The 57,671-nt window shown below is 64.4% G+C and carries 49 protein-coding genes, 1 tRNA gene and 1 pseudogene (2 of these 51 only partly in view); 30 read left to right on the plus strand and 21 right to left on the minus strand.

Annotated features, from left to right (window positions below; all coding sequences use genetic code 11):
* The 5 genes in view from WJT74_RS04285 to addB are tightly spaced (each overlapping or abutting the next) and all read left to right on the plus strand, a layout consistent with a single transcriptional unit that may run on beyond the window.
* Nucleotides 1-2,156 carry the 3' portion of a sensor histidine kinase gene (locus WJT74_RS04285; protein WP_343347264.1) on the plus strand. It extends 181 nt beyond the left edge of the window, so only the last 2,156 of its 2,337 coding nucleotides appear in the window; its start codon lies off the left edge, out of view; the stop codon is at nt 2,154-2,156.
* The gene (gene tsaE / locus WJT74_RS04290; protein ID WP_343347267.1) at nt 2,153-2,584 is read left to right on the plus strand and encodes a tRNA (adenosine(37)-N6)-threonylcarbamoyltransferase complex ATPase subunit type 1 TsaE; all 432 of its coding nucleotides are present in this window, start codon (nt 2,153-2,155) and stop codon (nt 2,582-2,584) included. Before WJT74_RS04285 ends, tsaE begins: the two co-directional genes overlap by 4 nt.
* Nucleotides 2,569-3,573 (plus strand): aminoglycoside phosphotransferase family protein, encoded by a 1,005-nt coding sequence (locus WJT74_RS04295; protein WP_343347268.1) that lies wholly within the window; start codon nt 2,569-2,571, stop codon nt 3,571-3,573. The genes tsaE and WJT74_RS04295 overlap by 16 nt, the downstream gene beginning before the upstream one ends.
* Entirely contained in the window at nt 3,570-4,322 is a 753-nt protein-coding gene (locus WJT74_RS04300) for a nucleotidyltransferase family protein (RefSeq protein ID WP_343347270.1), read from the plus strand. Before WJT74_RS04295 ends, WJT74_RS04300 begins: the two co-directional genes overlap by 4 nt.
* Complete coding sequence (gene addB / locus WJT74_RS04305; RefSeq protein ID WP_343347272.1) at nt 4,315-7,269, plus strand: double-strand break repair protein AddB; 2,955 nt, start codon at nt 4,315-4,317, stop codon at nt 7,267-7,269. Before WJT74_RS04300 ends, addB begins: the two co-directional genes overlap by 8 nt.
* A 4-nt stretch (nt 7,270-7,273) precedes the next feature.
* Here addB and WJT74_RS04310 read toward each other — a convergent pair whose 3' ends face one another.
* Nucleotides 7,274-7,441, minus strand: a complete 168-nt coding sequence (locus tag WJT74_RS04310) for a hypothetical protein (protein ID WP_343347274.1) — start codon at nt 7,439-7,441, stop codon at nt 7,274-7,276.
* A gap of 58 nt (nt 7,442-7,499) precedes the next feature.
* On the opposite strand from WJT74_RS04310, the gene addA reads away from it, so the two are divergent.
* From addA to WJT74_RS04335, 5 genes are all read left to right on the plus strand, one after another.
* Nucleotides 7,500-10,892, plus strand: a complete 3,393-nt coding sequence (gene addA / locus WJT74_RS04315) for a double-strand break repair helicase AddA (RefSeq protein WP_343347276.1) — start codon at nt 7,500-7,502, stop codon at nt 10,890-10,892.
* A gap of 60 nt (nt 10,893-10,952) precedes the next feature.
* A complete protein-coding gene (gene trxA, locus WJT74_RS04320; protein ID WP_343347277.1) occupies nt 10,953-11,273 on the plus strand; it encodes a thioredoxin TrxA in 321 nt (106 codons plus the stop codon).
* A 131-nt stretch (nt 11,274-11,404) separates the two neighbouring features.
* Entirely contained in the window at nt 11,405-14,152 is a 2,748-nt protein-coding gene (secA, locus tag WJT74_RS04325; protein WP_343347280.1) for a preprotein translocase subunit SecA, read from the plus strand.
* A 10-nt stretch (nt 14,153-14,162) separates the two neighbouring features.
* Nucleotides 14,163-17,306, plus strand: coding sequence for a bifunctional proline dehydrogenase/L-glutamate gamma-semialdehyde dehydrogenase PutA (gene putA / locus WJT74_RS04330; RefSeq protein ID WP_343347282.1), 3,144 nt, complete (start codon nt 14,163-14,165; stop codon nt 17,304-17,306).
* Nucleotides 17,307-17,508: 202 nt separating this feature from the next.
* Nucleotides 17,509-18,156, plus strand: a complete 648-nt coding sequence (locus WJT74_RS04335) for a hypothetical protein (protein ID WP_343347284.1) — start codon at nt 17,509-17,511, stop codon at nt 18,154-18,156.
* A 150-nt stretch (nt 18,157-18,306) separates the two neighbouring features.
* Here the strand turns inward: WJT74_RS04335 and WJT74_RS04340 are convergent.
* Both WJT74_RS04340 and WJT74_RS04345 read right to left on the minus strand, forming a co-directional pair.
* Nucleotides 18,307-18,381, minus strand: a tRNA-Asn gene (locus WJT74_RS04340).
* A 59-nt stretch (nt 18,382-18,440) separates the two neighbouring features.
* Nucleotides 18,441-19,223, minus strand: a complete 783-nt coding sequence (locus WJT74_RS04345; RefSeq protein ID WP_343347285.1) for an NAD kinase — start codon at nt 19,221-19,223, stop codon at nt 18,441-18,443.
* Between the two features lie 131 nt (nt 19,224-19,354).
* Here WJT74_RS04345 and WJT74_RS04350 point away from each other — a divergent pair, with 131 nt between their 5' ends.
* Complete coding sequence (locus WJT74_RS04350) at nt 19,355-20,158, plus strand: EAL domain-containing protein (protein WP_343347288.1); 804 nt, start codon at nt 19,355-19,357, stop codon at nt 20,156-20,158.
* Here the strand turns inward: WJT74_RS04350 and mfd are convergent.
* Nucleotides 20,155-23,652 carry a transcription-repair coupling factor gene (gene mfd / locus WJT74_RS04355; RefSeq protein ID WP_343347291.1) on the minus strand — a complete coding sequence of 1,166 codons (3,498 nt, stop codon included), beginning with the start codon at nt 23,650-23,652 and terminating at the stop codon, nt 20,155-20,157. The two genes, WJT74_RS04350 and mfd, sit on opposite strands and share 4 nt — an antisense overlap.
* The gene (locus WJT74_RS04360; protein WP_343347294.1) at nt 23,649-23,909 is read right to left on the minus strand and encodes a succinate dehydrogenase assembly factor 2; all 261 of its coding nucleotides are present in this window, start codon (nt 23,907-23,909) and stop codon (nt 23,649-23,651) included. The genes mfd and WJT74_RS04360 overlap by 4 nt, the downstream gene beginning before the upstream one ends.
* A 116-nt stretch (nt 23,910-24,025) precedes the next feature.
* Here WJT74_RS04360 and recG point away from each other — a divergent pair, with 116 nt between their 5' ends.
* Nucleotides 24,026-26,068: an ATP-dependent DNA helicase RecG gene (gene recG, locus WJT74_RS04365; RefSeq protein ID WP_343347296.1), complete on the plus strand. Its 2,043-nt coding sequence runs from the start codon at nt 24,026-24,028 to the stop codon at nt 26,066-26,068.
* Here the strand turns inward: recG and tyrS are convergent.
* Nucleotides 26,065-27,291, minus strand: coding sequence for a tyrosine--tRNA ligase (gene tyrS / locus WJT74_RS04370; protein WP_343348097.1), 1,227 nt, complete (start codon nt 27,289-27,291; stop codon nt 26,065-26,067). The genes recG and tyrS overlap by 4 nt on opposite strands.
* 70 nt (nt 27,292-27,361) lie before the next feature.
* Here tyrS and WJT74_RS04375 point away from each other — a divergent pair, with 70 nt between their 5' ends.
* The 4 genes from WJT74_RS04375 to WJT74_RS04390 all read left to right on the plus strand — a co-directional run bounded on the left by WJT74_RS04375 (nt 27,362) and on the right by WJT74_RS04390 (nt 31,794).
* Nucleotides 27,362-27,874, plus strand: a complete 513-nt coding sequence (locus tag WJT74_RS04375; protein ID WP_343347299.1) for a DOMON-like domain-containing protein — start codon at nt 27,362-27,364, stop codon at nt 27,872-27,874.
* Complete coding sequence (locus WJT74_RS04380; protein WP_343347301.1) at nt 27,871-29,073, plus strand: exo-beta-N-acetylmuramidase NamZ family protein; 1,203 nt, start codon at nt 27,871-27,873, stop codon at nt 29,071-29,073. The genes WJT74_RS04375 and WJT74_RS04380 overlap by 4 nt, the downstream gene beginning before the upstream one ends.
* Nucleotides 29,074-29,143: 70 nt before the next feature.
* Nucleotides 29,144-29,893 (plus strand): class I SAM-dependent methyltransferase, encoded by a 750-nt coding sequence (locus WJT74_RS04385; RefSeq protein ID WP_343347304.1) that lies wholly within the window; start codon nt 29,144-29,146, stop codon nt 29,891-29,893.
* Entirely contained in the window at nt 29,890-31,794 is a 1,905-nt protein-coding gene (locus WJT74_RS04390) for an acetate--CoA ligase family protein (RefSeq protein WP_343347306.1), read from the plus strand. The genes WJT74_RS04385 and WJT74_RS04390 overlap by 4 nt, the downstream gene beginning before the upstream one ends.
* Here the strand turns inward: WJT74_RS04390 and WJT74_RS04395 are convergent.
* On the minus strand, nt 31,791-32,972 hold the full coding sequence (locus WJT74_RS04395; RefSeq protein WP_343347309.1) for a vWA domain-containing protein: 1,182 nt from the start codon (nt 32,970-32,972) through the stop codon (nt 31,791-31,793). The genes WJT74_RS04390 and WJT74_RS04395 overlap by 4 nt on opposite strands.
* 115 nt (nt 32,973-33,087) lie before the next feature.
* Between WJT74_RS04395 and WJT74_RS04400 the strand changes: the two genes are divergently transcribed.
* Nucleotides 33,088-34,497 carry a methyl-accepting chemotaxis protein gene (locus WJT74_RS04400; RefSeq protein ID WP_343347312.1) on the plus strand — a complete coding sequence of 470 codons (1,410 nt, stop codon included), beginning with the start codon at nt 33,088-33,090 and terminating at the stop codon, nt 34,495-34,497.
* A gap of 4 nt (nt 34,498-34,501) precedes the next feature.
* Here WJT74_RS04400 and WJT74_RS04405 read toward each other — a convergent pair whose 3' ends face one another.
* The 8 genes from WJT74_RS04405 to WJT74_RS04440 all read right to left on the minus strand — a co-directional run bounded on the left by WJT74_RS04405 (nt 34,502) and on the right by WJT74_RS04440 (nt 43,032).
* Nucleotides 34,502-35,242: an ABC transporter permease gene (locus WJT74_RS04405; RefSeq protein ID WP_343347315.1), complete on the minus strand. Its 741-nt coding sequence runs from the start codon at nt 35,240-35,242 to the stop codon at nt 34,502-34,504.
* Entirely contained in the window at nt 35,235-36,140 is a 906-nt protein-coding gene (locus WJT74_RS04410) for an ABC transporter ATP-binding protein (RefSeq protein ID WP_343347318.1), read from the minus strand. The genes WJT74_RS04405 and WJT74_RS04410 overlap by 8 nt, the downstream gene beginning before the upstream one ends.
* 81 nt (nt 36,141-36,221) lie before the next feature.
* Nucleotides 36,222-37,067: an AAA family ATPase gene (locus WJT74_RS04415; protein WP_343347320.1), complete on the minus strand. Its 846-nt coding sequence runs from the start codon at nt 37,065-37,067 to the stop codon at nt 36,222-36,224.
* Between the two features lie 229 nt (nt 37,068-37,296).
* Complete coding sequence (locus WJT74_RS04420; protein ID WP_432215233.1) at nt 37,297-37,977, minus strand: DUF6975 family protein; 681 nt, start codon at nt 37,975-37,977, stop codon at nt 37,297-37,299.
* A gap of 192 nt (nt 37,978-38,169) precedes the next feature.
* Nucleotides 38,170-38,469 (minus strand): PspC domain-containing protein, encoded by a 300-nt coding sequence (locus WJT74_RS04425; RefSeq protein ID WP_343347325.1) that lies wholly within the window; start codon nt 38,467-38,469, stop codon nt 38,170-38,172.
* 255 nt (nt 38,470-38,724) lie between these two features.
* Nucleotides 38,725-40,740, minus strand: coding sequence for an RNA polymerase sigma factor RpoD (gene rpoD, locus WJT74_RS04430; RefSeq protein ID WP_343347327.1), 2,016 nt, complete (start codon nt 40,738-40,740; stop codon nt 38,725-38,727).
* Between the two features lie 11 nt (nt 40,741-40,751).
* The gene (gene dnaG, locus WJT74_RS04435; RefSeq protein ID WP_343348099.1) at nt 40,752-42,569 is read right to left on the minus strand and encodes a DNA primase; all 1,818 of its coding nucleotides are present in this window, start codon (nt 42,567-42,569) and stop codon (nt 40,752-40,754) included.
* A 4-nt stretch (nt 42,570-42,573) separates the two neighbouring features.
* Nucleotides 42,574-43,032, minus strand: coding sequence for a GatB/YqeY domain-containing protein (locus WJT74_RS04440; RefSeq protein WP_343347329.1), 459 nt, complete (start codon nt 43,030-43,032; stop codon nt 42,574-42,576).
* 149 nt (nt 43,033-43,181) lie between these two features.
* Here WJT74_RS04440 and carA point away from each other — a divergent pair, with 149 nt between their 5' ends.
* The 6 genes from carA (at nt 43,182) to WJT74_RS04470 (ending at nt 49,747) form a co-directional block, all read left to right on the plus strand.
* Nucleotides 43,182-44,342 (plus strand): glutamine-hydrolyzing carbamoyl-phosphate synthase small subunit, encoded by a 1,161-nt coding sequence (gene carA / locus WJT74_RS04445; RefSeq protein WP_343347332.1) that lies wholly within the window; start codon nt 43,182-43,184, stop codon nt 44,340-44,342.
* Nucleotides 44,339-44,947: a hypothetical protein gene (locus WJT74_RS04450; protein WP_343347336.1), complete on the plus strand. Its 609-nt coding sequence runs from the start codon at nt 44,339-44,341 to the stop codon at nt 44,945-44,947. Before carA ends, WJT74_RS04450 begins: the two co-directional genes overlap by 4 nt.
* Nucleotides 44,940-45,209 (plus strand): hypothetical protein, encoded by a 270-nt coding sequence (locus WJT74_RS04455; protein WP_343347338.1) that lies wholly within the window; start codon nt 44,940-44,942, stop codon nt 45,207-45,209. The genes WJT74_RS04450 and WJT74_RS04455 overlap by 8 nt, the downstream gene beginning before the upstream one ends.
* Nucleotides 45,209-48,568 carry a carbamoyl-phosphate synthase large subunit gene (carB, locus tag WJT74_RS04460; protein ID WP_343347340.1) on the plus strand — a complete coding sequence of 1,120 codons (3,360 nt, stop codon included), beginning with the start codon at nt 45,209-45,211 and terminating at the stop codon, nt 48,566-48,568. Before WJT74_RS04455 ends, carB begins: the two co-directional genes overlap by 1 nt.
* Nucleotides 48,569-48,638: 70 nt before the next feature.
* Nucleotides 48,639-49,115 carry a transcription elongation factor GreA gene (greA, locus tag WJT74_RS04465; RefSeq protein ID WP_343347342.1) on the plus strand — a complete coding sequence of 159 codons (477 nt, stop codon included), beginning with the start codon at nt 48,639-48,641 and terminating at the stop codon, nt 49,113-49,115.
* Nucleotides 49,115-49,747 carry a rhomboid family intramembrane serine protease gene (locus tag WJT74_RS04470; RefSeq protein WP_343347344.1) on the plus strand — a complete coding sequence of 211 codons (633 nt, stop codon included), beginning with the start codon at nt 49,115-49,117 and terminating at the stop codon, nt 49,745-49,747. Before greA ends, WJT74_RS04470 begins: the two co-directional genes overlap by 1 nt.
* On the opposite strand, the gene WJT74_RS04475 is transcribed toward WJT74_RS04470, so the two are convergent.
* The 5 genes from WJT74_RS04475 to WJT74_RS04495 form a co-directional block, all read right to left on the minus strand.
* On the minus strand, nt 49,744-49,986 hold the full coding sequence (locus tag WJT74_RS04475) for a DUF4170 domain-containing protein (protein ID WP_343347346.1): 243 nt from the start codon (nt 49,984-49,986) through the stop codon (nt 49,744-49,746). The genes WJT74_RS04470 and WJT74_RS04475 overlap by 4 nt on opposite strands.
* A 61-nt stretch (nt 49,987-50,047) precedes the next feature.
* Nucleotides 50,048-50,512: a hypothetical protein gene (locus WJT74_RS04480; RefSeq protein WP_343347348.1), complete on the minus strand. Its 465-nt coding sequence runs from the start codon at nt 50,510-50,512 to the stop codon at nt 50,048-50,050.
* 2 nt (nt 50,513-50,514) lie between these two features.
* On the minus strand, nt 50,515-50,994 hold the full coding sequence (locus WJT74_RS04485) for a hypothetical protein (protein ID WP_343347350.1): 480 nt from the start codon (nt 50,992-50,994) through the stop codon (nt 50,515-50,517).
* Nucleotides 50,991-51,392 (minus strand): phage holin family protein, encoded by a 402-nt coding sequence (locus WJT74_RS04490; RefSeq protein ID WP_343347353.1) that lies wholly within the window; start codon nt 51,390-51,392, stop codon nt 50,991-50,993. The genes WJT74_RS04485 and WJT74_RS04490 overlap by 4 nt, the downstream gene beginning before the upstream one ends.
* A complete protein-coding gene (locus WJT74_RS04495) occupies nt 51,392-52,012 on the minus strand; it encodes a hypothetical protein (protein WP_343347356.1) in 621 nt (206 codons plus the stop codon). The genes WJT74_RS04490 and WJT74_RS04495 overlap by 1 nt, the downstream gene beginning before the upstream one ends.
* A 135-nt stretch (nt 52,013-52,147) precedes the next feature.
* On the opposite strand from WJT74_RS04495, the gene eno reads away from it, so the two are divergent.
* From eno to WJT74_RS04530, 7 genes and pseudogenes are all read left to right on the plus strand, one after another.
* A complete protein-coding gene (gene eno, locus WJT74_RS04500; RefSeq protein ID WP_343347358.1) occupies nt 52,148-53,428 on the plus strand; it encodes a phosphopyruvate hydratase in 1,281 nt (426 codons plus the stop codon).
* Nucleotides 53,429-53,504: 76 nt separating this feature from the next.
* Nucleotides 53,505-53,810, plus strand: a complete 306-nt coding sequence (locus tag WJT74_RS04505) for an FtsB family cell division protein (protein WP_343347360.1) — start codon at nt 53,505-53,507, stop codon at nt 53,808-53,810.
* Between the two features lie 84 nt (nt 53,811-53,894).
* Entirely contained in the window at nt 53,895-54,965 is a 1,071-nt protein-coding gene (gene pdhA, locus WJT74_RS04510; protein ID WP_343347362.1) for a pyruvate dehydrogenase (acetyl-transferring) E1 component subunit alpha, read from the plus strand.
* On the plus strand, nt 54,965-56,353 hold the full coding sequence (locus tag WJT74_RS04515; protein WP_343347365.1) for a pyruvate dehydrogenase complex E1 component subunit beta: 1,389 nt from the start codon (nt 54,965-54,967) through the stop codon (nt 56,351-56,353). The genes pdhA and WJT74_RS04515 overlap by 1 nt, the downstream gene beginning before the upstream one ends.
* A 73-nt stretch (nt 56,354-56,426) precedes the next feature.
* Nucleotides 56,427-56,525, plus strand: a pseudogene (locus WJT74_RS12220) (hypothetical protein); the annotation flags it as partial.
* A 210-nt stretch (nt 56,526-56,735) separates the two neighbouring features.
* A complete protein-coding gene (locus tag WJT74_RS04525) occupies nt 56,736-56,996 on the plus strand; it encodes a hypothetical protein (RefSeq protein ID WP_343347369.1) in 261 nt (86 codons plus the stop codon).
* 58 nt (nt 56,997-57,054) lie between these two features.
* Nucleotides 57,055-57,522 (plus strand): hypothetical protein, encoded by a 468-nt coding sequence (locus WJT74_RS04530; RefSeq protein ID WP_343347372.1) that lies wholly within the window; start codon nt 57,055-57,057, stop codon nt 57,520-57,522.
* A 21-nt stretch (nt 57,523-57,543) separates the two neighbouring features.
* Here the strand turns inward: WJT74_RS04530 and trmFO are convergent, their stop codons facing one another.
* Nucleotides 57,544-57,671 carry the 3' end of a methylenetetrahydrofolate--tRNA-(uracil(54)-C(5))-methyltransferase (FADH(2)-oxidizing) TrmFO gene (gene trmFO, locus WJT74_RS04535; RefSeq protein ID WP_343347374.1) on the minus strand. The gene runs 1,240 nt beyond the window's last position, so only the last 128 of its 1,368 coding nucleotides appear in the window; its start codon lies off the right edge, out of view; it ends in the stop codon at nt 57,544-57,546.

The raw sequence follows: 57,671 nt of genomic DNA on the forward strand, positions 1-57,671 counted from the left end.
CGCTCGAACTCGACAGCCAGCTGGTCGATGCCTTTCGTCTCGAAGAACCGCCGCACACGCTCGACGATCTCGAGCGCAGCGACGTGTTGCCGGTCGAGGAGATCGGGGCGCTGACCGCGTCCATCGATGCCATGCGACGCGCGGGCGAAATCCTCGATACGACCTTGGAGACGAGCGAAGGACGCATCTATTCGGTGCGCGGCGAACTGACCGGCGCGGGTGGCCAGCCGGGCATGATCCTGGGCTGGATGATCGACATCAGCGAAAGCGAAGAGCGCAAACGCCGCCTCGCGCGCCGTCTCGAACAGACCGAATCCGCACTCGACAGTCTCACGCATCTGATCGAAAGCGCGCCCTTCCCGATGTGGTATCGCGGCCCGGACCTCAGCCTCGGGCTCGTCAACAGCGCGTTCGTCGCAGCGGTCGAGGCGGAGGATGCCGCCGATGTGATCGCGCGCGGTGCCGAGCTGATCGACGGCAGCGGAGCCCGTAGCGCCCGGGAAGGCGCGATCGCCGCCATCGAGGAAGGACGTCCCTATTCGCGGACCCAGCCCGCCACGATCGGAGGCGAACGGCGAATGCTCCGGCTCGTCGATGTGCCGTTGCAGAGCGGCGCGGTCGCGGGCTTCGCGATCGATATCCAGGATCTTGAGGACGCCCGCTTCGAACTGGCCCAGAACATCCAGTCCCAGCGCGAGTTGGCCGATCGCATGGCCGCCGGCGCCGCGCAGTTCGAGGCGGACGGCAGCCTGTCCTTCTACAACCAGCCCTTCGCCATCATGAGCCAGCTCGATTCGGACGATCTCGACGAGGGCATCCGCTTCGATCGCCTTCTCGATGCCATGCGGGAAGCGGGCCGGGTGCCCGAGGTGCGCGACTATCCCAAGTGGAAGGCCGAGCGGCGCGATTGGTTCACCGCCACCGAGGAACTTATCGAGGAGGACTGGATCCTCGCCAACGGTGATCACCTCCGGATCGTGGCGCAACCGCTCCCCGACGGCGGGCTGCGCCTCATCCTCGAGGATCGCACCGAACAGGTCCGCCTCGCGAGCGCGCGCGACACGTTGCTGCGGGTCCGGTCCGCGACCTTCGACAATCTGTTCGAGATCATCAGCGTTTTCGCCTCCGACGGCCGGCTCTATCTCTGGAACCGCCGCTTCTCGCAGCTCTGGGACCTCGACGAGACCTGGCTGTCCGAACATCCGCGGGTCGACGAACTCGTGCCCGCGATGGCGCAGAAACTCGTGAACCCGACCGAGGCCGCACAGGTGCGCGAACTCGTCCGCTCGACGACCAGCGGGCGCAAGGCGGGATCTGGGCGCATCAACATGACCGATGGACGCAGCTTCGAATATGCCGCCGTTCCGCTGCCCGACGGCAATGCGCTCGTCACGATGATCGACATCACTGACAGCCTGCGGATCGAAAGCGCGCTCCGCGAACGAGCCAGAGCGCTCGAGGAAGCGGACGGCGTGAAGACCGAATTCGTCGCCAACATGAGCTATGAACTGCGCACGCCGCTGACCTCGATCGGCGGGTTCGGACAGATGCTTGCGGCGGGCTATGCGGGCGAACTGTCCGATCCGGCGAAGGAATATGTCGACGCCATCCTCCAGTCGGTCGATCGGCTGAGCCGCATGGTCGATCGCGTGCTCGATCTCACCCGCACCGAAGGCGGAAACCTCCAGCTGGAGAAGGAGCGCGTCGATCTTGCCGGACTGATCAAGACGATCGTGAAGGCCAGTGCGCCCCGCGTCGTCGAGACCCGGCAGCAAATCGAAGTCGCGATCGATCCGTCAACTGGAATCGTGAACGGCGATGCCCGTCGCCTGCGCGAAGCGATCGAGAACATCCTGATGAATGCCGTGAACTATGCCGGTTACAACGCGCACATCCGGCTCGAGGCGTCCGGTGACGACCATCATGCGCTCGTCACCGTGTCGGACGACGGACCCGGCATCCCCGAGGCCGAGCAGGCGCAGGTCTTCGACCGTTTTCACCGCTCGTCGCAGGGCGAGCGGGGCGAGGCGGCACTCGGCCTCGGTCTCCCGCTGACCCGTCAGTTCATCGAGGCGCACGGTGGCCGGGTGGAGCTGGTCTCGACGGAAAAGGAGGGGACGGCGGTCACGCTCTTCATCCCGCGCGACGAACCATGATCCTCGCCGACGCCGAAGCCACCCATCAGGCCGGCGCGCAGCTGGCACCTTATCTGCGCCCCGGCGACGTCGTGACCCTGTCCGGTCCGCTTGGAGCGGGAAAGACCAGCTTCGCTCGCGGTCTCCTTCACGCTGCCGGACACGAAGGCGAGGTGCCGAGCCCCAGTTTCGCGATCGTCCAGCCCTACGAGCATCTCGACCCGCCGATCTTTCACGTCGATCTCTACCGCATCGAGGAGGAGGGCGAACTCGAGCAACTGGCACTCGACGACCTCGCCGATGCGGTGCTGATCGTCGAATGGCCGGAAAAGGCGGCGCGGTGGGACCATGCGCTGGCCCTGACCATCGCGATGGACGCTCCGACGGGCGGGCGGCGCTTGACAGTCGAAGCGCCCACCGCTTGGAAAAGCCGATGCCCGTTTCCATGACCCCCCCGACCCACGCGCCCGCCTTTCTCGACGAAGCGGGGTGGGAAGGCGCCGCCATTTCGCCGCTCGCCGGCGATGCCAGTTTCCGCCGCTATTTTCGGGTCGATCATCCCGATCACGGCCGCGCCGTGCTGATGGACGCCCCGCCCGAACATGAGGATTCGCGCCCGTTCATCGCCATTGCGGAGCATCTCGATGCGCAGGGGCTACGCGCCCCCCGTATTCTCGCCCGCGACCTCGACGCGGGACTGCTACTGCTTGAAGATTTTGGCGACCGCCGGGTCAGTCCGGTGCTCGCCGATGGCGCCGCCGACGAGGAGCATGTCTATCGCGAGGCGGTCGACACGCTGGTCGCCCTCGGCGAGCGCCCGGTCCCCGGTTTCGTCGAACCCTATGACGAGGCCGTCCTGACCCGCGAAGTCGAGTTGTTCACCGACTGGTACCTTCCCGCGCTCGGCGTCGAGGATGTCGATCGGGACGGCTTTATCGAGGCATGGCGCGCGGCGTGGGGCGGCGTCCTCGAGCGCACGGCCGACAATCCGGTGCTGACCCTGCGCGACTATCATGCCGACAATCTGATGCTGCTGGAGGAAGGCGGTCTCGGATTGCTCGATTTCCAGGACGCGCTTGCCGGTCATCCGGCCTACGATCTGGTCTCGCTTCTCCAGGACGCCCGCCGCGATGTCGATCCGTCGCTGGAACGCGCCATGCGCGATCATTTCATCGATACCGCGAACGTCGACGATGCCGAGCAATTCGAAGCCGATTACGAAGTGCTTGGCGCCCAGCGAAATGTGAAGATCCTCGGCATTTTCACCCGGCTTTGGAAGCGCGACGGAAAACCCACCTACCTCCAATGGCAACCGCGCGTATGGGGGTTGGTCGAGCGGAATCTCTCGCACGAAGCCCTTGCGCCGGTCCGCGACTGGTTTGACCGGAATGTCCCGGAAGAACAACGCTCTGCAGCGTGGAGCGAGCACGTCCTATGAAGAAAAGCGTGCTCCGCCTGCGGCCTACGGTCGAGGCCGACGTGCCGAGCGTCGCGATGGTCATGGCGGCCGGTCTCGGAAAGCGCATGCGCCCGCTCACGGCCACCCGTCCCAAGCCGCTCGTCGAACTCGCCGGGCGTCCAATGATCGACCATGTGCTTGAGCGGCTCGAGCGTGCCGGCGTGAAGAAGGCGGTCGTCAACGTCCACTATCTCGCCGACTCGCTCGAGAGCCATCTCGATCATCACGAGGGCCTCGAGATCGCGATCAGCGACGAGCGGGACGCGCTGCTCGAAACCGGCGGCGGGCTGGTGAAGGCGTTGCCGCTGATCGACGCCGATCCCTTCCTCGCCTGCAACAGCGACAATTTCTGGGTCGACGGTCCGTGCGACAGTCTGCGCCAGCTCGCCAGCCAGTGGGACGGCGACCGGATGGACGCGCTGCTCCTTCTCGTGCCGCACGCCCGTGCCTACAACCACGCGGGGCAGGGCGACTTCCACCTCGACCGGGCTGGCCGTGTCCGGCGACGTGGCGGCAACCGGATCGCGCCCTATGTCTTCACCGGCATTCAGATGATCTCCAAACGGCTGCTCCGCGACGCGCCGGAAGGCAAGTTCTCGACGAATATCCTGTGGAATCGCGCGATCGAGGAGGGGCGGTTGTTCGGCGCGGTGCACCAGGGCCTGTGGTTCGACGTCGGCACGCCCGACGCGATCCAGAAGACCGAGGCTGCGCTCGAGGATGAGTGAGGCGCGGGCCGGGCCGACCGTCTACTCGATCCCCCCGCACCGCAGCTTTGCCGACGCGTTCGTCGCCGGCATCCTCGCCACCGATCGCAGCCCGCTGGATCTGGCGCGTGGCCGGATTCTCGTCCCCACCAATCGCGCCGCCCGCACCATTCGCGACGCGTTCGTCCGCGCGGCGGGCGAGGGCACGCTGCTGCCCCGGCTCGTGCCGATCGGCGACCCCGAACTGGACGAGCGTCTGGGCTCGGCGCTCGATCCCATCGACGCGACGCCCGTTCCACCCGCCATCGCGCCGACCGAGCGCATCTTTCTCCTCTCGGGGATCCTCGCCCGGCAACCGGGCACCTCGACCCTGACCGCCCTGCGCGAGGCTGCGGACCTCGCCACCGCGCTCGACCAGCTGATCATCGAAGGCGTCTCTCCGCGCGAACTGCATGCGCTGGCGTCAGAGGAAAAGGAGCTGGAGGCGCACTGGGCGCTGCTGCTCGCCAAGTTGGACGTGATCTTCACCGCTTGGCCCGCCTTGCTCGCCGAACGGGGCCTCATTGATCTCGCCGACCGCCGCAACCGGCTGCTCGATCGTCTTTCGGAACGGTGGAAGGCCGAACCGCCACCGGGATTCACGATCGCCGCAGGCATCACCACCACCGCGCCCGCCGTCGCGGGTCTGCTCGGCACCGTCGCGCGGCTCGCGGAGGGGCAGGTCGTGCTCCCGGCGCTGGCCCGGGTCCGTGAGATGCCGGAGGAGGAATGGGACGCCCTCGACGTCGATCCTGACAGTCCCACCGGCGCGTCGCCCGCGACCCTGTCGCACCCGCAATATCATCTGAAATTGCTGCTGGAACGGATGAAGGTCGGCCGGGGCGAAGTCCGCGACTGGCACCGCCAGGGCCTTGCCGCCGCCTCCTCGCAGCGCAGCCGCGTCATTCTCAACGCGATGACCGGAGCGCGCTTCACCGACAAATGGGAAAGCCTGTCGCCCGCCGATCGCACCCTCGGCGACAAGGTGCGCCACGCCGTTTTCCCGACCCCCGTCACCGAGGCCATGGGGATCGCCATCGCGCTGCGCGAAGCGCTCGAGGAACCCGGACGCACCGCCTCGCTCGTCACCCCCGACCGTGGTCTCGCCGCGCGCGTCAGTGCGATCCTGCGCCGTTGGGGTGTCGACGCCGACGACAGCGCCGGTCGTCCGCTGGGCGTCACCCCGCCCGGTATCCTTTGCCAGCTCCTGCTGGAGACCGTCGAAGACGATTTCGGCCCGATCAGCCTGATGGCGCTGCTCAAGCATCCGCTGGTTGGCGGCGAACGACGGGCGAGCGGTGAATGGTTGCGGGCGGTGCGCCGTCTCGACCTCGCGCTGCGCGGTCCGCGACCCGGCGGCGGTCTCGACGCGATCGCCGCCCAGCTGGCCGAGCGCGACCCGCGCGAGCGGGACCGTGACGCGCAACGCCGGGAGCGCGACCAGGCAGCCTTCGCGCTCGTGCGGCCCGATATCGAACGGGCTTGCCGGACGCTGTCGGAAGCCACGACGGTGGCGAGCCTCGCCGCCTCGCTCCGTGACGCACTGGACGGCCTGACGAACGGTCAGGCATTTGCCGGAGCCGCCGGACGCGAACTGGCGGCGATGATCGAAGAACTGGAATTTGGCGGCGGCGGTGCCACGCTGGCGATCGCGCCCGACGAACGATTGCAGGTCTGGCGTACCCTGATGGCGGGCCGATCGGTGCGCCCGCCCTACGGCGGCCATCCCCGCATTCGCATCCTCGGCCTTCTCGAAGCGCGACTGGTCCAGTCCGACCTGATGATCCTCGCGGGTCTGAACGAAGGCAGCTGGCCGCGCACCCAATCATCCGACCCCTGGCTGGCCCCGCGCTTGCGCCGTCGTCTCGGACTGCCGGGGCTCGACTATCGCATCGGGCTGGCGGGGCATGATTTCATGAGCGCGCTGGGGGCGCCCGAGGTGCTGCTGACCCGTGCCGAGCGCGACGAACGCTCGCCCACCATCGCCTCGCGCTTCTGGCTGCGCCTCGAGGCGATGGTCGGGGAAACGGCGTGGGCCAAGCGCCGCGATACGCGCCTCGAAAGACTCGCCCACGCCATCGATGCCCCCGCGACGGTCGATCCGGTCGATCGCCCGATGCCGGTCGTTCCCGTCGACAAGCGCCCCGACCGCCTGTCGGTGACGAGTGTCGAGAAACTGCGCGCCGATCCCTTCGCCTTCTACGCCGGCTCGATCCTCAACCTGCGCTCGCTCGACAAGCTCGACAGCCGCAGCATCGCGGCCTGGCAGGGCAGCCGCGTGCACAAATGGCTGGAGGAATGGCTTCGCGAAGGTTCCGATCCCGCCACGCTCGAAGCTGGGCTCGATCGGCTGCTGGCGCGCGATGAAATTCACCCGATGCTTCGCGCATTGTGGGGCGGCCGGTTGCGCGAGACTTGCAAGTTCCTCCGCTCTGCGTTGGAACAGGATCGGGCTGCCGGTCGCAAGCCCGCGCTGGCCGAAGCGCATGGCGAAGCTCGCATCGGCGGGGTCAGGGTTCATGGCTATGCGGATCGCATCGATCGATGCCCGAACGGCGGCGTGGCGATTGTCGACTACAAGACAGGCGGATCACCCACGCGAAAGGCGCTCGACCAGCAGTTCGCGCTTCAGCTGGGGCTGCTGGGCCTCATCGCCGCCCGGGGCGGGTTCGCCGACGCGGGCACCGATCCGGTCGCGCTGGAATATTGGAAATTCGCGAAGAAGGGCCAGGATTTCGGCGAACGGATGAGCGCCACGAAGGACGATATCGCCGATTATCTGGCGCAGACGGAGGCCATGATGACCCGGCTTGCCGAAGATTATCTGACGGGCAACGAGCCGTTCGTCGCCAAGCTCAATCCGGCCTTCGCGCCCTATGGCGACTACGACCAGCTGATGCGTCTCGAGGAATGGTATGGCCGCGCCTGAGCGTTCAGCCCTTGCGCTTGTCCTTGCGCCGGTTGGCGTAGAGCAGGGCGGCGGCAACGGCGGCCGATCCGATCCCCACCGCGACGCCGGCGCGGCGGATGTTCTGCTCGCGGCCGGAGGTGGCAGCGAGATCGGAGTCGGTGGCGGCGGGCGTCTTTGTCTTGTCGGTCATGGCGTCGATGTAGGCCGACGAAACGCGATTGCAACGCACGATGCGGGGAGCCGTTAGGATGGGCGCGATCAAAGACCTGCCGCACCTTCAGGGCGCGCAGGCGCAGGCCTCCGACCCGCGCATCCACGCCGCACTGTCCGCGTCGGCGGGCACCGGAAAGACGACCGTGCTGACCGCCCGCGTCCTGCGGCTTTTGCTGCAGGGCGTCTCGCCGTCCTCCATCCTGTGCCTGACCTTCACCCGCGCCGCCGCGGCGGAGATGGCCAACCGTATCAACCAGCGCCTTGCTCACTGGGTGCGGCTCGACGAGCGCAAGCTTCGCGCCGAGCTGGTCGCGCTCGGCGAACCCAAAATCCCGTCGCGCATGGACGAAACCCTTGCGCTCGCTCGTCAGCTGTTCGCGCGCCTGCTCGACACGCCGGGCGGGCTCCGGATCGAGACGATCCACGCATTCAGCCAGGGGCTGCTCGCGGCCTTCCCTGCCGAAGCGGGAATTCCCGCGCGGTTCGAGGCGATCGACGACACGGTCGCCGATGCACTGGCGGGCGATACGCTCGCGGCGCTCGCCGACGATGCCGCGAAGGGCGCGCGCGGCGTGGAGCCGCGCTTCCTCGCCGATCTTGAAACGATGAGCATCCGCATGGGACAGCAGGGCGCGGAAGCCTATCTCAAACGCTGCGCCGCCTATCCGCAGGCGTTCGAGGCTCTCGCCGACCGCGACATCGACGCCTTCCTCCGCGCCGAAGCCGATCTTCCTTCAGGCGACGCGCAGACGATCCAGGCCCAGCGGCTGCAGTCGCTCGATCGGGATCTGTTCGAACGCCTCGTCGCCGCCAACCGCGCCTGGGGGACCGGGGTCAAGGCCACTACCATCGTTGACAATCTCACTCGCTTTCTCGCCGCTCCTCCGGACGAGCGTCCGGCGCTGCTTCCCGATCTCGCCACGAACATCCTCAAGAAAGCCGATGGCGAGCCCTGCAAGCCCGTCGCCAAGCAGGAAGCGGCCGAACCCGACTATCTCGCGCTCGCCGAACGGTTTGCCGAATGGTATCTGCCGATTGCGTCGCTTCCCGCCCGGATCGCCTATCTCGACGATCTGGCGGCCTGTTTGCGCGCGGGGAGGGCGTTCGTCGCTGGATATGCCGCCGCGAAACGGGCGCGAGGCTATGCCGATTTCACCGACCTCATCGTCTGGACGTTGCGCCTGCTCGAGCGGCCGGGGGTGGGCGACTGGATCCGCTACAAGCTCGACGCACGCATCGATCATGTCCTTGTCGACGAGGCGCAGGACACCAACGAGGCGCAGTGGACCATCATCCGCCAGCTGGTCGACGAATTCTTCGCCGGCAATGCCGAGACCGACGGCCGTTTTCGGACGCTTTTCATGGTCGGCGACTTCAAGCAGGCCATCTACGGGTTCCAGGGCTCGCAGCCGCGCCGCTTTATCGCCGCCCGCGACGCCTTCCGCGACCGGGCGCAACAGGCACGCCTCGACGAACGCGCGGCCCGGCCCTTCGCCGACCTGTCGGTGGCACAGAGCTTCCGCTCCGCGCCCGCCATCCTCCATGCGGTCGACCAGGCGATCCACGTCATCACTCCCGAAGCGATGGGACTGAACGAACCCCCGCCACTCCACGAGGCCACCCGCGAGATTGCCGGCCGCGTCGAATTGTGGCCGCCCTTCGCGCTCGACGAGGAAGAGGCGGCGGGCGAGGAAGGGGAAGAGGACTGGCTCGACATCCGCGACCGTCAATTCGCGGAGGAATTGGCCACCCGCCTGCGCGCCATGATCGCCGACGAAGGCATTGATCCCGGCGACATCCTGATCCTCCTGCGACGACGCAGCGAACTGGCCTCGCTGATCGTCGCGCGACTGTTCGCCAAGGGCGTTCCGGTGGCGGGCGTCGACCGCCTCTTTCTCTCGCGTCCGCTTGCCGTACAGGACCTGCTCGCCGCCATGCGTTTCGCCACGCAGCCGCTCGACGATCTCAGCCTCGCGAGCCTGCTGGTCGGCCCCTTCTTCGGTTGGAGCCAGGAACGGTTGCAGCATCTGGCGATCGATCGCCCCGACAGCCTGTGGCGCGCGCTGCGCGACGACCCCTCGGACGAGGCGATCCAGGCGTCGGACACGCTCGCGGGCCTCCTCGCGATGGCGGACTACGTCACGCCGGCCGTCTTTCTCGAGACGATCCTGTCGGGACCGATGAACGGTCGGCGCAAGCTGATGGCGCGGCTCGGAGAGGACGCACGCGATCCGATCGAGGAACTGCTCAACAGTGCGCTCGCCCTCGAACGGCGCGAGACGGTCTCGCTCGACCGGTTTCTCCACCGGATCGAGAACGAGGACAACGAGATCAAGCGCGAGACCGAGGCGGCGGGTGACAAGGTGCGCGTGATGACCGTTCACGGCGCTAAGGGTCTGGAGGCGCCGGTCGTCGTCCTCGCCGACGCCACCTGGGATCCCGACGGGGGGCCAGGGCAGGGGAGCGTGACGCTGCCGCTGGGCCAAATCGGCGAACTCCCGCTGCCGCGACCGCGCAAGGACGAGCGCGGACCGCCTTTCGACGCGGCGCTCGAGGAACTGGAGGCGCGCGAGCGCGAGGAGCATTGGCGGCTGCTCTATGTCGCCATGACCCGCGCAGAGCAGCGACTGATCGTCACCGGGACCATGCCGCGACCCCGCGGCAACAGGACCGCGCGGATCGCCGACGACAGCTGGCATGCGCGGCTCCGCACGACGCTGGAGGAAATGGACTGCCAACCGCTCGACCTGCCGTGGGGAGAAGGGGGGCTGTGCTACGCGACCGACGGCGAGCCGCATTCCCCGACGAAAACCGGCAGGGAGAACCCTCCCGTCGAGCGTCCCGAATGGCTCGACCGTCCGGCCCCGCGCGAGGCCCATCCGCCGCGTCCGCTGCGCCCGTCCGCGATCGAAGGGGAGGATACCGACACCTTTCCGCCCGCCGGCCCCGCCCAGCGCGATGCGATGGTGCGCGGCACGCGGATCCACGCTTTGCTCGAACGCCTTCCGCCCCTCCCGGCCGAGGAGCGCCGCTCGCGGGCCGACCACTGGCTCGAAGCGGCGATGGGTGTCGCCGAAGCCGCCGAGCGAACCGCCCTCATCGACTCCGCTCTCGGGATTATCGAGGATCCACGTTTCGATTTCCTGTTCGGTCCTGGCTCGCTCGCCGAAGCGCCGCTGTCCGCGGTGCTTCCCAACGGTCGCGTCATCGCGGGAACGGTCGACCGACTGGTCATGGAAGACGACCGGATCGCCTTCGTCGATTACAAGACCGGGCGCCATGTCCCCGCCGGCTCCGACGAAATTCCTTCCTCGGTCCGAGCGCAGATCGCGGCCTATCGCGATGCGTTGGCCGTGATCTTTCCCGACCGCCCGGTGGAAGCCCATCTGCTCTACACCGCGGGCCCGGCACTGATCACGCTCCCTTGAGAAGCGCCACGCCGCTCCCATATGTTGATCGAACGACAGTTTTACCAAGGAGATTGATCCATGCCGACCAAGGCGGTTACCGACGCGAGTTTCCAGTCCGATGTCCTCGAAGCCGACAAGCCCGTGCTGGTCGATTTCTGGGCCGAATGGTGCGGGCCCTGCCGCATGATCGCGCCTGCGCTGGAGGAGATTTCGGACGAGCTCGGTGACAAGCTGACGGTCGCCAAGATCAATATCGACGAGAATCCGGAAACGCCGGGCAAGTTCGGCGTGCGAGGCATTCCCACCATGATCCTCTTCAAGAACGGCCAGGCCGCCGCGCAGAAGGTCGGCGCCGCGCCCAAGGGGCAGCTCCAGCAGTGGGTCGAAGGCGAGCTCTAGGGAGAACGTCTTCCCTGCCGCTTTGATTGACGTTGGGTCGGGGCGCTCCTACATCGCGCCCCGACCCATTTTCTTTGGGAGGACGGCGCGAAAGGCGCCCTCCCGTCGCGTATCTTCTTCAAGGACAGCCCATGATCGCCGGCCTCGCAAAATCGCTCTTCGGTTCATCCAACGACCGGATCGTGTCCAAGCGACAGCGGACGGTCGAGGCCATCAACGATCTCGAAGGGCGCTTCGAGGCGATGAGCGACGAGGAACTGCAGGGCATGACCCCGCACTTCCGCGAGCGGCTCGACGCGGGCGAGAGCCTCGACGATCTGCTTCCCGAAGCGTTCGCGACGGTCCGCGAGGCCGCCAAGCGCACGCTCGGCCAGCGCCACTACGACGTCCAGATGATCGGGGGCATCACGCTCCATTCGGGCGAGATCGCCGAGATGCGGACGGGCGAGGGCAAGACGCTTGTCTCGACGCTTGCTGCCTATCTCAACGCGCTGCCCGGCAAGGGCGTCCATGTCGTCACCGTCAACGACTATCTCGCGAAGCGCGATGCCGAATGGATGGGCAACGTCCACCGCTTCCTCGGCCTGTCGGTCGGCACGATCGTTCCCAACATGATGGAGCAGGATCGGCGCAACGCCTACAAGGCCGACATCACCTACGCGACCAATAACGAACTGGGGTTCGACTACCTTCGCGACAACATGAAGATGAGCCGCGAGCAGATGGTCCAGCGGCCCTTCAACTACGCCATCATCGATGAAGTCGATTCGATCCTCATCGACGAAGCCCGGACCCCGCTCATCATCTCGGGCCCCACCGACGACAAGTCCGACCTCTACGTCACGATCGACGCCCTGGTGAAGCGCCTCGGGGAAGAGGATTACGAGAAGGACGAGAAGCAGAAGAGCGTCGTCCTCACCGAAGAGGGCACCGAGCGGATCGAGCGGCTGCTCGAGGACGAGGGCCTGCTCGAAGGCTCCAATCTCTACGACGTCGCCAACACGCAGGTGGTGCACCACGTCAACGAAGCGCTGAAGGCCAACAAGATGTTCCGCAAGGACACCGACTATGTCGTCAAGGACGACAAGGTGGTGATCATCGACGAATTCACCGGCCGGATGATGGACGGTCGCCGCTGGTCCAATGGCTTGCATCAGGCGGTCGAGGCCAAGGAGGGCGTGAAGATCGAGCCGGAGAACCAGACCCTCGCCTCGATCACCTTCCAGAACTATTTCCGCATGTATCCCAAGCTGTCGGGCATGACCGGTACCGCGCTCACCGAAGCGCCCGAATTCGGCGACATCTACAACATGGAGGTCGTGTCGATCCCGACCAACCTCCCGATCCAGCGCATCGACGACGATGATGTCTTCTACAAGACGATGTCCGAGAAGTTCGAGGCGATCGCCGACGAGATCAAGATGCGTCAGGACGCCGGCCAGCCCGTGTTGGTCGGAACCGTCTCGATCGAGAAATCGGAAATGCTGTCCGAATTCCTCGACAGGAAGGGCATCGAACATAGTGTCCTCAACGCCCGCCAGCACGAACGCGAGGCGCACATCGTGGCCCAGGCCGGGCGGATCGGCGCGGTCACCGTCGCCACCAACATGGCGGGCCGCGGTACCGACATCCAGCTTGGCGGCAACGTCGACTTCCGGCTCGAGGACGAACTTGCCGGGGTCGAGGACGAGGCCGAGCGCGCCCGCCTGACCGAGAAGATCAAGGAAGAGGTCGCCGCCGAACGCGCGCAGGTGAAGGAAAACGGCGGGCTCTACATTCTCGCCACCGAACGGCACGAAAGCCGCCGCATCGACAACCAGCTTCGCGGGCGTGCGGGACGCCAGGGCGATCCCGGCCGCAGCCGCTTCTATCTCAGCCTCGACGACGATCTGCTGCGCATCTTCGGCCCGCAGGCCGCCTTCGCCAAGCTGATGAACAAGAACCTCGAGGACGGGGAGGCGATCACCCATCCGTGGATCTCCAAGGCGATCGAGACCGCGCAGAAGAAGGTCGAGGCGCGCAACTATGACGTGCGCAAGCAGGTCGTCGAATTCGACGACGTGATGAACGACCAGCGCAAGGTCATCTACGAGATGCGCGCCGACGTCATGGACGCCGAAACCGTCAACGACGTGGTCGAGGACATGCGCCACGACACCATCGCGGGCCTCGTGACCCATCACGCGCCGCTCGGCACGTTCCCCGAACAGTGGGACGTCGACGGTCTCAAGACCTCGCTCGACGAGGTGCTCGACCTTCAGCCGCCGATCGACGACTGGCTCGATGAAGATACGGTCGATCAGGAACTGTGGATCGAGCGGATCGGCGAGTTGGCGGACGAGAAGATGTCCGCAAAGATCAAGGACGCCGATCCTGCAAGCTGGGGTCGTGTCGAGAAAGCGACGGTCATCCGCGCCCTCGACACCAACTGGAAAGAACACCTCTCCACCTTGGATGCGCTGCGTCAGGTCGTGCACCTGCGGTCCTACGCCCAGAAGAAGCCGATCGACGAATATAAGAAGGAGGCGTTCCTCCTGTTCGAACGGTTGCTGGTGACGATCCGCGAAGCGGTCACCAAGTCGCTGATGCGCGTGCGGATCGAACTCGAGCCGCCCCGGCCCCCGGTCGACCCGCTTCCCGATTTCATCACCACCCATTTCGACCCCCTGTCGGGCGACGACAATACCGCGGACATCGACGCGTCGACCGGCGCGATCATGTCGCGGATGCCGCCCCGCCAGTCACCCCGACCCCAAACGCCGAGCGAGGTGACCGACGCCCCGCCCAGCGGTGAATTCACGCCCCCCGCCAGTCGTAACGCGCCCTGTCCGTGCGGTTCCGGGCGCAAGTACAAGCATTGTCATGGCGCGCTCGTCTGAGGTTTCCCGTATGAATACAATCGACCGTAAAGCCCTCCGCCAGGCCTATCGCGCGGAGGAGAATGCGGTCGTGGCCGAGCGTCTGGAGCAAGCGCGCCTGACGCCCGAAAAGGCCGAGGAATCCGAGGCGATGGCGACCACGCTCATCACCGAGATGCGTACCCACAAGGCCGAGGGCATCGACGCCTTCATGCAGGCCTACGATCTGTCCTCCGAGGAGGGCATCGCGCTGATGTGTCTTGCCGAAGCGCTGCTGCGCGTTCCCGACGCCGAGACCATCGACGATCTCATCCACGACAAGATCACCGGCAACGACTGGGCGCAGAAACTCGGCCAGAGTCGCTCGACGTTCGTCAACGCCGCGACCTTCTCGCTGCTGATGACCGGCCGCGTGCTCGACGAAGCCAACGATACCGCCGAAGGCTGGCGCGCCGCGCTGGGCCGGGCGGTGGGCCGCCTCGGCGAACCCGTCATCCGCACCGCGGTCGGGCAGGCGATGCGCATCCTTGGCCGCCAGTTCGTCTTCGGCCGCAACATCGAAGAGGCGATCAAGCGCTCGGGCCCGGACCGCAAGCGCGGTCTCAGCCACAGCTTCGACATGCTCGGCGAAGCCGCGATGACCCACGAGGACGCGGCGCGCTACGCCGACGCCTATTCGGGCGCCATCGACAAGCTCGCCGAAGCGGGCCGCGCCGACAGCTTCCACGGTGCGCCGGGGATCAGCGTCAAACTCTCCGCGCTCTATCCGCGCTACGAATGGAGCCACGCCGAAGAAGCGATCAGTTTCATTCTCCCGGTCCTGCGCGGCCTGTGCGAAAAGGCCGCCGCCGCCAACATCCACCTGACCGTCGATGCCGAGGAAGCCGACCGGCTCGAACTCAGCCTCGACCTCATCGAGGCGATCGTCGCCGACGACGCCCTGTTCGAGGGCGGTTGGGAAGGCTTCGGCATGGCGATCCAGGCCTACCAGAAGCGAGGCACGCACGTGTGCGACTGGGTCGTCCGCCTCGCCGAAAAATACGACCGCAAGCTCTTCGTCCGCCTCGTCAAGGGCGCCTATTGGGACACCGAGATCAAGGCCGCGCAGGTCGGCGGTCTCGACGACTATCCCGTCTTCACCCGCAAGATCGCGACCGACGTCAGCTTCCTCGCCTGCGCGCGCATCCTGCTCGAAGGGGCGGATCAGGTCTTCCCCGCCTTCGCCACCCACAACGCCAACACCATCGGCGCCATCAAGGCGATGGCCGGCCCGCGCCCCGGCAAGCCCGGCTTCGAATTCCAGCGTCTTCACGGCATGGGCGATGAACTCTACATCGAGCTCCACAATCTGGAACGCGGCATCGGCGAGGAACCGAGCCCGGTACGTATCTACGCCCCGGTCGGCAGTCATCGCGAGCTGCTCGCCTATCTCGTTCGCCGTCTCCTCGAAAACGGCGCGAATTCCAGCTTCGTCAATCGCATCGCGGACGACCGCGTCGGGGTCGAGGAACTGGTCCGCGATCCGGTCGCGCTGCTCGAGGCGATCCAGCCCAAGCGCAACCCCGCCATTCCGTTGCCCGACCAGATTTATGGCATCGGACGGCGCAATTCGGCGGGCGTCGACCTGTCCGACCCGCTGATCCGCGAACCGCTGATGGAACGTCTCCAGAAGCTCGAGGAACGCAACTTCCAGGCCGAGCCGACCGAAGCCGCGCGCGGCGAGCATCCCGTCCGCCGCATCACCTCGCCGCACGACGACCGGATCGAGGTCGGAATCGCCGCCGAAAGCACCGAAAACGCCATCGACCGCGCGATGAAGACCGCCGCCGCCGCGCAGCCCGCGTGGGACCAGTTGGGCGGCGAGGGCAGGGCGCAGCTGCTCGACAAGGCCGCCGACCTGTTCGAGGAACATTCCGAAACGCTCTTCAGCCTGTGCATCCGCGAAGCGGGCAAGACGCTCCCCGACGCCATTCTCGAGGTGCGCGAGGCGGTCGACTTCCTGCGCTATTACGCCAGCGAGGCACGCGCCAAATTCTCGCACCCCGTTCCCCTTCCCGGACCCACGGGCGAGGAGAACGAGCTGCGGCTCCACGGCCGCGGCATCTGGGTCTGCATCAGTCCCTGGAACTTCCCGCTCGCCATCTTCACCGGCCCCGTCGCCGCCGCGCTCGCCGCGGGCAATGCGGTCATGGCAAAGCCCGCCGAACAGACGCCGATCATCGCCGACTATGCCATCTGGCTGATGCACAAGGCGGGCATTCCCAAAGAAATCGTCCAACTCACGCCCGGCGACGGCAAGGTCGGCGCCGCGCTGGTCGCGCATCCGAACACATCGGGTGTCGCCTTCACCGGATCGACCGACACCGCCCGCCTGATCAGCAAGACGATCGCCGACCGGCAGGACGGGCCGCTCATCCCGCTGATCGCCGAAACCGGCGGCCAGAACGCGATGATAGTGGATTCCAGCGCGCTGCCCGAACAGGTCACGCGCGACGTCGTCGCCTCATCCTTCCAGTCGGCGGGTCAGCGGTGCAGCGCGCTCCGCGTCCTCTACATCCAGGAAGACGTCGCCGACGAGATGATCCGCATGATCGCCGGCGCGCTCGAGGCGCAGACCATCGGCGATCCGCGCAAGCTCACCACCGACATCGGCCCCGTGATCGACGCCGCCGCGCGTCAGTCGCTGCGCCGTCACCTCGACTGGCTCGACGTCCACGCCAAGCGCGTGGTCAGCCGCGACATTCCCGAAGCGGTCGACGCCCACGGCTATTACGTCAAACCCTCGATCTACGAGATCTCGCACCTGCGCCAGCTACAGGGCGAGAATTTCGGCCCCATCCTCCACGTCATCCGCTGGAAGGCGGGCGACCTCGAAAAGGTCGTCGAGGCCATCAACGGCACCGGTTACGGCCTGACGCTGGGCCTTCAGAGCCGCATCGAGAACAACCGCCGCATCGTCCAGCGCCTCGCCAAGGTCGGCAACCTCTACGTCAACCGCAACCAGATCGGCGCGGTGGTCGAAAGCCAGCCCTTCGGCGGCGAAGGCCTCAGCGGCACCGGCCCCAAGGCGGGCGGCCCGAACTATGTCGAGCGGTTCGCGACCGAGCGCGTGACCTGCGTGGACACGACCGCGGCGGGCGGCAATGCGAGCTTGATGGCGTCGTTGGAGGGGTAGGGCGATCGGTTTCAGTGTTCGATAACGATTTCGTAGTTGCTATAGCGTCCGAGATCGATGTCGAAATGCTCCCGGATTCTGGTATCCCAGGTGGGGTCGGGGAAATCACAGTGAGCATAAGTCAGGGTCAAGACACCTCCGTTCCTGCAAATAAGGAACCAAACGGAGTCCTTGATGATCCGTGCGAGTGAGAGCTAGTTAGATGTGGAACAGTAAGATCGGTATATTATCTCCGATAATTCTTTCGTTAGGATTCTCGAACGCGGAACCAGTTGCGTGGGAGAAAGAGCGTTTCGCGTTTCTGCCTCGTATTTTTATCGATGTTGGTGAGGGATTTGAATATAATAATGCTTATCCCCAGTTTTCAGGCCGTATTTCTAATTGTAGCCGAGATGGCGTGAATTGCCTGCAAGGCCGTACGTTCAATATTGAGTGGTCGGAAGTTTGCGGTCCGTATCAGGTCGGTCAGAGTTGGAAACAAGTACAGAATACTGACCAGGAGACGACGTTCACTGTCGCCGCCGAATTTATTATAAACGGCCCATATTTCAAGTCGGTTGATCATGTCGTTACGTCGTCCGCTACCAAGAATATTGCTTATATCTTTTCGACTAGCCGTGGCCTCGTCGGGGTGATTCAGGACTCGAGTCGACGTGATACCCTTGTCGACGATTTGGCATCTCCTAGCCTTATCGATGAAATCGCTTCGGGAAAATCGACAACCGGAGGGGGCTATATCGTCTCTCGGCTGGTGGGCTACGGAAAACTTGGGAACTGCGTGCCGATGAGACCGCGCCTCGAAGAGGGGTTCAAAATTTACGAGCCAGTTGATCTGGAGACATCCGATTAACTTGGGCAGATCTTAGCAGGGTCAGGGCGGCCTGACCCCCGTCGATCAGGTTCGCGCGAGCGCGACCTGTCGGCCGCTTCGACGCATCTCTCGCATAGCGTGCACTCGCTACGCTCAGCTTACGCTATGCATCGGTGCTGTGAAGGAAAATGGCTCCCTGAGTTGGATTCGAACCAACGGCCGTTCGATTAACAGTCGAATGCTCTACCGCTGAGCTATCAGGGAGCAGCCCGAAGGCGGTGACGGGCCTTTTACCGTCCCGAACGTGCGATGCAAGGGAAGTTTTAGCCCGTCTCGAACTGCTCCAGCGCGATCCGCTCGTCCAGTGCATGATCGGGGTCGAACAGCAGGGTAAGGGGGCGCTTTCGATCGAGTGTCACCGTCACCCGCGTCACGTCGCGCACCTCGAACTGGTCCGCCACCGCGCTCACCGGTCGTTCTTCGGGCGACTGGACGGTAAAGCGCACCGCCGTGTCCTCGGGCAGGATCGCTCCCGGCCAGCGGCGCGGGCGAAAGGGGCTGATCGGGGTCAGCGTCAGCATGTTCGCCGACAAGGGCAAGATCGGCCCGCCCGCCGATAGATTGTAGGCCGTCGAGCCCGCGGGCGTCGCCACCATCACTCCGTCGCACACCAGTTCCTCGATCGCGGGCCGGCCGCCGACCTCGATCCCGATCTTCGCGGTGCGCCCCGTTTCGCGCAGCAGGCTCACCTCGTTGATCGCGGGGCGGGTAATGATTTCGCCCGACAGCGTCTCCGCTTCCATCTTGAGCGGCAGGATGTCGATCGGCTTGGCCGCCGCGATCCGCTCGAACAGCCCCTCTTCGCGCCATTCGTTCATCAGGAAACCGAACGTCCCCCGGTTCATCCCGAACACGGGCCGCTTGGGAACGCCCTCTTCCAGCATCTGGTGGAGTAGCCGCAGCAAGAAACCGTCGCCGCCGACCGCCAGCACCCGCTCGGCGGCGTCGAGATCGACGAAGTCGTGCGATGCGTGCAGCTTCTTGCCCGCCTCCTGGGAGGCGCTGCGGGACGACACCTGGATGCCGATGGCCGCGGGATCGTGCATGGGCTTCATCGCTTTCGTCGTTATGACGGACGGGCATAGGCGAGGCGCGGGCGATAGGCTACTGTCTCGATCCGAAGCAGTGCGAAAAAGCGCCGTTGTCGGCGACCCGCGCTGCCGCGATAGGGGTACGCATGTTGAGCCGGACCGACGACCCTCTTGAAAAAAGCGACCTGTCGCAGACCCGCGACCCCGCGCTGTTCGATGCGCTCGCGGAGCGCGCGATCGCGATCCACTACCAGCCCATGATCTCGCTGGAGACGGGCAGGGTGGTCGCGGCCGAGGCGCTGGCCCGTTGGAGCGAGACCGGCCCCGGTGCCGACGAACTCTTCACCCGCGCCCGCCGCGCCCGCCTCGCCGGTCCGCTGTCGCGCCAGATACAGTTCGACGCGCTCCGGCGCGCGGCCCGGTGGGAAGGCCCGCTCGCCCACGTCGGTCTGTCGCTCAACCTCCTCCCCGAGGAATTGTTCGAACAGGGTTTCTCCCAGACCTTTCTGGCCATGCTGTCCGACAGCGGCTTCGACCCCGAGCGCCTGACGCTCGAACTGGTCGAAACCCAGATGGTCACCGAACATCCCGAAAGCGCCCGCCGCCTGTCGGACCTGCGCGACGCCGGGGTGCGCATCGCGGTCGACGATTTCGGCACCGGCTATTCCAGCCTCGCCTATCTCACCTCGCTGCCCATCGACACGCTCAAGATCGACCGGGCGCTGGTCGAGGATATCGTCGGGGGCGACAAGGCGCGGATCGTGCTCCGCGCGATGCTCCGCCTCGCGCAGGAATTGGGACTGCGCACCGTCGTCGAGGGCGTCGAAACCGCCGCGCAGCTCGATCTCCTGTGCGAATGGGGCGCGGATTGCTACCAGGGTTTCCTCGGCTCCGGTCCGCTCGACGAAAAGGCGCTCGGCCGCTTCGTCACCTTCACCAACCGCGACTAGGCCGGCTCCGGCGTCTTCGCTTTCTTGCGGCCCGCCGCCACCACGCGGCCGAGACCGCGCGACAATTGCAGCGCGCCGTGGATCCGGTCGTGCTCGCCCGGCCAGTTGCGCGACAGGACCAGCTTGCCGTCGGGCCGCAGCTTCGCCTGCCCCTTCAGCTTCTCGATATAGGTGATGAGGCCCGGAACGTCGGGGAAACCGTCGGAAGCGAACGTCACCACCGCGCCCTTGGCCCCGATGTCCATCTTCGCGATCCGCGCCTTGCGACAATTCACCTTGATCTCGATGACCTCGAGCAGGTTCTGCGTCTCCTCCGGCAGCTTGCCGAACCGGTCGATCAGCTCCGCCGCGAATTCGTCGATGTCCGCACGGCTCTCGAGGTCGCCCAACCGGCGATACAGTCCCATGCGAAGATCGAGATCGCTGACATAGTCCTCGGGGATGAGGATCGGGGCCGCCACGTTGATCTGCGGATTGAGCGCTTCGCCCGCACCCGACGCCCCGCCATCCGCCTTCAGTTGCACGATCGCCTCTTCCAGCATCGACTGGTAGAGTTCGAAGCCCACTTCCTTGATATGCCCCGACTGTTCGTCGCCGAGCAGATTGCCTGCGCCGCGCAGGTCGAGATCGTGGCTGGCGAGCTGGAAACCCGCGCCGAGGCTGTCGAGGTTCGCCAGAACCTGCAGCCTTTTCTCCGAACTCTCGCTGACCAGGTGCGGCTCGGGTGTCGTCAGATAGGCATAGGCCCGCGTCTTCGACCGCCCGACGCGCCCGCGAAGCTGATAGAGCTGCGCCAGCCCGAACCGATCGGCGCGATGGACGATCAACGTATTCGCGCTCGGAATATCCAGCCCGCTCTCGACGATCGTCGTCGACAGCAACACGTCATACTTGCGGTCGTAAAAGGCGCTCATCCGCTCCTCGACCTCGGTCGGGCTCATCTGCCCGTGCGCGACGAGGAACTTGATCTCGGGCACCTCCTCGCGGAGGAATTCCTCGATGTCCGGCAGGTCGGCGATGCGCGGCGCCACGTAGAAGCTTTGCCCGCCGCGATAATGTTCGCGCAGCAACGCCTCGCGGATCACCACCGGATCGCGCGGCATGACGTAGGTCCGCACCGCCAACCGGTCGACCGGCGGGGTCATGATCACCGACAGATCGCGCAGCCCCGTCATCGCCATCTGCAACGTCCGGGGGATCGGCGTCGCGGTCAGCGTCAGGACGTGCACGTCGCTCTTGAGCGCCTTCAGCTTCTCCTTGTGGGTCACGCCGAAATGCTGCTCCTCGTCGACCACGACGAGGCCCAGTTTCTTGAACTTCACCGTCTTGCCGAGCAGCGCGTGCGTGCCGATCACGATGTCGAGATCGCCGTTCGCCAGTCGTTCCTTGGTGTCCTTCACCTCGGCGGGCGAGACCAGCCGGCTGATCCGTCCGATCTTGATCGGGAAGCCCTGGAACCGTTCGACGAAGTTCTGGAAATGCTGGCGGGCGAGAATGGTCGTCGGCGCGATGACCGCGACCTGGTTGCCCGCCATCGCACTCACAAACGCCGCGCGCAGCGCCACTTCGGTCTTCCCGAACCCGACGTCGCCACAGACGAGCCGGTCCATCGGCTTGCCAGACCCCAGATCCTCCAGCACTTCCTCGATCGCCCGTTCCTGGTCGTCGGTCTCCTCGTAGGGAAAGCGATCGACGAACTGCGGAAAGGCGCTATCGGGCTGCGCCGCCTCGCCCTCGCGAAGCGCCCGTTCGGCGGCGACCTTGATGAGCTTGCCCGCAATCTCGCGGATCCGCTCCTTCATCTTGGCCTTGCGCCGCTGCCATGCCTCGCCGCCCAACCGGTCCAGGCTGACGGCTTCGTCCGCGCCGCCATACCGCGACAGGATGTCGATATTCTCGACCGGAACGTACAGCTTGTCCTCGCCCGAATACTCCAGCGCCACGCAATCGTGCGGCGAACCGCCGACGTCGATCGTCGTCAGCCCGTTATACTTCGCGATGCCATGTTCCTCGTGGACGACCAGATCGCCCGGCGTCATCGCCGACAGTTCGGCGAGGAAGGCGTCGGCGCTCTTGCGCTTCTTGCGCCGCCGGACGAGCCGGTCGCCCAGCATGTCCTGTTCCGACAACACCGCGACCGTGTCGGTCGTGAACCCGTGGTCGAGCGGCAGCACCATCAGCGCGGGAGCCTTCTTGCCCAGCGCTTCCTGCCAGCTGTCCGCCATCCGCCGCGACTTGATACCATGATCCTCGATCAAGCCGTCGAGGCGCTCGCGCGCACCCTTCGAATAGCTCGCCAGAACCACGGTCTTCCCGTCCTTGGTCAGCTTGGAAACATGGTCCGCGACCGCCTCGTACACGTTGGTGCCCTGGGCGCGTTCGGGTGCGAAATCGCGCGGCCCCGCCACGCCCATGTCGATTACCGCATCGCTGTCGGGGGCGGGAAAGGGGGTCGCCAGATGCACCGGCAGCTCGGCCTTCCTCCGCGACCAGTCGTCATCCGACAGATACAGTGCCTCGGGCTTCAAGGGGCGATAGCTGCCGGCTTCCTTCGCCTCGATCCGTCGCCGGTTCTGGAAATAATCCTCGACCGCCTCCAACCGCGATCCGACCGCGGCATCGCAGTTGGCATCGCGCAGCACGACGTCGTCCGTTCCGACATAGTCGGTTAGATCGGCCAGCGTCTCCTCGAACAGCGGAAGCCAATGTTCCATTCCGCCCAGACGGCGTCCATCGCTCACCGCTTCGTACAGCGGATCGCTGGTCGCGTTGGCGCCGAATTTCTCGCGGTAGCGGCTGCGGAACCGCTTGATCGATTCCTCGTCGAGGAGCGCTTCGGATGCGGGCATCAACGTGAAACCATCGACCCGCCCGGTCGACCGCTGATCGGTCGGGTCGAAGGCCCGCATCGTCTCGATCTCGTCGCCGAAGAAGTCGAGCCGCACGCCGCTCGCCAGGCCGGCGGGGTAGAGATCGACGATCGCGCCGCGCACCGCATATTCCCCGGCGTCGTGTACCGAATCGACCCGCGCATAGCCGTTCGCCTGCAGCAGCTGGATCAGCGCCTCGCGCTCGATCTCGCTGCCTTCCTCGAACCGTCGCACCAGCCCCTTGATCCGATCCGGGCACAGCATCCGCTGCGCCGCCGCATTGGCGGTCGTCACCACCAGTTGCGGCTTCTTCGGTGCCCGAGCGAGGCGCGCCAGCGCGCCCATTCGGTCGGCCATGACCTTCAATGCCGGGCTCGCCCTGTCATAGGGAAGGCAATCCCACGCGGGCAGCGTCACCACCTCGACTTCGGGCGCGAACAACGGAGCGGTCTCGACCACCGCGCGCGCCGCCGCCTCGTCCGACGCAATCAGCCACGCACGGCCACCCTTGTCGCCCGCCGTCCGCGCAAGATCGCTCGCGAGCCACGGCAGATAGCCCGCCGGCACGCTGCCTAGCGTCAGCGCCTTGTCGGCATTCACGATCTTGGGCAGTTTCTCGCTCATCGCGCGATCCGGATGAAGTCGAGCTTCTTCATCTTTTCCAACTGCGGCCCCTGATATTTGGCGGGTGCCTCCGCCGTTCCGATCGCCCACGCCATGATGTCGACGTCCTGTTCCATCAGCAGCGCGTCGAACCAGTCCATGTCCTCCGCGGTCCACAGATGCTGATAGCGGTCGAAGAAACCGCCGATCATCATGTCGGCCTCGCGCGTGCCGCGGTGCCAGCTGCGATACTTGAGGGCGCGGCGACGCTCGTCCATTCTACGAAAACTCCATAGCGATGCGGCCCCGTCGCGAAATTCGCGGCGAGGGGCGTGAGAGGGTGAAGCGCGCATGTAGGCGCTGGGGTTCCGATGCGCTAGGGCGGTGGCGAACCATGCGGCCTGAAATCCTCCACCCCCTGTTCGCGACCACCGACACGCTGGACGGCGTGGGGCCCAAGATCGCGAAGGCGTTGGCAAAACTGAAACTCGACCGGCTCGTCGACCTGCTGTTCCACCTTCCGACAGGCAGCATCCAGCGGATCGCCACCGACACGCTCGGCCATCATCTGGTCGGCCAGCGGATCGTCATCACGCTCACCCCGATCGATCTGCGCGAGGGCAGGGGCCGGGCACCGCTCCGCGTCTATGCCCGCGACGGCAGCGACAATATGGTCGCGCTGACCTTCTTCAACCGCGCGGGCTGGGCTCGGCAGCAATTCCCGCTCGGAGAGGAAGTGCGCGTCTCGGGCCGCCTCGACGCCTATGGCGACGATCTCCAGATGGTCCACCCCGACGTCGTGAAGGAAGAGCCGCCGCTACGCGAACCCGTCTATCCGCTTTCAGAAGGCATCACGAACAAACGGATGCGCGAGTTCATCGCGCAGGCGCTGAAGGCCGCGCCGGCCCTTCCCGAATGGATCGAACCCTCCGTGAAGGCGGATCGCGACTGGCTCGACTGGCGCGGTGCGCTTGCGGCCGCGCACGGCGATACCGGCAATGCCGCTGCCCGCGCCCGTCTCGGCTATGACGAAGTCTTCGCCAACCAGCTCGCGCTCCTCCTCATTCGCCAGTCCGCCCGCCGAACCAAAACCCAACCGCTTCAAGGCGACGGGAGCCTGTCCGAAAGTCTGAACCTCCCTTTCGATCTCACCGGCGCGCAGAACCGCTGCGTCTCCGAAATTCGCGGCGACATGGCGCAGGACCGCCCCATGCTCCGTCTCCTTCAAGGCGATGTCGGATCGGGCAAGACGCTGGTGGCGCTGCTGGCGATGCTGGAAGCGGTCGAGGCGGGTGCGCAGGCCGCCATGCTCGCCCCCACGGAAATCCTCGCGAGGCAGCATTACGAAGGGCTGAAGCGCCTGTGCGACCCGATCGGGGTCAACGTCGCCATCCTGACGGGGCGCGACAAGGGCAGGGTGCGCGAGGCGACCCTCATGGGACTCGCCGACGGTTTGATCCACATCCTGGTCGGAACACACGCCATCTTCCAGCCTGCGGTCAGCTATAAGGCGCTCGGTCTGATCGTGGTCGACGAGCAGCACCGCTTCGGTGTGTCGCAGCGCCTGATGCTGTCCGAGAAAGGAAAGCGTCCGCCGCACCTCCTCGCCATGACCGCGACCCCGATCCCGCGCACCCTGACGCTGACCCAATATGGCGAGATGGAGGTCAGCCGCATCGACGAACTGCCGCCCGGACGACAGCCGATCGAGACGCTGGTGATGAGCGAAAACCGTATCGACGAGATCGTCGCCGCGCTCGAACGTCATATCGCCACCGGCGAACAGGCCTATTGGGTCTGCCCGCTGGTCGAGGAATCGGAGAAGCTCGACGCCGCCGCCGCGGAAGAGCGCGCGGCTTCGCTGAAAGCGCGGCTCGGCGATGCGGTCGGCCTCGTTCACGGCCGCATGCGGAGCGAGGAAAAGGACGCGGTGATGGAGCGGTTCGCGAGCGGCAATCTCGCAATCCTCGTCGCGACGACCGTCATCGAAGTGGGGGTCGATGTGCCTAATGCCACGCTGATGATCATCGAAGGCGCCGACCGCTTCGGTCTCGCCCAGTTGCATCAACTGCGCGGTCGTGTCGGGCGCGGCACCGGCAAGTCGCGATGCTTGCTGCTACGGGGAGACACTCTGTCCGAGACCTCGCGTGCACGTCTCGCACTGATGCGCGAAACCAACGACGGCTTCCGCATCGCCGAGGAAGATCTGCGCCTTCGCGGTCCCGGCGAAATCCTCGGCACCCGCCAGTCGGGCGATCACAGTTTCAGGCTTGTCGAACCCGAGGACCTGCCCAGTATTGCCCCCGCCGCGCAGGCCGATGCGCAAATGCTGCTCGATCGCGACGGTGGCCTGGAAGGCGAACGGGGAAAGGCCGCCCGCATCGCACTCTACCTGTTCGAACGCGATGCGGCGGTCGGTTTGCTGAAGGGGGGCTAGGGCAGCAACAGCCCGTGCTTCTTCTTTCCCAGTGACAGCTTCGCCGGCTCCCCAAGAACGGTCACCAGAAGCTGCGGATCGCTGACGACCTGATCGTCCAGCTTGACTGCGCCTTCCTTGATCTTGCGCTTGGCCTCCCCGTTCGAGGCACAGAAGTTGAGGCCCACCAACGCCGCCAGAATGCTGACTTCTCCGCCCGTCGACAGGCTCGGCAGGTTCGCGTCCGACGCGCCTTCCTCGAACGTCCGCTTGGCCGTGGCTGCCGCCTCGCGCGCCGCATCCTCGCCGTGCAGCATTGTGGTCGCCTCGTTGGCCAACGCGATCTTCGCCTCGTTGATGTCGGCGCCCGACAACTGCGCCATCCGATCGATCTCGGTCAGCGGCACGTCGGTGAAGAGCTTGAGGAATTTCACCACGTCGCCGTCCGCGGTATTTCGCCAGAACTGCCAGTAGTCATAAGGGCTCAGCATATCGCCATCGAGCCACACCGCACCGGCTGCGGTCTTGCCCATCTTCTTGCCGTCCGCGGTCGTGATCAGCGGGGTGGTGACCCCGAACAAATCCTCTCCGCCGCCCATGCGCCGCGTCAGTTCGATCCCGTTGACGATATTGCCCCACTGGTCCGATCCGCCCATCTGAAGCCGACAATCGTGCCGCTGGTGCAGTTCACGGAAATCGTAGCCCTGCAGAATCATGTAGTTGAACTCGAGAAACGTCATCGGCTGCTCGCGTTCGAGCCGCAGCCGCACGCTGTCGAACGTCAGCATCCGGTTGATGGTGAAGTGCGGGCCGACGTCGCGCAGCAGGTCGAGATAGTTGAGCTTCCCCAGCCAGTCGTCGTTGTTGACCATGATCGCGCCGGTCGGACCGTCATCGAACGACAGAAACCTTTCGAACACCTTGCGGATGCCCGCGATGTTCGCCGCGATCGCTTCGTCGTCGAGCAGCTTGCGGCTGTCGTCGCGTCCCGTCGGATCGCCGACCTTGGTCGTGCCGCCGCCCATCAGCACGATCGGTTTGTGACCCGCCTGCTGAAGTCGCCGCAGCAGCATGATCTGCACCAAGCTTCCGACATGCAGGCTCGGCGCGGTCGCGTCGAACCCGATATAGCCCGGCACCACCTGTTTCGATGCGAGCGCGTCGAGACCCGCCGCGTCGGTCGTCTGGTGGATGTAGTCGCGCGCCGCGAGCACGCGCATCAATTCGCTCTGGTAGGTCGTCATGGAAAAGCCTGTTAGCCTGCCTTTTCGATGCTTGCCACCACGCATGGCGTCGCCCACGATGGTGCTGTTCATGATGCAGCTCGTCCCCCACCGCGACCATCCGACCCCCCAAGTCGAGCGGCTGACGGTGGAGGCGCGCGAGGAAGACGGCATCCTCTCGCTGCGCTATCGATTGCGGGGCGATCTCGACGCCCTGATGCTTCCGGCCTTCGCGAGCCTGCGGCGCGAGGACCGGCTATGGCGCTCGACCTGCTTCGAGATTTTCCTGCGTCACAATGCCACCGCCTATCGCGAGTATAATTTCGCGCCCGACGGGCGTTGGTCGGCCTATCGTTTCGCGAATTATCGGCATGCGCGCTCCAACCTCGCCAACCAAGTCAGGATCGCCACCGAACGCGACGGCGACGACTATGTCATGCGGGCGCATCTTGTCGGTCAGCCGATCATCGGCCACCGCGTCGGGCTTTCCGCCATCATCGAGGCGACCGACGGGACCAAGGGATATTTCGCCCTTGCCCATCCGGCAGGCGCAGCCGATTTCCATCACGACGACTGTTTCGCCATTCTGGGAGAAGAGATTTGAAGTTCGGCATCGACCGTCTGCTCGAGGACGAGACCCTTCGCCGCGAATTGAAGGGCCGCAAGGTCGCCCTGTGCGGTCATCCCGCTTCGGTCAGCGAGCGCCTCATCCATTCGATGGACGCGTTGGCGGGCCTCGACGACATCGATCTCGCCGCCGCTTTCGGTCCCCAGCACGGGATGAAGGGCGACAAGCAGTACAATATGGTCGAAAGCGAGAGCTACATCGACCCGGTCCACGGGGTCCCCGTCCATTCGCTCTACGGCGAGGTGCGACGTCCGACCGACGCCATGATGGAAGGCTGGGACGTCGTCCTCGTCGACCTGCAGGATGTCGGCTGCCGTATCTATACCTTCCTCACGACCCTGCTCTACCTGCTCGAAGCGGGCGCGACGCATGGCAAGGCCGTATGGGTTCTCGACCGCCCCAATCCCGCGGGCCGTCCGATCGAGGGACCCAAGCTACGCTCGGGCTACGAAAGTTTCGTCGGAGCAGGTCCGATCCCGATGCGGCACGGCATGACATTGGGAGAGATGGGGCATTGGTTCGTCAGGCATTTCGATCTCGACGTCGATTATCGCGTCGTCGAAATGCAGGCGTACGAGCCCGACGGCCCCGGCCATGGATGGCCCGGGGATCGCGTCTGGATCAATCCGTCGCCCAATGCGCCAAGCGTGAACATGGCGCGGGCCTATGCGGGCACGGTGATGGTGGAGGGCACCCACCTGACCGAGGGCAGGGGGACGACCCGCCCGCTCGAGATTTTCGGCGCGCCCGACATCAATGCGCGAACCGTCATCGCCGAGATGCAGCGTCTGGCGCCGCACTGGCTGACGGGCTGCGCTTTGCGCGAGATCTGGTTCGAGCCGACCTTCTACAAACATGCGGGATCGCTGTGCCACGGCGTGCACATCCATGCGGAGGGGCCGGGCTACGACCATGCGGCCTTCAAGGCATGGCGCGTCCAGTCGCTGGCGTTCAAGGCGATCCGGGCGATCTTCCCCGAATACGATCTCTGGCGCGGCCTCGACTATGAGTATGAATATACCTCGGGTCGCCCCGCCATCGACATCATCAACGGCGGCCCCGCGCTGCGGGAGTGGGTCGACGATGAGGACGCGACGCCGGATGACCTCGATGCCTTGGCGATCCCCGACGAAAAAGCGTGGGCCGAGGAGCGCCGACCGTTCCTCCTATATTGATCGCGAGGCCTTGAGCCCCGACCGCCGCGGCGCAGTTCGCAACCGTCCCGAAGCTTGCTAGTGCGAGGGTATGCCCGACTATACCGACCTCTTCGACCAGCGAGGATCGAGTTACGATCGCGCCATGCAGGCGTTTCCCGCTGCGCGGGCAGAAGAGTTTCGCCAACTGCTCGCACCCCTCGTTCCCCGCTCTGCGATGATCATCGGCGATGTGCCCGCCGGGGGCGGCTATCTTCGCGCCTACATTGCGGAAGGATGCGAATGGGTACGGCACGAACCCTGTGCCGATTTCACCACCCATGCGGGCCAGGATCAAACCGAGCGAAACGGGGTCGCTCTCTATCCCTTCCCCTGGAAGGACGAGAGCATCGACGCTGTCGTCAGTCTGGCGGGGATCCACCATCTCGAGGACAAGCGTCGCTTCTTCGCCGAGGCCCACCGCGTCACCCGTCCGCAGGGCGATTTCGTCGTGTCCGACGTCGCGCGCGATCATCCGGTTGCCGCGTTTCTCGACGAATTCGTCGGCGCATACAATTCGACCGGACACGAGGGCCTCTATCTCGACGAGGGGACCGGGGAGGAGCTTCGCTCTGCCGGCTGGTCGATCGTCGATGACCGCGCCAACGACTATCACTGGGTATTCCCCGATCGATCCGCCATGATCGCCTTCGTCCGCCGTCTCTTCGACATCGGTACGATCGAGGACGGCGAGATCGGTGCGGCAATCGACGATCGACTGGGCGTCGATGATCTTCGGTCCGGGCAAGTCGGGATGCGCTGGGGCCTGCGGACCATCCATGCGCGTCGGATTGCCAAGTGAAAGTCCGCGTGATCGGGTCGCCGTTGCGGATCGAAGGGTTCGCCTTCGGCCTGCGGTGCGCCTCGGTACGTATCTCTCTATCCGCCGAGACCATCGATCCAAGGCGATGCCGGCGGATCGGGAAGGAACTGAACGAACTGCTTGGCGAGCGTCAGGCTACTCGATCGGTCGATCTGCCCCCTGCGCCGTCCGACGCCGGGGCACCGGCATTCGGTCGCTGGTTCGCAAAAACCATCGATTTCCTGCTCGCCTGTGCCGATCTGGCATTCACCGACCCTTGCCGCGTCGTCTCGGGCGGCGAGCGATTGTCGGTCTTCATTCCCTCGTTCCGCCGAGGCTCTGGCGCGGTTCGAGCATTGGTGGAAATCCTCGTCGCACGCCTGAACGCCGACGCGCTCGATCCGACGATGCACGAGCGGCTGGAGAAAGTGCTCGCCGCCCTGCGCGATACGCAGCCTGCCACCACCAATGGGCCACGCTTCGCCCGCGCTGCATTCGATCTCGGAATCCCCTTTCAGGAGTTGGTCGGACCGACCGCGCAGTTCGGCATCGGACGCCATGCCGTCGAACTGAGCGGTACGTTTTCACAGGTCACACCCCGCAATGCCACCGCGCATGCCAAGTTGAAGCATTATGCCTCGACGCTTCTTGCGCGGGCGCTCCTGCCGGCACCTGCCTTCGCCCTCTGCAGCAGTGCCGACGAAGCAGAGCGCAATGCCGAAGCGATCGGGTATCCGGTCGTCGTCAAGCCGGCCGACCGTGACGGCGGCAAGGGGGTCGAAGCCGGCTTGCGCGACGCCTCGGAGGTTCGCGACGCCTTCGCAGCTGCGGCTGAGGTCAGCCGCACCGTGATGGTCGAGAAGCATGTCGAAGGCCGCGACTATCGCCTGACCGTATTCCGCGGCGAGACCATCTGGGCCGTGGAACGGCGGCCCGCCGGTGTAATGGGGAACGGACAGTCGAGCGTTCTGGAACTCGTCGCCGCCCTGAATGCGGAGCCGGGCCGGGGCGACGATACCCATTCGCGGCTGAAGCGGATTTCCCTCGGGGAACGCGAAGGATCCCTCCTCGCCGTACAGGATCTGTCGCCCGATTCCATTCCCGAGGATGGCCGCTTCGTCCGCCTGGCCCGCAAGTCCAACGTGACCGCAGGTGGGACGCCTATTGCGGTGACGGAGGACATGCACCCGGACAATGCCGCGCTCGCCGCGCGCGCCGCCGAAGTGCTTCACCTCGACATCGCGGGCGTCGACCTGATCCTGCCGGATATCTCCCGGTCGTGGCGCGAGACGGGCGGGGCGATCTGCGAAGTCAACGCGAACCCCGAACTGGGGGGTACGACATCGCTGCACCTCTACCCGTGGCTACTCCAAAGACTGGTGCCGCGCGGCGGACACGTGCCGACCATCGCCCTCCTCGACGGACCGTCGACGGGGAAAGCTTCACTCGATCTGGCGGATCGATTGAACAGCGAAGCCCACCCATGCGGCTTGCATTGTGCCGACGGTGTGCGCGTGGGGACGGAATGGGTCGAACGGGGCGCGCTGCCGACGCTCGTCGCTGGGCAGTGCCTGACCTTCGATCAACGCGTCGCCTCGCTCGTTCTCGGTGCGCTCGATCTAACCGTGACGATGACCGGCCTTCCGGTCCCGCAGGTCGATCTGCTCGTACTGACGGGCGAACGTCCCACCGGAGAGGGCGGCGCAGCCCTTTCGGATGGCCAGCTGCTGCTGTTGCTTGCAACCATTCGGCCGCATTGCGGCGACATCCGGTTGCTGGACGCGGGCGACTGCGATCCGGGAGTCCGCCGCGTCCTCGAGCGAATGCGGATCGATGCGTCCCCGATCTCGATGGACGAGATCGTGACGAAAAAACGAATCGAGATCGAAAGCCGGTCCTAATGTTTGCGCGATAGTTCGCGCATCGCCTCGTCCAGTCCATCGAGGGTGAGGGGGAACATCCGGTCGTCCATCAGATCCTTCAGGATCCGCGTCGAATAGCTGTGACCCCAATAGCCTTCGGGTGTCGGATTGAGCCACGCCGCGCTCTTGTACTGATCGGTCAGCCGCCGCATCCAGGTGGCGCCCGCTTCCTCGTTGTAATGTTCGATCGCGCCCCCTGGATGAGTGATCTCGTAGGGGCTCATCGACGCATCGCCGACGATCACCAGCTTGTGATCGGCGCCGAACTTGTGAAGCACGTCATAGGTCGGGATGGCGCCGTCCCACCGCCGCCGGTTTTCCTTCCACACGCCTTCGTAGATGCAGTTGTGAAAATAGTAGTGCTCGAGATGTTTGAACTCGCTGCGCGCGGCGGAGAACAGCTCCTCGACCTGCTTCACGTGCGAATCCATCGATCCGCCGATGTCGAGGAACAGCAACAGCTTCACCGCATTGTGCCGCTCGGGCCGCATCTTCACGTCGAGCCAGCCCTGCCGCGCCGTTCCGCTGATCGTACCGTCGATGTCGAGTTCCTCCGCCGCGCCCTCGCGAGCGAAGCGGCGCAGGCGCTTGAGCGCGACCTGGATGTTGCGGGTGCCGAGTGCGACGTCACCATCCAGATCCTTGAACAGTCGCTTGTCCCAGATCTTCATCGCGCGCCCGTGCCGCCCCGGTCCCCCGATCCTCACGCCCTCGGGATTGTAGCCCCCGTGTCCGAAGGGGGAGGTGCCGCCCGTCCCGATCCACTTGTTGCCGCCTTGGTGACGGCCTTCCTGTTCCTCGAGCCGCTTCTTCAGCGTTTCCATGATCTCGTCCCAGTCGCCTTGGGACTTGATCGCTTCCATCTCCTCGGCGCTGAAATAGCGCTCTGCGACGGCCTTCAGCCATTCCTCCGGCAGATCGGCGGCCAGTTCCTCCCCCTCCGCCCGTTCCAGTCCCTTGAACGTTTCCGCGAACACCCGGTCGAAGCGATCGAGCATCTTCTCGTGCGGCACGAGCGCAGCGCGGGCGAGATAGTAGAAACTGGTGGGGTCCGCCTCGATCACCTCGCGATCGAGCGCCTCCAGCAGCATCAGATGCTCCTTTAGGCTGGCGGGAATACCCGCGGCGCGCAGTCGGTCGAGAAAGGAGATGAACATGATGCTGCTGATAGCCCGGGCGCGCCTTTGCGGAAAAGGGGGTTGGTTAACGCTTTCCTAGGCAATGGTCCGTTATCGCAACGCTCGACACGAATTCACCGAAGGATTTCTTTTAATGGCAACGCAGGGCCTCGACCAGGTTACCGAGAACGCGATCCGGGCGGTGGCCCGCGATTGCGGTTCCTTGAGTCTCGAGTGCAGCGACGTGGCGGGCTATGTCGAGGCGGTCACCGAACGGATCGGCCAGAGCCTCAAGACGCTCGAAACGCTCGAGGAGGTCACCGAACGGCTGACCATCGACCAGGCACGCGTCGCCGACAGCACCGATGAGGCGCGCCTGCTGGCCGACCAAGCCAAGACGAAGCTCGCCAATGGTCGCGAGGCCATCGAGGGCACCATCGCGGGCTTCCACGAACTCACCGAGCTGGTCGTCCAGCTGGGCGAGCGGATGGCAGGCTTCGCCACCGCGATGAACCAGGTCCAGAACGTTTCCTCGACGATCGAATCCATCGCGCGCAAGACCAACATGCTCGCGCTCAACGCGACCATCGAGGCCGCGAGGGCAGGGGATGCCGGGCGCAGTTTCGCCGTCGTCGCGGCCGAGGTGAAGAAGCTCGCCCATGATACGCGCAGCGCCACGGGTGAGATCGCCAGCACCATCGGCGAGCTCACGCGCGAAGCCAACGCCGTGACCAGCGAGATCAGCGACGGGGTGGAGCGCAGCCGCGCGGCCCAGTCAGGAATCGACACAATCGGTATTACCGTGCGCGAGGTGTCCGAAATCGTCGACCTCGTCGGCAATCAGTCGGAGGGGATCGCCCAGTCGACCAGCCTCATTCAGACCAGCGTCGATCGAGTGAAGGCCGGCCTCACCGATTTTGCCGGCGGTGCTCGCAGCAGCAACGAGGAATTGAAGCAGGCCGAAAAGCGCCTGTCGCATCTCGAACTGATGTCCAACAGCATGCTCGACACGCTGGCCAATTCGGGTGCCGAGATCGACGACACGCCGATGATCGCGCGCGGACAGGACCTGATGCGCGAGATCCAGAAAGTGGTGGAGAAAGCCATCGACGAAGGCGCCATCACGCTCGATGCGGTGCTCGATCGCGACTATCAACTGCGCGAAGGTTCCAATCCGCCCCAGTATGACAACCGGTTCGCCGATTTTGCGGATGCCCACGTTCGCCCGATCATCGATCGCTACAAGGCCAGCGACAACCGCACCATCGCCTGTGCGCTGACCGACGTGAACGGCTACCTGCCCACGCACATCACCGAACGATGCCAACCGCAGGGAAGCGATCCGGTGTGGAACGACAAGCATAGCCGCAATCGCCGGATCCTGATGGACGACACGACCCGTGCGGCGGTCGCCTCCACCAAGCCCGCCAAGCTCGCCACCTATCAGATGAACCTGGGTTCCGAGAGCTTCCCGGTGAAGAACGTCTTCGTGCCGCTGTTCGTGAAGGGCGAGCGTTACGGCAACATCGAACTGGCCTATCGCGACGACGGCGGAGCGGTCTAGCCGCCTACCACTCGCGTCGCTGCATCAATAGCTGGAGGACAATCGCCCCGACGATGCCGCCACCGATGCCGAGCATCAGCGCGCGGTCGGCCGCCGCCGTTTCGGAGGCCAGCTGGTTGAGCGGCATGAGCCACGGGAAATACTGCCCGTATTCGCTGGACGAGGCGACAGCGGCGGTGATGATCCCCCCGATACCAATGGTGATCGGCAGGATGAATCCGCGAAAATAGAGTGCCAATCCATACTGCACGACCAGCATGAACAGGCTGGCTGCCCAGACCCGCAGCAGCAACTCGGCGAATTCGTCGAGCTCGACCAGCGAACCCTGCATTTTTTCCGGCAACACCTGCTGGAAGAGAGCGGCAAGGCCGGTGAGACCGCCGCCGAGAATGATCGTCCAAGCGAGAAGCACGATTGCCCCCGCCACCAGTTTCAGCAGGAAGATGCGCCGCCGTGCACCGGGCAGGCTTAGCAAGGGGTCCCAGGCGCGCGGCTGATGCTCGATCTGCGCGAGGACGACCGTCAGCGCCATCGTTCCCAAGGGCAGGACCAGCGTCACCCAGATGCTGGTCCCGCCGACCAGGAACATCGGCGCGTTGGTCCCTTCGAACAGGACGACGAGGGTCGAGAGAATGAGGACGAACCCCGGCACGGCGAGGGTCATCCAGAAGACCTTCGATCCCTTGAGCTTGAGAAGCTCCGAGCGAACCAGTCCGGGCGTCTTGACGTGCACGGCCTCAGGCATGGTCGGCTCCTGCATGGCTCGCCGAGATACGCTCATGATAGAATTCCTCGAGGCTGAAGCGGCGTTGCGCCAGATGGTCCACCGCAATGCCTTTGCCGACGAGCTCGCGATTGATGTCGGAAGCGGACAGGCCTTCCTTCGGCGTTACGTGCCAACGGTCGGCGCCGATCGAATTGACCTGCATCGCAAGCGGGGAGAGAGCTTCCATGACGGCACCCGAAGCGCCGAGTTCGATGATATCGGTGTCGATCGCGATGTCGTCGAGCGGTCCCTGGTGAATCAACCTGCCCTTGGAAAGCAGGCCGACATGGCTCGCGACTTTCTCGATCTCGTCGAGCAGGTGCGAGCAGATGATGAGAGTGCGGTTCTTGGCGATGTCGCGCATCAGCGTGCGCATCTCGCGGATCCCCTCGGGATCGAGGCCGTTCAGCGGTTCGTCGAAGATTACCAGTGCCGGATCGCCGATCAGCGCGCGGGCGATGCCGAGCCGCTGACGCATTCCGGTCGAGAAGGCCTTCACCTTCTTGGTGCGCGCATGATCGAGGCCGACCCGGTCGAGGAGGGCATCGGGTTCGATTTCGATCCCCAGCGACTGGGCGACCACGCGCAGATTGTCGCGGGCGGAAAGGTGTTCGTAGAAGGCGCCCCCCGGACTGTCCGCCATCGCACCGATCAGCGGTCGATGCCGATGGTCGAGCTTTTCCCCGAACAGTTCGACCGTTCCCGACGTCGCGGAACGCAACCCCAGAATGATGCGGATCGCGGTGGATTTTCCAGCGCCGTTCGATCCCAGGAATCCGTAGATCGCACCGCGCGGAATTTTGAGGTCGATGCCGTCGACGGCGGTCGCCTTGCCGAACCTCTTGGTCAGCGCCTTCGTCTCGATTGCCAGATCCATGATGCCCCCTTCGCGATCTGCGATGCCGCACGTCGCCTCAGACCGGCGATACGCTTTCGATGAACGAACGGGGAGGCTGGATCAACGCCCTTCGCGCCGCGCGAGAAAGGCAAGCTTTTCGAACAGCATGACGTCCTGCTCGTTCTTGAGCAGCGCGCCGTGGAGCGGGGGGATCGCCTTCGTCGGATCGGCGTCGGACAGCACGTCCATCGGCATGTCCTCGTGAAGGATCAGCTTGAGCCAGTCGATCAGTTCGCTGGTCGAGGGTTTCTTCTTCAGGCCCTGCGTCTCGCGCACCTGATAGAAGAGATCGAGCGCCTTGCGCACCAGCATCTTCTGGATACCGGGAAAGTGCACATCGATGATCTCTTCCATCGTCTCGCGGTCCGGAAACGCAATGTAGTGGAAGAAACAGCGGCGAAGGAATGCGTCGGGAAGATCCTTCTCGTTATTCGAGGTGATGACCACCACGGGCCGATCTTCCGCCTTCACCGTCTCGCCCGTTTCGTAGACGTGGAATTCCATCCGATCGAGTTCCTGCAACAGATCGTTGGGAAACTCGATGTCCGCCTTGTCGATCTCGTCGATCAGCAACACCGGAAGGGTAGGGGAGGTGAAGGCTTCCCACAGTTTGCCGCGCTTGATGTAGTTGGAGATGTCGTGGACGCGCTCCTCGCCCAATTGTCCGTCACGAAGCCGCGCGACCGCGTCATATTCGTACAGACCCTGCACCGCGCGCGTCGTCGATTTGACGTGCCACTCGATCAGCGGCGCGTCGATCGATTTGGCGATCTCATGCGCCAGAACGGTCTTTCCGGTCCCGGGCTCGCCCTTCACGAGAAGCGGACGGCGAAGCGCGACGGCCGCGTTGACCGCGACCTTGAGGTCGGGGGTGGCGACATATTGATCGGTAGTATCGAATTTCATGCCGCAAGGCCTATGGAGCGTGGTGCGCGATGGCAAGTGATCCGTCCGCAACCTTGTGGGCGAGCGATGCGCATCGCGGCACCATGGTCAGCGTCAAACCATCGGGAAAAACTCTCATGCGCAGAATGATGATGACGGTCGGACTGGTACTGGCCGGATGCATGACGAGCAATACGCTCGCCTGCTCTCCGTCCAGTCCGTGCCCTGTCGAGCCCGACGGCAGTCCGGCCTAGGCCAGGCCGTCGAGCGCGTTTCGCGCGCTGGCGCGGGCTTCGAGAAGGTCGAACAGCCCGCGATGCTGCGTGAGCAACTGATCGAGGCCGAAATTGAACGCGCGCTGCGCCCCCGGTCCATCCACGGTGGCCACCAGCGCCTCCTGATGCGCCGCATCGGGTAGCTTGCGCCTCGGGACGTCGACGCTCAGCCGAGCCGCGACCATGTCGAGCAAGGCTCGGAACGGCACCCAGTCGGTGACCAGAGCCACCGCTGCTCCCAATGCGCACCCGTCCCGTTCGGACGCGGCCAGCGTCTCGATCGCGTGGCGCTGTGCCTGCACCACCGTTTCGGTGGCGGCGGCGCCGGGTGTGGAAGGAATCGGTCCGACCTGGCTGACCAGCCCCACCAGGGCGAGCCGCTCGGCCTCGAAGGCGTCGCCGGCGCGAAGGACCCAGTCCCGCTGCGGTCCCTGCTTCACGCGCGTCAGGGCTGTTTCGATCAGCGTCGGATGCCGCCCGTGGAGAAAGCACAGCAAATGGACGAAGTCGGCGAGATCGCGCGTCATGTCTTGCCCGCCGCAGTGCAGAAGCGTTTCGGCATGGGAATGCACCCCCGACCCTTCCAACACGACGCGTGCCAAGGGGTCGAACCCGGAGGTTCGGGCATCGGGTACCAATCTCATCGCGGCCACCATGCCATATCCTTCCCGCACATTTCGCCTTCATCATCAGGTGGTGGGAAGGACGGTGTATCGCAGGCCCGTAAAGACGTGGTTACCAAGCCATGCCGAGGCGCATGATTTTTCGCGGGAGTCTGGCCCAAAACGGGACGGGGCCGGTCCATCCGAAGATGGCCAGCCCCGTCAACGTTCGAAGTTTCGATCGGATCAGGCAGCGTCGCGCAGCGGACGCTCGTCACTTCGCACGACGGCCGATTTATCTACCAGCGGGAGGGCCGCCACTTCGGCCTCCTCCTGCGCTGCCGCGGGCGTCTTGAAGAGGGTCCGCGAAACCAGCACGACCAGACCAAGCCCCAGATAGATCATCAGCATTTCGGCCGGAAACCAGAAGATCGGCAGGATCAGCGCGAGCCGGAGGATCGTGGGATTGAACCCGAAATCCTCACCCAAGCCCTGGCAAACGCCAAGGATGGTGTCGTTACGGGTCACGAGATTGGTCTGGCTCATCTTTATTCCTTGCTGACGTGGCGCGATGAATTTCGCCGTCACGCCGATACTTGCACGTCGCATGCCAACTTTCGCGAACGGCGCAATCAAGGGGATTTCTCACCTATCCGGCGCTGTGTCCGGTGGGATTTCCCACCAGTTGCTGGCACGCAGCACATGGTTGTGCAGTGCAACACCGTCAATGAAGGAAGCATGAAAAAGAACCGCCCGCTTCGATGAACGGGCGGCTCCTTGCGATCAGTTGCCGATTAGGACTTATTGGTCGAGGAAGCTGCGCATCTTCCGACTGCGGCTGGGGTGCTTCAGCTTGCGCAGCGCCTTGGCCTCGATCTGGCGAATACGTTCGCGGGTCACGCTGAACTGCTGGCCCACTTCCTCGAGCGTGTGATCGGTGTTCATCCCGATGCCGAATCGCATGCGCAAAACGCGTTCCTCGCGCGGCGTCAGGCTGGCAAGAACGCGGGTGACGGTTTCCTTGAGGTTCGACTGAATCGCGGCATCGACCGGGATGATCGCATTCTTGTCCTCGATGAAATCGCCGAGATGCGAATCTTCCTCGTCGCCGATCGGCGTTTCAAGGCTGATCGGCTCCTTGGCGATCTTCATCACCTTACGAACCTTCTCGAGCGGCATCGACAGTCGCTCGGCCAGTTCCTCGGGAGTGGGCTCGCGTCCGGTCTCGTGCAGGAACTGGCGCGAGGTGCGGACCAGCTTGTTAATCGTCTCGATCATATGGACCGGGATGCGGATCGTGCGCGCCTGATCGGCGATCGAACGGGTGATCGCCTGGCGGATCCACCAGGTCGCATAGGTCGAGAACTTGTAGCCGCGGCGATATTCGAATTTGTCGACCGCCTTCATCAGGCCGATGTTGCCTTCCTGGATAAGGTCGAGGAACTGCAAACCGCGGTTGGTGTATTTCTTCGCGATGGAGATGACGAGACGAAGGTTCGCCTCGACCATTTCCTTCTTGGCAATGCGCGCCTCGCGTTCGCCCTTCTGGACCTGATTGACGATGCGGCGGAATTCGGGAAGCGCCATACCGGTCGCCTGCGCGATATCGGCGATGTCGGCGCGGATGCGCGCGACGGTCTCGCCCTCGCTCTTGGCGAACTTTTCCCACTTCTTGTCGATCTTGGCGACACGGTCGAGCCAGGCGTCGTCCAGTTCGTGGCCGTCATATTCCTCGAGGAAGCTCTTGCGCGGGACCTTGTGCCGTTCCGCCAAGCGAAGCATCTGGCCGCCCAGCGTCATCAGACGGCGATTGTAGCCGTACATCTGATCGACGAGCATCTCGATCTTGGCGTTGTGGAACTGCATCGATTCCACCAGCGCGGTCAGTTCACCCGACAGCTTCTGGTAGCGATTTTCCTTCGCCTTCGGGAATTCCTCGCCCGCTTCCAGCGCGGTCAGCCGCTCGTTCTGAAGCTTCGAGAATTTCTTGTAGAGCCCGGTGATCTCGGCAAACTTCTCGAGCGCGGTTGGCTTGAGCGCCTCTTCCATTTGCGCGAGCGAAAGAGTGTTGTCCTCTTCCTCTTCCTCGCGGCGCTTGCGCGCACGGGCAGCGGCATCGTCCTCGTTGCCGTCCTCGTCCTCCTCGTGATCGGGCTCTTCCTCGTCCTCGACCACGGTGGGACCGGCTGTATCCTCGCTGATCTCGCCGTCGTCGTCGTCTTCCTCGGACTTGTCGAGCTGCTCCTGGGTCGGACCCTTCGAGATCATCGCCTCGAGATCGAGGATCTCGCGCAGCTGCATGGTCTCCTCGTTGAGGTTGTTCGACCATTCGATGATATTGTTGAAGGTGATCGGGCTCTCGCACAGGCCCCAGATCATGAAGTCGCGGCCCGCCTCGATCCGCTTGGCAATCGCGATCTCGCCCTCGCGGCTCAGCAGTTCGACCGCACCCATCTCGCGCAAATACATGCGGACGGGATCGTCGGTGCGGTCGGCGCGCTCCTTCGTGTTGGTCGCCGCCTTGACGGTCTTGGGGTCGTCCTTCTTGGCCTTCGCCTTCTCGTCGATCGGCTCGACCTCGTCCTCTTCTTCCTCGTCGTTCTCGACGATGGTGACGCCCATTTCGCTGATCGCGGACATGATGTCCTCGATCTGATCAGGACTCATCTGGTCGCTGGGCAGCGCCTCGTTGACCTCGTCGTAAGTGAGGATTCCCCGCTTCTTGCCGCGAGCAATGAGCTTCTTGATCTTGGCATCGTTGAGGTCGATCAGCGGCTGGTCGCCGTCGTCCTTCGTGTCATTGTCACTCTTGGCCATGAAATCCTGATCTATTCCGTTTCGGTCAGCGCGCTGAGGCGCTCCCTGTTCTCGTCCCGCATCCGGTGGAGCCGCTGCTGCTGCGCATAGGCATCCTCGGTGAATTCATTTTCCAAACGCGTGGTCGCCGCCTCCAGTGCCGCCTCGATCCGCATTTTCGCAAGGATCGCGTCGAGGGTATCGGACAGCTCGCGCACAGCATCGGCGTCGTCGCCATCCGCACGCAGGAATCCGAACCCCATCACCGGCCTTGAAGAGGTCTCCACGCCTGCGTCGGCCAATATGGGAAGAAGCGCCTCTTTATCAAGCGACTCGCCGGAAAAGGCGGCATCGAGCAGTTTTTCGCGCGCCGCGGCGAGACGAGGGTCAGGAATGGGGAGCGCGGCGAGGGCTTCGCTCTCCTCCGCGATTCGCGCCGGGAAGCGCGCGAAGCCAAGCAGAACGGCCTCGATCAGGCGACCCTCTATTCCGTGCCGCGACACATTCCGTGTCGCATCGCCCACGGGCGGGGCAGGGGGCACCCAGCGTCCATTCTTCTGTTTCCATCGCGGCTGACTGGTGCGTTCCCGGCCCACGAGTTTGTCGAAGCGGCCGAGCCATTCTTCGCGATAGAGCTGCGATAGGGAGGGGTCCGCGATGGCGCGGGCATGGTCGAGCAGCCGTTGCTTGAGCCCAGCGCGTTGTTCGGGAGTATCGAGGGCGGTTTGCGCGACTTCGTGTCGCCAGAGGCGCGCGCTGAGCGATTCCGGTTCGGCAACCAACGCATCGAACGCCGCCGCCCCGCCGTTCACGACGATGTCGTCAGGGTCCTGCCCGTCGGGAAGTTCCACGAAGGCAAGGCTCTGTTCCGGGCCGAGATGCGGCAGTGCGCGTTCGGCGGCACGGATGGCGGCACGCTGCCCCGCAGCGTCGCCATCAAAGCAGAGAATAGGGGAGGCAGACAGGCGCCAGAGGAGCCGCAGCTGATCCTCGGTCAGTGCGGTGCCGAGCGGTGCGACCGCTTCGGCGATCCCTGCGCGAGCCAGACCGATAACGTCCATATAGCCTTCGACGACGATGACGCGATCGGCCTTTCGCGCCGCGGCCTGCGCGAGGTCGAGGTTGTAGAGCTGCCGACCCTTGTCGAACAGCGGGGTTTCGGGGCTGTTGAGATATTTGGGCTCGCCTTCGCCCAGTATCCTTCCGCCGAACGCGATCACCCGCCCGCGCGGATCGCGGATAGGGATCATCAGGCGGCCGCGGAACCGGTCGTAGGGCTGGCGGTCGCCATCTTCCGGATCGATCAGCATGCCGCTTTCGACCAGCTTGGGGACGCCGAACCGGTCGAGCGCGCGTTTCAGCTTGCCCTTGTCGTCGGGAGCGAAGCCGAGGTTGAACCGTGAAATCAGCTTCGCGTCGATGCCGCGTTTTTCGAGATAGGCGCGTGCCCCGCCGCCCTCGATCCCCGCGAGCTGCTCCGCGAACCAGTCGGCGGCGGCTTCGGTGACATCGACCAGACCCGCTCGGCGTTCCGCGCGTTGCTTGGCGCGCGGGTCGGGGGCGGGGACTTCCATTCCTGCCTTCCCCGCCAGTTCCTTGACCGCGTCCATGAACGCCATGCCGCGCCCGTCGACGAGAAAGCTGATCGCATCTCCGTGCGCGCCGCAGCCGAAGCAGTGATAGAAGCCCTTCTGATCGTTGACGTAAAAGCTCGGAGTCTTCTCGTCGTGGAAGGGGCAGCAGGCATTGAATTCCTTCCCCGCCCGGATGAGCTTCACGTCCGAGCCGACGATCGCGGAAACGCGGGTGCGGGCGCGCAATTCGTCGAGAAAGGAGGGCGGGATCGACAGGGGATCAGCCCCCCATCAGTTGCTTCTTGGCCGCCGCACTCGCTTTGGCGGGCTCGATCGCGGCGCCGTGGCGCGAGCGAACTTCGCCCATCACCCGGCCCATGTCCTTCATGCCCGATGCGCCCGTATCGGCGATGATGGCGGCGACGGCGCCGTCGATGTCCTCGTCGCTCATCTGCGTGGGAAGAAATTCCTCGATCACCGCGATCTCCGCCTCCTCGGCCGCCGCGCGGTCCTCGGCGCCGCCCTTGCGGAACATCTCGGCGCTTTCCCGGCGCTGCTTGACCATCTTCTGGAGGACGGCGGTGACGTGGGCATCGTCGTCGGCAATCTCGCCGCCAGTGCGCGCCTCGATGTCCTTGTTCTTCACCTCGGACTGGACGAGGCGGATGGTACCGACCTTGTCCTTCTCGCCCGCCTTCATCGAGGCCACCATCGCTGCCTTGAGATCGTCGCGAATCATCGCGCTGCTCCGTTCGTTCATGAAAAAGAAAATAGCCTAGCGCCTCGCGAGGACGAATGTCAGCCGTTGACGGCGCATCGCGCGGGAGTGTAGCGGCTGACGCTTAGCAACATCGCCGACACCCTACGAACGGAGCCTCACGCCCCCGCATGTCTTCCCGCGCGCCCGCCCGCCCCGACCATGCCACCGCCGCGATCGTCTTCGCCGACGGGAGAGTCATTTGGGGAAGGGGCTTTGGCGCGACCGGCGAGGCGGTGGGCGAATTGTGCTTCAACACCGCGATGACGGGCTATCAGGAAGTGATGACCGACCCCAGCTACGCCAAGCAAGTCATCGCCTTCACCTTTCCCCATATCGGCAACGTGGGTTCGAACGCCGAGGACGTGGAGGCCCCGGTGGCCCATGCACTGGGCTGCATCACGCGTGAGGAAGTGACGAGCCCGTCCAATTTCCGCAGCGAGGCGGACTTTCCGTCATGGATGGCGGAGCATGGGCGTATCGGCATTGCCGGCATCGACACGCGGGCGCTGACGAGGCTGGTGCGCGAGGAAGGGCCGCCGACCGTCGCGATCGCGCACGCACCGGACGGATCGATCGATGTCGAAGCGTTGGCCCGGAAGGCGGCGGACTGGCCGGGGCTCGAGGGCATGGATCTCGCCAAGGAAGTGTCGCGCAAGCAGCTCGACCAATGGTCCGACGGCGGTTGGGAACTGGGGCAGGGCTACAAGCTCGGCCACGCCAGCGCCGACGCTCCGCACGTCGTGGCGATCGATTACGGCGCCAAACACAATATCTTCCGCAACCTCGTCGAAGCCGGCGCGCGCGTGACCGTGGTCCCGGCGCAGACGAGCTATGATGAGATCATGGCGCACGAGCCCGACGGCATCTTCCTGTCGAACGGGCCGGGCGATCCCGCCGCGACCGGCGACTATGCGATCCCCGTGATCCACCAGCTGCTCAACACGAAAAAGCCGCTATTCGGCATCTGCCTCGGCCACCAGCTGCTCGCGCTCGCGGTCGGGGGGCAGACATCGAAGATGTTCCAGGGTCATCGCGGCGCCAACCATCCGGTCAAGCGCTGCGCGGACGGCGTGGTCGAGATCACGAGCATGAACCACGGGTTCGCGGTGAAGCGCGAAGGCCTGCCTGACAATGTCCGCGAGACCCACGTCAGCCTGTTCGACGACAGCAATTGCGGCCTCGAACTCACCGACCGCCCGGCGTTCAGCGTCCAGTACCACCCCGAAGCCAGCCCCGGCCCGCAGGACAGTTTCTATCTGTTCGAGAAGTTCGTGGGGATGATGCGGTGATTCTTTCCCTGATTTTCGCGCTATCGTTTTCGTTAGCAGACAGTCCTCGCGAAATAGACCTCGTCAAAGAGCAACTAGAGGGGTGCGGCCTCGAGCGTGGGGCCTACTCGGTGCAATATTCCGACCTTCTTCAATCGACAGAGGTATTGATCGACGCGACTGAAGGGGGCGAACGATTTTTCGATTGCATCGAAGAAATCAAACCTCTTCCGTGGATCGAGTTTTCGGATGCGAGTGCCGCAGAAGCGTATTCGACACACAAAGACCGCAAGTGGAAGCTCGAAGGCAGTGCAATTTTATCGAAGGATCTAGCGGAGTCGGGTATGCTCGAAAACCTGCCTCGTCCGTCGAAACTGCCCGTTCCCTCGTCGGAGGTTTTAAAGCTTGCGAAGTATTTTGATGTCCCCTTGGCACCACAAGAAAGCCCCAGCGGTATCCGGGTCGATCAAATTTACTATGATGTTCCGGAAAGCTGGTTCGAAGAAGCTTTCGCGAGTGGTCGCTTTGACGACCTCGGAAACCTCCTGATTGCACTAGAGCTCTGGTCACTCGATCACGGCGTCGAGTTTCAGCTTTTCGGTAACGAAGCGACAGGCGATGATTAGATGGGCCGTCACCATGTTGCTCTTCTTTCTAAGCGCCTGCGCGACGCCGCAGCCGGTCTTCCATACGCAGGCGCAGCTCAACGATGTCGGCGCGCGGTGCGGGCTCGCGATGGGTGAGCTGTTCCAGGACGATATCGAGCAGCGGCTGTTGTTTGTAATGCGCGAGCAGCCGACGGCGCGCGAGCAGGCCTGCGTGACCGATTTCGCCGATGATAATCATCTCAACGTCGTCCTTCTGGACGGCATTACGTTCGAGGAATAATGCCCAAACGCACCGACATCTCTTCCATCCTCGTCATTGGAGCGGGGCCTATCGTCATCGGGCAGGCGGCCGAGTTCGATTATTCGGGCAGCCAAGCGATCAAGGCGCTGAAGGAAGAGGGCTACCGCGTCATCGTGGTGAATTCGAACCCCGCGACGATCATGACCGATCCCGGCATGGCGGATGCGACCTATATCGAGCCGATCACCGCCAAGGTGGTCGAAAAAATCATCGAGAAGGAAAAGCCCGACGCGATCCTGCCGACGATGGGCGGGCAGACGGCGCTCAATTGCGCGCTGACGCTCAATCGCGACGGGGTGCTGAAGAAGCATGGCGTTAAGTTGATCGGAGCGCAGGCCGAGGCGATCGACAAGGCCGAGGACCGCGAGAAATTCAAGGCGGCAATGGACAAGATCGGGCTCGAAAGTCCCATCAGCCAGATCGCCAACAGCTGGGAAGAGGCAAAAGCGGCGCTCGAATCCATCGGATTGCCGGCGATCATCCGTCCCAGCTTCACCCTTGGCGGAACGGGCGGCGGGGTTGCCTACAACAAGGAGGAGTTCGAGAATATCGTCCGTGGCGGCCTGGAGGCCAGCCCCACCAACGAAGTGCTGATCGAGGAAAGCATCGTCGGGTGGAAAGAATATGAGATGGAAGTCGTGCGCGACCGCGCCGATAATTGCATCATCATCTGCTCGATCGAAAATGTCGACCCGATGGGGGTTCATACCGGGGACTCGATTACCGTCGCGCCCGCGCTGACGCTGACCGACAAGGAATATCAGCGGATGCGGTCCGCCAGTATCGCGGTGCTTCGTGAAATCGGTGTGGAAACAGGGGGTTCGAACGTCCAGTTCGCAGTGAATCCCAAGGATGGTCGGATGGTCGTCATCGAGATGAACCCGCGCGTTTCGCGGTCTTCGGCGTTGGCATCGAAGGCAACCGGCTTTCCGATCGCCAAGATCGCGGCGAAGCTGGCGGTAGGCTACACGCTCGACGAGTTGAAGAACGACATCACCGGTGGCGCGACACCTGCGAGCTTCGAACCGACGATCGATTACGTCGTGACCAAGATCCCGCGCTTCGCCTTCGAGAAATTCCCCGGGAGTCCGGCGCTGCTGTCGACCGCGATGAAGTCGGTCGGCGAGGTGATGGCGATCGGGCGGAATTTCGCCGAAAGTTTCCAGAAGGCGCTTCGCGGCACCGAAACGGGACTGACGGGGCTCGATCCGGTCGAGGAATTGGTCGGCGCCAGCGAGAACGACATCGAGAATGCGTTGGGGCGGCAGAGCCCGTTCCGCATCCTCGCCGCCGCCCAGGCCTTGCGCGAAGGGTTCAGTGTCGAGCGTATCAACGCAATCAGCGGCTTCGATCGCTGGTTCCTCCGCCAACTCGAGGTGCTTGTCGAAGCCGAGCGCGGCGTCGCGGCCGAGGGGCTGCCCGGCAAGGCGTACGAGATGCGGCGTTTGAAGGGCATGGGCTTTTCCGACGAGCGGCTGGCACAACTGGCGGCGCAGAGCACGCATGCGGTCAGCGAGGCGGTCGAGGGCAGGGGCATCGTCCACGATGTCCTGCGCGCGATCACCGGCGGCACGACATCCGGCGAAGTTCGGGCGCACCGGCTGAAACTGGGCGTGCGTCCCGTCTTCAAGCGCATCGACAGCGTGGCGGCGGAGTTCGACGCGGTCACCCCCTATCTCTATTCCACCTACGAAGCGCCGCTGTTCGACGAGCCGGTGGACGAAGCGGACGTGTCCGACCGCGAGAAGGTCATCATCCTGGGTGGCGGGCCCAATCGCATCGGACAGGGGATCGAGTTCGACTATTGCTGCGTCCATGCCGCCTTCGCGCTGGGCCGCTATCGGGGAGAGACGGGCGCCGATGATCGTGCCGAGGGGCTGGAGGTCGTGATGATCAACTGCAACCCCGAGACGGTCTCGACCGACCCGGACACCTCCGACCGCCTCTATTTCGAGCCGCTGACCGAGGAAGACGTGCTCGAGATCATCATGACGGAGCGCGAGAAAGGCACCATCCGCGGTGTCATCGTCCAGTTGGGCGGCCAGACCCCGTTGAAGATCGCCACCGACCTGGCGCGATCGGGTGTGCCCATTCTCGGCACCAGCCCCGACAGCATCGACCTTGCCGAAGATCGCGAACGCTTCGCGCAACTGGTCAACAAACTGGGGCTGACACAGCCGGAAAATGGCATCGCGCGCAGTCGCGAAGAAGCCCTGAACGTCGCGGATAAGATCGGCTATCCCGTCCTCATCCGACCGAGCTACGTGCTCGGCGGCCGGGCCATGGAGGTGGTCGACGGTCCGGATCAGCTCGATCACTACATCAATACCGCCGTCGAGGTTTCGGGCAATTCACCGGTCCTGATCGACAAATATCTTCGCGATGCCATCGAGGTGGACGTCGATGCGATCTGCGACGGCGAGACGGTCGCGGTGACTGGAATCCTCCAGCATATCGAGGAAGCCGGCGTCCATTCGGGCGACAGTGCCTGCTCGCTGCCTCCCTTCAGCCTGCCGCCCCGCATTATCGAGGAAATCGAACGGCAGGCGCACGAACTCGGCATGGCGTTGAAGGTTCGCGGCCTGATGAATATCCAGTTCGCGATCAAGAACGACACGGTCTATCTGATCGAGGTCAATCCACGGGCGTCGCGGACGGTACCCTTCGTCGCCAAGGCCATCGGACGCCCCGTCGCGAAGATCGCCGCCAAGGTCATGGCCGGGGCGAGCCTCGCCGATTTCGATCCCATCGACCGCGCCGTCGATCATGTCGCGATCAAGGAAGCCGTCTTCCCGTTCGCCCGTTTTCCGGGCTCCGATCCCGTGCTGGGACCGGAAATGAAAAGCACCGGGGAAGTCATGGGAATCGCGTCCAATTTCGACGATGCCTATGCGAAGGCGCAGCTCGGTTCCGGGGCGCCCTATCCCCAGCAGGGGTGCGTCTTCATCTCGGTCAAGGAGAGTGACAAGGACGCGATCCTCTCCGCTGCTCAGGATCTCGACATGGCCGGTTTCAAGGTCATCGCGACCGACGGAACCGCGGCGTTCCTGTCCGACCACGGCGTTCGCGTTTCGCGGGTCAACAAGGTCGCGCAGGGTCGCCCGCATATCGTCGACCGGATCAAGGACGGCGACGTCGATCTTGTCTTCAATACAACCGAGGGTTGGCAGAGCCTCAAGGACAGTCAGAACATCCGCGAAGCGGCGCTCAAGGCCCGGATCCCTTACTATACGACCGTGGGGGCGTGCCGGGCCATCGCACGCATCATCGGAAGGGCCGATCCTGAAACTCTTGAAGTCCGATCGCTTCAATCCTATTATTCACGTTCCCGAAAGTAATCACCACAAACCGCCTCGACGCGCTGCGTATTGCAGCAACAGAACGGTTTTGACGAAGGATTGAAGTGCGATGGCAAGCGAAAAGGTGCCCATGCTGGCCGAGGGCCATCAAAAGCTTTCCGCCGAAGTGAAGCGGCTGAAGACGATCGAACGCCCCGCGGTGATCGATGCGATCGAAGAAGCGCGTGCGCATGGAGACTTGTCGGAAAACGCGGAATATCACGCCGCCAAGGAGCGGCAGGGTCAGATCGAGGCGACCATCTCGCATATCGAGGACCAACTGTCCCGCGCGATGGTGATCGATCCGACGACATTGTCGGGGGACAAGGTGGTGTTCGGCGCTACCGTTCACCTCGTCGACGAGGACGACAATCCGAAAACCTACCAGCTTGTCGGCGAAAGCGAGGCCGACGCGGCCTCGGGTCGTATCAACTTCAATTCGCCGCTGGCGCGCGCGCTGATCGGGCGCAGCGTCGGGGACGAGATCGAGGTCACGACCCCCGCAGGCGAGAAATATTACGAGATCGAGAAGGTCGAGTTCAAATAATGGCGTTGCTGCGGTCGGCCACCGGCGTCATCGCCGTGCTGACCGCGATCGTCTTCGTCCTCGTCCTCGTGCTCATTGGCGAGGGGAGGGCGTTCGTGCTGGGCGGCTTCATTCCCGCGCGAGTGGCGGGCCTTATTCCATTGCCGGACGCGATACCGGCATTCCTGACACCTCTGACGGCTGCATTGCTCCATGCGGGCTTCGCGCATCTCGCTTTCAACCTTGTCATCCTGCTCTATTGCGGGTTCCAATTGGAGCGTCTGGTAGGCGCGGGCCAGTTCGTCCTTCTCTACATCGTCGGAGCGTATGGGGCAGCCGCCGCGCAATGGCTGCTGGACCCGGTCGCCGCCGTCCCCATGGTTGGCGCGTCGGGAGCGGTCAGCGCAGTGGTCGGTGCGTTTGCCGTCCGCTTCGGTAAGGCAAAAAGGGTGACCGGATCCCGCAATGTCGACCGTGCGATCCACGTGATCTGGCTGCTCGCCGCCTGGGTGGTGCTGCAGTTGATGGTGGACTGGATGGGGACGATGGACGGCACGCTGATCGCGACGCCCGCGCACATCGGCGGCTTCGTCGTCGGACTGCTGGCGAATGGATTTCTAAGGGTCGAAGGAGGACCCCGACACGCGCTCTAGGAGGCGTCGCCTTCCTTTTCGAGCATCTTTTCGTCGGGTTCGAGCAAGCGATGCAGGTGGACGACGACATATTTGACGTCAGCCTCGTCCACGGTCCGCTGCGCTGCGCCGCGCCACGCTTCTTCCGCAGCGGCGTAATTGTCATACAGGCCGACCATTTCGATGGCATCGAGGTCGGTGAATTCGAGGCCGCGCGGATCCTTGACCCGGCCGCCGAAAACGAGATGGAGCTTGCTCATGCGCGGCCCGCTAGCAGCAAAAAACCACTTTGCGAAGCCGCGATGAGCAACTCTTCGGGTCCTACTTCTTGTTCTTGGCGGCTTCGGTCGCCGCGCTCGCCGACTGCTTGGCTGCAGCGCTGACGTCGCGGGCGACGTCACGCACCGCATTTTCGGCCGCTTCGGTCGTAAGACCACGCTCTTCTAGCTGCTTCTGTCCGGCCGACTTGGCGGCGTCGAACGCGCCGTGGGCGCGCGTGTTGATGTCCTTGCCCACGTCGCGGAGCAATTCCTTTTCCTTCTGACTGCGCGGCACGAGTGCGCCGATCAGTGCACCGAGACCGAGACCGGCCGCGAGCGCAATCAGCGGATTCCGTTCGAGACCGTCGCCCGCCTTGCGCGCTCCGTCACGTGCACCCTGGCGCGCACTGCCGTAGGCATCCACTGCCTTGGTCCGGGCACTGTCATAGGCGCGGGAAGCGCTGACCTTGGCGTCGCTAGCGGCCTGACCGGCCTTCATCTTGGCTTCGTTGGCTTTGTCTTTCACACTCATTTCGTCGTCTCCGTTTGTTTGGTTCGTGCCGGTTTCTTGGATACCGGCCGTGGTTTCTTGTCTTCGATCGGGGTGGTGGCGTCCCGGAACTCGTCGACGCTCGGCGTCGCGGTCTCCGTACGAGACGTGCGGGGCAACGCCCCGCGTTTCTCGACCTCGTCGCGATTCTCATCGTCACCGGTCAATTTCTCGACGCCGCTGACTGCCAACCTGCCGACAGGTTTGCGCGCGAGAAACAATCCGAAGGCAGCCGCGAGGCCGCCGACGAGCACAGGTTTGCGTTTGGTGAAATCCACCGCTTTGTCCGCAACCTTGCTGCCGGCCCGCTTGGTTTCCACCCACGCCATTTCGGCGATGAGATCGGGGGCGAGGCGGCGTTTGGTCTCCCCGAGCGCGAACTTTACCGAATGAAGCAATTGTGCGCGCTTCACCTCGACGTCGTTCTTTGCGGATAGCACTTTGGGATCGATACTCATTCACCGTCCTCCAGGCGTTTGGCACCCGCTCGCGCGACAACCGCCGCGATTCCCAGGAACAGGATCGTTGCCACCAGTCCGCCGAGAAGCGGGCCGATGATCGTGGCCAGTGCCAGCGTCATGCCGACGGCGAAGGCGACAAGCGCGGCGACCGCGAAGACGAAGGCGACCCCGAAAAGCATCGCGGACTTCTTGTAGCGGCGTGCCTCGACCATCGCCTTGGCTCGCGCCAGCGAGACTTCGGCACCGACCAGTTCGCGTCCGTCCTCGACGATGCGACCGATTAGTTCGCCGATCGACTTGTCGGGGTCGAGAGGCGCCTGCGGATCGGGCACTTCGCGATCACGCTCGGACGGCGCGACCTGCGGCGTCTGTTTCGGGGGCGAGGTGTCCAGCACTAGACGCGGGGCGTCTGCACCGGATCGATCGGAGGCACGTCGCCATCACGCGGCGGCGTGGTGCCCAGATCGTCGAGACTGTCGCTACGTTCGGCGTCGAAGCCTGCCGATACGACACGGGCCAGCGCGAAGCCGACCACGGCCGCCGCGCCCAGTGCCATGCCGGGGCTCTTGCGCACGAAGTCGCGCACGTCGTTCACCAACTCGTCCGGATCCTTCGAGGCGATCTTCTGGGCGGTGTCGTCCAGATATTTCGCGGCGGATCGGGCATAATCGCCATATTCGGCGCCGAGCGATTCATCGATGTTACCGGCGGTATCGCTGACGAGGCGCGACATGCTGCTGATCGTTTCGGAACCCTTGCTGAGGCCATCGCCAACCATCCCGCGAGTCTTGCCGGCGGCTTCCTTCGCGATAGTCGTACGGGCTTCGCTAACCTTGGCGACGACCTTGTCGCGCGCCTTGCCGCGAGTCGTGCCGGTCGGCTCGTTCAGGGAATCGGTATTGTTATTCTGCGTGTCCACGATCGGATCCCTTTCGAGGTCGGTTGCGGTCTTGGAAGCGCCGGGTACGATGCGGTCGGTCCGCTCCGGCAGGTCGGTTTCGGTCGGGGTGGGCATAGATACTCCTCGATATTTCTTACGTTGCCGAACCAACCCGCCACCCCCCGACAGCGTTCCGTTGCTCTCCCGCGATATTGCGCGGTCCCGCCGCGCTCGCTACGGCGCGCCCGTGCATCAGAAGGAGCCCGCGCCTTGACCGCCATCATCGATATCCACGCCCGCCAGATCCTCGACAGCCGCGGCAATCCCACCGTCGAGGTCGATGTCACGCTGGAAGACGGATCGATGGGACGCGCGGCCGTTCCCTCGGGGGCCTCCACCGGCGCTCATGAAGCGGTCGAGCTTCGCGACGGCGACAAGGCACGCTGGGGTGGAAAGGGCGTATCGCAGGCCGTTCACAACGTGACCGGTCCGATCGCGAAGGCGCTGACCGGGATGGAAGCCGAAGACCAGGCCGAGCTCGACGCCAGCCTGCTCGATCTCGACGGCACTGAAAACAAGGGCAAGCTTGGGGCCAATGCCATTCTCGGGGTGAGCCTCGCGACTGCGAAAGCCGCCGCCGAGGCCTGCCGGCTGCCGCTCTATCGGTATGTCGGAGGCGTGGGGGCGACGATCATGCCCGTCCCGATGATGAACATTCTCAACGGCGGTGCGCACGCCGACAATCCGATCGATTTCCAGGAATTCATGGTGATGCCGGTCGGCGCCGAGGACTTTTCCGAAGCGCTCCGCATGGGCGCGGAAATCTTTCACGCCTTGAAGGGCGTGTTGTCCGAACGCGGTCTGTCGGTCGCGATCGGCGACGAGGGCGGGTTCGCGCCCGCGTTGAAATCGAGCCGCGACGCGCTCGACACGATCGGAGAGGCCTGCGACCTGGCGGGCTTCACGCTGGGCCGCGAGATCGTGATCGCTCTGGATTGCGCCGCGACCGAATTCTATCGCAACGGCACCTACGCGCTAGAGGGCGAGGGGCGCACGCTCCAACCCGCGGACATGGTCGAGGAACTGGCAAAGCTCGCCGAGGAATATCCCATCCTGTCGATCGAGGACGGCATGGCCGAAGACGATTTTGCGGGATGGAAGATGCTGACGGATCGCATCGGCGCCAAGGTGCAATTGGTCGGCGACGACCTGTTCGTCACCAACACCGAACGGCTCGAGGACGGCATTTCCGGTGGCCTCGCCAATTCGCTGCTGGTGAAGGTCAACCAGATCGGCACGCTGACGGAGACGATCGAGGCCGTACGTATGGCGCAGCATGCCCGTTACACTACCGTGATGAGCCATCGGTCGGGCGAAACCGAGGATACGACCATCGCCGATCTCGCGGTCGCCTTGTCGTGCGGCCAGATCAAGACCGGCAGCCTCGCACGCGCCGACCGGACCGCGAAATACAATCAGCTCCTGCGCATCGAGGAAGAACTGGGCGACAATGCCTGCTACCTCGGCCGAGGGGCGCTGCACGTCAAATAGGCGCGGCAAAACAGCGTCTTCGGCGCGAAATTTTCTTGGTTTATTTTTCGTTTCATGGTCTAAGCGCGCTATGGGGATGAAGAGCGGATCGACGGGATTGCTGAAGCGGGTCGTTTGGCCGTTGATCGCGTTCGTCATTATCGGCAACTTCGCGACATATGCCATTGCGGGCGACAACGGGCTGCTCGCCTGGGGCGGGCACGTTCGTGCGCTCGACGAGCGTCGCGCCGAGCTCGTTTCACTGCAGGCCGAACGCGATGCGCTGAAGCACCGCTCGGATCTTCTCAATCCGCGCGCCGCCGATCCCGACATGGCGGAGGAGCTGGTACGCCGCGACCTCGGCCTGATCCGCGACGACGAGATAATCATTCCGCTCGACTGAGCGGAAACGTTCACATTCCTTGCCGGGAACGATTGCCTTTTCCGTAGCGTCGCACCTATAGCCACGCCGAGAACAGGAGAGATCATGGCGAAGAAGCCGGCCCGAAAGGCGCCTTCGAAGAAGGCCGCATCGCGAACCCTCGATTCCCAGAAGAATATGCCCGAACCGCCTCAGCCGAAGCGCTACGAGGCGACACAGGACCAACTGCTCGAACTCTACAAGCAGATGCTCCTCATCCGCCGGTTCGAAGAGCGTGCCGGCCAGCTTTACGGCCTCGGGCTCATCGGCGGATTCTGTCACCTTTATATTGGGCAGGAAGCGGTCGCCGTTGGCCTCCAGTCGGCGATGGAAGTCGGCAAGGACAGCGTCATCACCGGCTATCGCGACCATGGCCACATGCTTGCCTACGGCATCGATCCCAACGTGATCATGGCCGAACTGACCGGACGGGCCGCCGGTATTTCGAAGGGCAAGGGCGGCTCGATGCACATGTTCAGCGTCGAACATGGTTTCTACGGCGGTCACGGCATTGTCGGGGCGCAGGTCAGCCTCGGCACCGGTCTTGCCTTCAAGCACCAGTATAGCGGCGATGGAGGCGTCAACCTGTCCTATTTCGGCGACGGCGCGGCGAACCAGGGCCAGGTCTACGAGAGCTTCAACATGGCCGAGCTGTGGGATCTGCCAATCATCTACGCTATCGAGAACAACCAATATGCGATGGGCACGAGCGTGAAGCGCTCGGCGTCCGAACCCGAACTGTGGAAACGCGGGAAGAGCTTTCAGATCCCCGGCATCCAAGTCGACGGGATGGACGTCCTGGCAGTGCGCGGGGCGGCAGAAGTCGCGCTGGAATGGACGCGCAGCGGGAAGGGGCCGATCCTGCTCGAACTGATGACCTATCGGTATCGCGGCCATTCGATGTCCGACCCCGCCAAATATCGCACGCGCGACGAGGTCGACAGTTTCCGGGGCGGACGCGATCCGCTCGAACAGGCGAAGCAGGAATTGCTGAATATGGGCGCGGGCGAGGAAGAGCTCAAGGCGATCGACGACGAGATCAAGGAGCGCATCAAGGAGGCGGCCAAGTTCGCCGAAGACGCACCGGAGCCGGAGGCGGACGAACTCTATACCGACGTTCTGGTGGAGAGCTATTGATGGCGACCGAACTGAAGATGCCCGCCCTCTCGCCGACGATGGAAGAGGGCACGCTCGCAAAGTGGCTCAAGTCCGAGGGCGACGAGGTCGCGGCGGGCGATATTCTCGCCGAAATCGAGACCGACAAGGCGACGATGGAATTCGAAGCGGTCGACGAGGGGACGCTGCTCAAGATTCTCGTACCCGAAGGGACCGACAATGTCGCCGTCGGAACTGCGATCGCGATGATCGGCGAGGAAGGCGAGGACGTTTCGGATGATGCGGCACCGGCCAACGCCGAAGCCTCGAACGACGACGGAGAAGGCAAGGACGTCGGACGAGAGGAAAGCGAGGCAGCGATTACCAAGGACCTGCCGTCCACCAGCAAGATCAGCCACGTCTACGCCGACCTTCCCGAGGGCACCGAAACGGTCGCCACCAGCGTGCGCGAGGCCTTGCGCGACGCGATGGCCGAGGAAATGCGGTCCGACGATCGCGTCTTCGTGATGGGCGAGGAAGTTGCCGAATATCAGGGCGCCTACAAGGTCACGCAGGGCCTGCTCGATGAATTTGGATCGAAGCGCGTCGTCGATACGCCCATCACCGAACATGGGTTCGCAGGACTGGGCGCCGGCGCCGCGATGGGCGGCCTTCGCCCCGTCATCGAGTTCATGACCTTCAATTTCGCTATGCAGGCGATCGATCACATCATCAATTCGGCCGCGAAGACGAATTACATGTCCGGCGGCCAGATGCGTTGCCCCATCGTGTTCCGCGGTCCCAATGGCGCCGCCAGTCGCGTCGCGGCGCAGCACAGCCAGAATTACGGCCCGTGGTACGCCAGCGTCCCGGGACTTATCGTCATCGCGCCCTACACCGCCGCCGACGCGAAGGGGCTGTTGAAAGCTGCGATCCGCAGCGAGGACCCGGTCGTCTTCCTCGAGAACGAATTGCTCTACGGGCAGAATTTCGACGTGCCGCAGGTCGACGACTATGTCCTCCCGATCGGCAAGGCGCGGATTGCGCGCGAGGGAAGCGACGTCACCATCGTCAGCTATTCGATCGGCGTGGGCGTGGCGCTCGACGCCGCGAACAGACTTGCCGAGGACGGCATCGATGCGGAGGTCATCGATCTGCGCACCCTGCGTCCGCTCGACCGCGGCACCGTGCTCGCCAGCCTCGCCAAGACCAATCGAATGGTCAGCGTCGAGGAAGGCTGGCCCGGCTGTTCGATCAGCAGCGAAATCATGGCCATCGCGATGGAGGAAGGGTTCGACGATCTGGACGCCCCCGTCCTTCGCGTCACCAACGAGGACGTGCCGCTGCCCTATGCCGCCAATCTCGAGAAGCTGGCGCTGATCAAGCCCGAGGCGGTCGTGGAGGCAGTGCGGCGCGTCACCTATCGCTGAGGGTGCGCTGACGCCCGACCGGGCGCTGGCGCTGACACACTTTCCCGTTGAGGTCCGCGACGCGGTCGAGGCGATTTTTCGCCTCGACGCGACGTTCGCGGAGATCGTCGCGGACACGTCCGAACCGGCAGTCGGGGCGATCCGCCTCGCCTGGTGGCGCGAGGCGCTCGAGGCGCTCGACGAACAGTCCGCCCCCGCCGAACCGCGGCTGCGCGCCGTCGCGAACCTTGTCCTGCCGCTGGGGGTGAGGGGGTCTGAGGTCGCCACGATCGAGGATGGCTACGCCGCCCTGCTGGCCCCCGACGTCGATCTCGACCGAGTGGGGGCAGGGGGCGCGCGCTTGTTCGAGGTGGTCGCCACCCTTCTGGGCCATGACGACAGCATGCTGGACCCGGCCGGCCGGTTGGCGATGCTGGCGCGCGTACGGGGCCTCGTTCCCGACGAGGTCGCGCCCGCCGCCCATTCGTTGATGCGTTGGCTCAAGGGGCATCGCTTCATCCGTCCGCTGCGTCCGTTGACGCTGCTCGCGCGGCTTGCGGCGCGCGACTTCCTTCGCACCGTGCCCGAGCCCGAAGCCACCCCGGCGCGCGCAGTGGCGATGCTCAGCCATCGCCTGTCCGGCAAGGTGACCGGAAGCGGTTGACCCGTTTCCTCCATAATGGATACAGTTGGCCGGCCGGATCGCCAGAGGGAGAAGCGCCATGCTTCGCTGGATCGTCGGCGTGTCTGCAAGTCTGTTGGTTACCGCGGGAGCCGTTCTGCTCGCGCGTGACAGTGCGCCCGAGGCCGTGCTGCCCGACGCGCCCGCCGCCGAGATGGCGGAGGCGGACGTTCCCGACACGGGTCGCCGCGTCTTGCCGGTCATTCCCGAATTCACCGATCAACCGCCCGAAGCCGATCCGCTCAGCAAGGAGCAGAAACGATTCAACCGCGCGGATCGGAACGATGACGAAATCATCACGCTGAGCGAGTTGGTCCAACCGCGCCGCAAGCGCTACGCGAACCTCGATCTCGATGGCGATGGAACGCTGAGCTTCGAGGAATGGGCGATCACGACCATCGACAAGTTCGAGAGCGCCGACGCCGATGGCAACGGCAAGCTCACGCGCGTCGAATATGCGACGACGGCTCCCAAACCGCGACAATCGAAACCGGCATGCAGTTGTTAGGGGAAGGCGACCCGAGAACGTCTATTCCGCTGCGACGGGCAGCTTGTCCTCGACATTTTCCGCTTCGACCCACGCCGCGAACGCGGCGCGCGCCCGGTTCGTATAGGCCTTGCGCCGGTCGGTCTTCTTCATCTTTCGACCGGTAATCG

It is taken from the genome of Sphingomicrobium sp. XHP0239, from assembly GCF_039555325.1.
GTDB lineage: Bacteria > Pseudomonadota > Alphaproteobacteria > Sphingomonadales > Sphingomonadaceae > Sphingomicrobium > Sphingomicrobium maritimum.

Excerpts from the sequence above, each read along its gene's own strand:
- WJT74_RS04405 (WP_343347315.1), bottom strand. The coding sequence starts at position 35,242 with ATGCCTGAGGCCGTGCACGTCAAGACGCCCGGACTGGTTCGCTCGGAG.
- WJT74_RS04295 (WP_343347268.1), top strand. The coding sequence starts at position 2,569 with ATGCCCGTTTCCATGACCCCCCCGACCCACGCGCCCGCCTTTCTCGAC.
- WJT74_RS04505 (WP_343347360.1), top strand. The coding sequence starts at position 53,505 with ATGAAGAGCGGATCGACGGGATTGCTGAAGCGGGTCGTTTGGCCGTTG.
- addB (WP_343347272.1), top strand. The coding sequence starts at position 4,315 with ATGAGTGAGGCGCGGGCCGGGCCGACCGTCTACTCGATCCCCCCGCAC.
- WJT74_RS04400 (WP_343347312.1), top strand. The coding sequence starts at position 33,088 with ATGGCAACGCAGGGCCTCGACCAGGTTACCGAGAACGCGATCCGGGCG.
- rpoD (WP_343347327.1), bottom strand. The coding sequence starts at position 40,740 with ATGGCCAAGAGTGACAATGACACGAAGGACGACGGCGACCAGCCGCTG.
- WJT74_RS04495 (WP_343347356.1), bottom strand. The coding sequence starts at position 52,012 with ATGCCCACCCCGACCGAAACCGACCTGCCGGAGCGGACCGACCGCATC.
- tsaE (WP_343347267.1), top strand. The coding sequence starts at position 2,153 with ATGATCCTCGCCGACGCCGAAGCCACCCATCAGGCCGGCGCGCAGCTG.
- carA (WP_343347332.1), top strand. The coding sequence starts at position 43,182 with ATGTCTTCCCGCGCGCCCGCCCGCCCCGACCATGCCACCGCCGCGATC.
- WJT74_RS04470 (WP_343347344.1), top strand. The coding sequence starts at position 49,115 with ATGGCGTTGCTGCGGTCGGCCACCGGCGTCATCGCCGTGCTGACCGCG.
- WJT74_RS04530 (WP_343347372.1), top strand. The coding sequence starts at position 57,055 with ATGCTTCGCTGGATCGTCGGCGTGTCTGCAAGTCTGTTGGTTACCGCG.
- WJT74_RS04300 (WP_343347270.1), top strand. The coding sequence starts at position 3,570 with ATGAAGAAAAGCGTGCTCCGCCTGCGGCCTACGGTCGAGGCCGACGTG.
- WJT74_RS04415 (WP_343347320.1), bottom strand. The coding sequence starts at position 37,067 with ATGAAATTCGATACTACCGATCAATATGTCGCCACCCCCGACCTCAAG.
- mfd (WP_343347291.1), bottom strand. The coding sequence starts at position 23,652 with ATGAGCGAGAAACTGCCCAAGATCGTGAATGCCGACAAGGCGCTGACG.
- WJT74_RS04410 (WP_343347318.1), bottom strand. The coding sequence starts at position 36,140 with ATGGATCTGGCAATCGAGACGAAGGCGCTGACCAAGAGGTTCGGCAAG.
- trxA (WP_343347277.1), top strand. The coding sequence starts at position 10,953 with ATGCCGACCAAGGCGGTTACCGACGCGAGTTTCCAGTCCGATGTCCTC.
- WJT74_RS04425 (WP_343347325.1), bottom strand. The coding sequence starts at position 38,469 with ATGAGCCAGACCAATCTCGTGACCCGTAACGACACCATCCTTGGCGTT.
- WJT74_RS04395 (WP_343347309.1), bottom strand. The coding sequence starts at position 32,972 with ATGTTCATCTCCTTTCTCGACCGACTGCGCGCCGCGGGTATTCCCGCC.
- WJT74_RS04440 (WP_343347329.1), bottom strand. The coding sequence starts at position 43,032 with ATGATTCGCGACGATCTCAAGGCAGCGATGGTGGCCTCGATGAAGGCG.
- WJT74_RS04345 (WP_343347285.1), bottom strand. The coding sequence starts at position 19,223 with ATGCACGATCCCGCGGCCATCGGCATCCAGGTGTCGTCCCGCAGCGCC.
- WJT74_RS04385 (WP_343347304.1), top strand. The coding sequence starts at position 29,144 with ATGCCCGACTATACCGACCTCTTCGACCAGCGAGGATCGAGTTACGAT.
- WJT74_RS04485 (WP_343347350.1), bottom strand. The coding sequence starts at position 50,994 with ATGAGTATCGATCCCAAAGTGCTATCCGCAAAGAACGACGTCGAGGTG.
- putA (WP_343347282.1), top strand. The coding sequence starts at position 14,163 with ATGAATACAATCGACCGTAAAGCCCTCCGCCAGGCCTATCGCGCGGAG.
- WJT74_RS04420 (WP_432215233.1), bottom strand. The coding sequence starts at position 37,977 with ATGGTGGCCGCGATGAGATTGGTACCCGATGCCCGAACCTCCGGGTTC.
- WJT74_RS04350 (WP_343347288.1), top strand. The coding sequence starts at position 19,355 with ATGTTGAGCCGGACCGACGACCCTCTTGAAAAAAGCGACCTGTCGCAG.
- WJT74_RS04475 (WP_343347346.1), bottom strand. The coding sequence starts at position 49,986 with ATGAGCAAGCTCCATCTCGTTTTCGGCGGCCGGGTCAAGGATCCGCGC.
- addA (WP_343347276.1), top strand. The coding sequence starts at position 7,500 with ATGGGCGCGATCAAAGACCTGCCGCACCTTCAGGGCGCGCAGGCGCAG.
- WJT74_RS04310 (WP_343347274.1), bottom strand. The coding sequence starts at position 7,441 with ATGACCGACAAGACAAAGACGCCCGCCGCCACCGACTCCGATCTCGCT.
- greA (WP_343347342.1), top strand. The coding sequence starts at position 48,639 with ATGGCAAGCGAAAAGGTGCCCATGCTGGCCGAGGGCCATCAAAAGCTT.
- recG (WP_343347296.1), top strand. The coding sequence starts at position 24,026 with ATGCGGCCTGAAATCCTCCACCCCCTGTTCGCGACCACCGACACGCTG.
- WJT74_RS04360 (WP_343347294.1), bottom strand. The coding sequence starts at position 23,909 with ATGGACGAGCGTCGCCGCGCCCTCAAGTATCGCAGCTGGCACCGCGGC.
- WJT74_RS04515 (WP_343347365.1), top strand. The coding sequence starts at position 54,965 with ATGGCGACCGAACTGAAGATGCCCGCCCTCTCGCCGACGATGGAAGAG.
- WJT74_RS04525 (WP_343347369.1), top strand. The coding sequence starts at position 56,736 with ATGCTGGACCCGGCCGGCCGGTTGGCGATGCTGGCGCGCGTACGGGGC.
- WJT74_RS04455 (WP_343347338.1), top strand. The coding sequence starts at position 44,940 with ATGATTAGATGGGCCGTCACCATGTTGCTCTTCTTTCTAAGCGCCTGC.
- WJT74_RS04375 (WP_343347299.1), top strand. The coding sequence starts at position 27,362 with ATGATGCAGCTCGTCCCCCACCGCGACCATCCGACCCCCCAAGTCGAG.
- carB (WP_343347340.1), top strand. The coding sequence starts at position 45,209 with ATGCCCAAACGCACCGACATCTCTTCCATCCTCGTCATTGGAGCGGGG.
- pdhA (WP_343347362.1), top strand. The coding sequence starts at position 53,895 with ATGGCGAAGAAGCCGGCCCGAAAGGCGCCTTCGAAGAAGGCCGCATCG.
- secA (WP_343347280.1), top strand. The coding sequence starts at position 11,405 with ATGATCGCCGGCCTCGCAAAATCGCTCTTCGGTTCATCCAACGACCGG.
- WJT74_RS04335 (WP_343347284.1), top strand. The coding sequence starts at position 17,509 with ATGTGGAACAGTAAGATCGGTATATTATCTCCGATAATTCTTTCGTTA.
- tyrS (WP_343348097.1), bottom strand. The coding sequence starts at position 27,291 with ATGACGACCTACCAGAGCGAATTGATGCGCGTGCTCGCGGCGCGCGAC.